Raw genomic sequence first — 45210 nt, forward strand, 5'->3', positions numbered from 1 at the left:
CGGTCCATGAAAGGCGGTATCATCATCGGTGCTGGTATTGCGGCCCTGATGGGTGAAATCGAAGCCGGCGGCCGGCTGGCAGAAACGCCGATCTCCCTGATTATCGGTGGCCTTGTCTGTCTATACCTGATGTTCTCTGTTTCCTTCAAAGGGTTTGTGGACAGCAACAGCATCGCCCGGAAAATTGCCAACTACGGCATGGTGCCGGGCATGGTCGTAGCCATTGTGGTGGGTTTCGCGACCGGCGAGTACGCCGTACCCAGTGTGGAATGGGGTATTACCAGGCCGGCGTTTGACGAACTGTGGAATTACCTGCCGTTCTCGGTTGGTTTCCCGGATGCCAATGTGTTCCTTTATGCCATCCCGACTGCAGTAATTGCCTACGTGATTGCCTTCGGCGATATCGTTGTGGGCCAGTCGCTGATGAGCCGCGTGGACCACTTGCGCAAAGACGAAGACATCGACAACAGCATTGACCGTGTACACCTGGTAACCGCTCTGCGTAACGGTGGACATGCCTTCTTTGCGCCCTATCCCGGCCTGGCGGGCCCGATCTGGACCGCAGTAACGGCTACCATGGCCGAGCGCTACAAGTATGGCCGCAATGCCATGGAGTCCATCTACAGTGGTGGTGGCACCTTCTGGATTACCGGTTTCATTGCCGTATTCATGCTGCCGCTGGTGAGCTTTTTCCAGCCGGTTTTGCCGATTGCGCTGTCGCTTACCCTGCTTCTGACCGGCTATATCTGCCTGATGGTCGGGCTTGAGCAACTGGAGAATAATACCGAGCGTGGCATTGCCGGCACCATGGGTGTGGTACTGGCGGTCTACGGTGCGGGCTGGGGCCTGGCCACCGGTGCGGTACTGTATTTCCTGATTGAACGCACCAAACTGATCGGATTTACCGCCGACCCGGAAGCTCCGGGAGTGAAGGCGGCGAAAGAGCACTGAACGAGGGCCTCGGCAATCGCCGGAGGCCATCAACCCCTGTGTGTCCTTGGAGGTATCGGCGTTGCCATACCTCCTTTTTTATGTCTTTTGACGAACTGTCATTTTGTGACAATCTGTCCGCTTTTTGCTGTTCCTGCCTTCCTTTGGAGTTGAATTCGGGTTTAAACTGAATTCCGCCCCATAATCACAATAAACCGGAGGCAGTCATGACCATCAGTTCCACCCCGGAAGGTGTTTCCGTTGCCCCACGGCACCTGCGCTTTGATCTTGCCGACGACCTCAAGACTCTCTGGCATAGTAATGATGCCTTTCGCACGGCCTTCTTCAACGCACTTTCCCTTCAGTTTCCGGACGGGGAGCAGCAGTTCATCAATGCAGTCCGCCTTTATCGTGATCAGGTGGATGACCCCAAGCTGAAAGAGGAAATTCGCGGGTTTATCGGCCAGGAAGCACTGCACAGCCGTGAGCACAAGCATTACAACCAGGCTCTGAAGGCGCGGGGCTATGATATCGATGCCATCGACGAGCGTTTCCGCAAGCACATGGAGTGGGTGGGCAACCTGCCGCCAAGTCGCCAACTGGCCGGAACCTGCGGTGCCGAGCACTACACCGCGGTGCTGGCGAATGCCATTCTCAAGGATCCCCAATGGATGGAGGGCGCCACCCCCGGTATGGCCAGGTTGTGGCGCTGGCACGCCATAGAAGAAACCGAGCACAAATCCGTGGCTTTCGATGTCTATCGCCAATGCGTGGGTAATGAGCGGTTGCGGCGGATGGTGTTCCTGTTCGTAACCTGGAATTTCTTCAAATACACCTTTCTCAACACCTGCAGCCTGCTGAAAACCGATGGCAAGCTATGGAGCCCGGGCACCTGGATCGGTGGTCTGAACTTTCTCTGGGGGAAGCCGGGTATTCTGCGCAAGTGCCTGCCGGACTTTCTGGCCTATTTCCGTGAGGGCTTTCACCCCTGGCAACAGGATAATCGTGATCTGATCGATAAAAACCTCAACGAACTTGAGCTGGAGCAAACTGCCGGCTAGCAGGGTGCTGAAATTGCCATGGCTTTGTGCAAGACTGAGCGCTGCCACGAAAAATGACAATAAAGGGAAGTATCCGGCAGGACCAACTTCCCGCAGCTGGAGGCTCCCATGCGCGTCGGTCTTATAGTGGATTCAGCCTGCGATCTGCCTTATGAGTTCAGTCGCAAGCACGACCTGTTTGTCCTACCCGTCACTGCTGTAATCGACGGCCAGACCTACATTGATGGGCATGATCCGGTGCGAACCCAGGAGTTCTACCAGAGTGGCTTGCTCCAGAAAGGCCACCATGCCGAGACGCAGGCCTTCTCCGCCGAGCAGACTCATGATCTGTTCATGGAGAAAATCGTTACCCAGTTTGATGTCGCGATTTGTGAAACCGTTACCCGCTCCCGCAGCCTGATCTTCCAGAATGCCACCGAAGCCATGAACAGCGTAATGTCGCATTATCAGGAAGCGCGCAAGGCTGCCGGGCGGGACGGCAAATTTTCCATGCGTGTTATCGACAGCAAGCAGATTTTCGCCGGTCAGGGACTGTTGGCGGCCCACACCCTCAGGCTGACTGAGCAGAAACTGTCGAAAAACGCCCTCCGTAACGAAGTGGAAATGTTCACCGACAAGATCTACACCTGTGTTATTCCGCGGGATCTGCATTACATACGGGAGCGTGCCCGCAAGCGGGGAGACAAGAGTGTGTCGGCGCTGGTGGCGTTTCTGGGCAAGGCGCTGAACATTACGCCGGTGATTTTCGGGCTGGGTGCCGAGGGCCAGCCTGCGGCCAAAACCCGCAGTTTCGACATTGCAGTGGAAAAAGTCATGAACTACGCAGTGGGCCGGGTCGAGGCAGGGCTTCTGACCCCCTATGTCAGTCTCTCCTGTGGGCTGACCTGGACCGAGATCGAGGACCTCCCCGGCCTGAATCGCCTACGGGATGCCTGTGAGAAAAACGGTATCGAGCTGTTGTTGTCCCAGATGGGGATAACCAGCAGTATCTACGTCGGCCCCGGCAGCCTGTGTCTTGCGTTGGCGGCTGAGCCTCATGAATTCAATGATTTTCAGTAGTACTCGTCTTATGAACCCTGGGGGCAGCCCTGCCATTTCCAGATAGTACCGGACCCTGATTATGACCAAAGGCAAAACGGACCTCGCCAATGCTCTTCTCGAACAGCATGTGAAACACGAACTCGCGTCCCTGAAAGGCACTAAACTGCGGCGATTTCTGGCAACCGAGGTGGATGAACTGTTTGATTACGCCGGTAGCATTGCACTGAATCGTCTGATCTCACCAGAGCAGGTGATGGGGGTGATCCAGCGCATTGTGATCGACATGGAGCTGGACGCCGGGATACCGGAAATGGCAGGAGAGATGGCGACGGAAGTACTGAATGCCCCGGTCCAGCGAACCTCGCGGCTAAAGGACATCATTACCAGGGAGCAGGCCACCGGTTTTCTTGAGCAAGCGCTGGAACTCCGGAAGCAGCGGGAGCGGGTGATCAGTGGGATTATGGCGCATCCGGTCTACCAGGAGCTGGCTTCGAATCTGGTGTACCAGGGCGTGATGAATTACCTCTACGAGGATAATCTGGTCACCAAGAGTGTTCCCGGCGTCGGCTCGATGATGAAATTTGGCAAGCGTATGGCCAACAAAGCGATGCCCGGGCTGGATGAATCCTTCGAACGGGGTTTCAAGACCTGGCTGTCGGACAGTCTGCCGGGGCTGATTGCTCGCAGTGAACAGTTCCTTCACAGGGCCCTGACGGATGACGAACTGCGCGATAGTGTGATGGCTGCCTGGGTTGCCGTGGAGGACCGCACGATTGAAGAGCTCCACGAGGGCCTGGGCGACGAGCAACTGCAGGGGTTCGTGGTGCTGGGGTACGAGTTCTGGCTGCAGTTCCGCAAGACCGCGTATTTTGAGGGTTGTGCCAGGGCGGTGGTGGAGCACCTGTTCGCCATGTACGGTGACAGGCCGGTGATTGAGCTGCTTGGCGAGGTTGGCGTCGACCGTAATCTGGTAATGGCAGAAGTGGATGCCCTGGCAGTCCCGGTGATAGACGTATTGCGGGAGGAGGGGTATCTTGAGGCCCTGATCCGCCGTCGTCTTGAACCATTTTACAGGTCTGCGGCGGCAAAAGAGCTTTTGCAGCAGTCGAACTGAATACGCCTGCTGTCGCCGGGGATGTTTGGACGTGTGGATACCAACCGATCTGTTCTGGGCCTATCTGGTGGCCATTTCACTGCTGACGGTAACACCGGGAGTGGATACGTTGCTGGTAATGCGTAATGCCGGTCGGGGTGGATTGCAGAGCGGCCTGCGGGATGGTTGCGTAACCAGCATTGGCATCTGTTGCGGGCTGTTTATTCATGCCACCCTGTCAGCCCTGGGTATTTCAGTATTGCTGGTCGAGACCGCCTGGGCATTTACGGTGCTCAAATGGGCGGGTGCCTGTTATCTGATCTGGCTCGGGCTGAGCTCATTACGCCAGGCGATTAAGTGCGCGCCAGATAGGGGGGCAGAGCCTCATCCCGCTGATTTCGTGGCGCCCCTTGTGAAGCCGGTTTCAGCCAGGGTGGCTTTTCGTGAGGGCCTGTTGTCCAACGTGCTGAACCCCAAGACTGCACTGTTCTATATGGCGTTATTGCCACAGTTTATCGATCCCACCGGGAATGCCTTCCAGCAGTCACTGTTCCTTGCAGCGGTTCACTTTGTACTGGCAATGGGGTGGCAATGCGGATTGGCGGTGCTGGTGGTCAAATCACGCCGGCTTGGGGTGAGTCAGGGCGTCAAGCGCACGCTGAACGCCCTGACCGGCGGTTTCTTTATTGCCATGGGGGCAAAACTGGCTACGCAGTGAGTGCAGCCGTTACTTCTCGAGGTACTGCAATTTGTCTGGCTTGCCGTCCCATTCTTCGGCGTCCGGCAGCGGGTCCTTCTTTTCGGTGATATTCGGCCACTTACCTGCCAGATCAGCGTTTAGTTCAACAAACTGGACCTGGTCCGCGGGCAGCTCGTCTTCCGAGAAGATGGCCTCTGCTGGGCACTCCGGCTCACACAGGGCGCAGTCGATGCACTCGTCCGGATCGATTACCAGAAAATTCGGGCCTTCGTAGAAGCAGTCAACCGGGCATACTTCCACGCAATCCGTGTATTTGCACTTGATGCAGTTATCGGTAACGACAAACGTCATAGTCAGTTTCCTGGTCCAGTAGTCAATCTCATCGGAGTAATAATAATTGCGCGATATTGTATTGAGCGGCCTGCCTGGTCGCAAGCGCCGAGGCGCTATATCGTTATTACATGGGTCAATTCTGACGCATTTTCCGCTTACTTTCCCAGTAGTTCCTTGAGTTCGTACAGTCGGTTCAGCGCATCCCGGGGTGTCAGCCCATCAATGTCCAGTTCCGCCAGGGTTTCTTCCACCCTGCTGGGTTCAAGGTTGGCAAACATATCTCCCTGCATCGCCGGTTCGCTGACCCGGACCGGGCGGTTCGGTTTGTCTGGCTCGGCCGGGGCAGTTGCGGCTTTGCCGGGCGCCGGGTTGGCCGGCGCGGCGCTGCCCTCAAGATGGGACAGTTGTTCCCGTGCGTTGCGGATAACATCCTGGGGAACGCCTGCCAGTTTGGCCACCTGTAGTCCGTAACTCTGGCTGGCCGGGCCGTCGTGGACATTGTGCAGGAAGACGATGGTGTCGTCGTGTTCCGTGGCCGTCAGGTGAACGTTAACGGCGTGCTCGAGATCATCGGCCAGTTGCGTGAGTTCGAAATAGTGGGTGGCAAACAGGGTATAGCAGCGAATCTGCTTGGCCAGATGATCTGCTGTGGCCCAGGCCAGGGACAGGCCGTCAAAGGTACTGGTACCGCGCCCAACCTCGTCCATCAGTACCAGGCTGTGTTCGGTGGCGTTATGGAGGATATTGGCGGTTTCTGTCATCTCCACCATAAAGGTTGAGCGCCCGCCGGCTATGTCGTCGGATGAACCCATGCGGGTGAAAATGCGGTCCACCGGTCCGATAACCACACGGTTGGCGGGCACAAAACTGCCGGTATAGGCCAGCAGGGCAATCAGAGCCGCCTGGCGCATGTAGGTGGACTTACCGCCCATGTTGGGGCCGGTGATCACCAGCATGCGGCGCTGCTGGTCCATCAGCAGGTCGTTGGGCACGTATGGGTCGCTCAGGAGCTGCTCCACCACCGGATGGCGGCCTTCCTCGATGTCGAAACCGGGTGTGTCGCTGAATTCCGGGGCATTGAAGCGCAGGCTGGTGGCCCGCTCGGCGAAGTTGCTGAGCACATCCAGTTCCGCCAGGGCCTGGGCGGCGTCCTGCAGTGGTGCCAGTTGGGCAGCAACGGTTTCCAGTACTTCATCGTAAAGTGCTTTTTCCCGTGCCAGTGAGCGGCTCTTGGCACTGAGGGCCTTGTCCTCAAACTCTTTCAGTTCCGGGGTGATAAACCGTTCTGCGTTCTTCAGGGTCTGGCGGCGGATGTAATCCACCGGCGCCTGGCCGGACTGGGCGCGGGTGATTTCAATGTAATAGCCGTGCACCCGATTGTAGCCCACCTTGAGGGTGCTGATGCCGGTACGTTCCCTTTCCCGGGTTTCCACATCCAGCAGAAACTGGCCAGCGTTCTCGCTGATATTGCGTAGCTCGTCCAGCTCGTCATCAAATCCTTCCCGGATAACGCCACCGTCGCGAATCACCACCGGCGGGTTGTCGATGATAGCCCGCTCCAGCATGTCCGCCAGTTCCGGGTATTCGCTGATGTTGGTGGCCAGCCTGACGATGTGGTGGGAGTTCACCGGCTTCAGGGCCTGCTGCAGATCCGGCAGGGACTGAAAAGCATCCCTTAATCGCGACAGATCCCGGGGACGGGCAGAACGTAACGCTACCCGCGCCAGAACCCGCTCGATATCGCCAATGCTTTTAAGCAGGTCATGGACCGGCTCGTAGTGAAATCCGTCCAGCAGCGCGGAAACGGCTTGCTGGCGCTGTTCAACCACCGTTACATCACGTAGTGGCCGGTTCAGCCAGCGCCGGAGCTGGCGGCCACCCATGGCGGTGGCGGTGCGGTCCATCACCCAGGCCAGGGTGTGCTGGGTGCCGCCCATCAGGTTGGTGTCGATTTCCAGGTTGCGGCGGCTAGTGGCATCCAGGATGACCGCCTCTTCACGGCGCTCGCGGCTGAGCTTACGAATGTGGGGCAGTGCGGTGCGCTGGGTTTCCCTGGCGTACTGGAGCAGGCAACCGGCTGCACAGATCGCCAGCGTGAGGTCGTCACAGCCAAATCCGGTCAGGTCTCGTACCTGTAGCTGCTGGGTAAGCACGCGGCGGGCAGTGTCGGCTTCAAACAGCCAGGGGCCCTGGCGGCGGATGCCAGTATAGCCTTCCAGTACGTCCTGGTAGGGGAAGTCCTCGCTGACGAGAATTTCCGCTGGCCGTAGCCGCTGGAGCTCTCCCTGGAGGCTTTCCAGGTCATTCAGTTCGGAGACGGTGAATCGCCCGCTGGAAATGTCCAGCGAGGCAAATCCGAACTGTTCCCTGCGACTGTATATAGCTACCAGAAGGTTATCGCGGCGGTCTTCCAGGAAGGCGTCGTCGCTGAGGGTGCCCGGTGTCACGATGCGCACGACCTGGCGGTCGACCGGACCCTTGCTGGTGGCCGGATCGCCAATCTGTTCACAGATGGCGATGGATTGACCAGCCCGGACCAGACGTGCAATGTAACCCTCAGCGGAATGGTAAGGAATGCCCGCCATGGGAATCGGGCTGCCGCCCGACTGGCCGCGGGCAGTCAGGGTGATGTCCATCAGCTCCGCGGCCTTGCGGGCGTCGTCGTAGAACAGCTCGTAGAAGTCCCCCATGCGGTAGAACACCAGTTCGTTGGGATGTTCGCCCTTGATTTTGAGGTATTGCCTCATCATCGGCGTGTGCTGGGACAGATCGGTCTGGGCTGCTGACATGAACGGTTCCGGATCCATTGGCTTTATTCGAAGGCAGGGATTGTAAGAAAATAACCGCCATGATGAAACGAAGGAGATCATTATGCCACTGACTGATGAGGCATTGGCGGAAGCCGGTGACCACCTGGCCGAATTGCTGGAGCGGCAACAGCGTACCATTGCCACCGCTGAAAGCTGCACCGGCGGCTGGGTCGCCAAGGTACTCACCGACCGCGCTGGCTCCTCGGCCTACGTTGTGGCAGGGCTTGTCACCTACAGCAATAACGCGAAAAGGGAGTTGCTGGGTGTCACTGAGCCGTCTCTAAATGAACATGGTGCCGTCAGCGAACCGGTGGTTCGGGAAATGGTCGCAGGTGCTCTGGCAGCTACGGGAGCGGGCGTTGCGGTTGCCATCAGCGGCGTAGCCGGCCCCGGCGGCGGCAGTGAAGATAAACCGGTGGGTACTGTGTGGTTTGCCTGGGGCAGCTCACCGGCGGATACCGTTGCCGTGGTTGAAACTTTTCCCGGAGACCGTGATCAGGTGCGTCGCCAGGCGGTTCTGTATGCTTTACAGGGGGTTAGGGGGTTTCTGGAAAACTCCTGAATCGGAGGGGTTGGTCTTGCTCCCGTGTTATGTTTTAATACTGTTCAAATATACAGGGATCCGCGTTTTCCGGGTCCCGATGTTCATGATTTCGGCCGTCGGGCTCCCGTCCCGATAACGGCATTGGCGACAGAGGGTTTGCAACGATGGAAGACAACCGCAACAAAGCACTGAGTGCTGCACTCAGCCAGATTGAACGCCAGTTCGGCAAGGGTGCCGTGATGAAAATGGGCGATCAGCCACGGGAAGCCATTCCCGCGGTGTCCACCGGTTCCCTTGGCCTGGACGTAGCGCTGGGTATTGGCGGCCTGCCATACGGTCGGATCTGTGAAATCTACGGTCCGGAAAGCTCTGGTAAAACCACGCTCACCCTCCAGGTGATCGCCGAAGCCCAGAAAGACGGCAAGACCTGCGCCTTTATCGATGCCGAGCATGCCCTTGATCCCATCTATGCCGAGAAGCTGGGCGTGAATGTGGACGACCTGCTGGTATCCCAGCCGGATACCGGTGAGCAGGCGCTGGAAATCGCTGACATGCTGGTGCGCTCGAATGCGGTAGACGTCATCATTGTTGACTCGGTGGCAGCCCTGACCCCGAAAGCCGAAATCGAAGGCGAGATGGGCGACAGCCATGTTGGTCTGCAGGCTCGCCTGATGTCCCAGGCCCTGCGTAAACTGACCGGTAACATCAAGCACGCCAACTGCCTGCTTATCTTCATCAACCAGATCCGCATGAAGATTGGTGTTATGTTCGGCAGCCCAGAAACCACCACCGGCGGTAATGCTCTGAAATTCTACTCTTCCGTTCGTCTGGATATCCGTCGCATCGGCTCGGTGAAAGATGGCGACGAAGTGGTCGGTAACGAAACTCGGGTAAAAGTGGTCAAGAACAAGGTCGCCCCTCCGTTCAGGCAGGCCGAATTCCAGATCATGTACGGCAAGGGCATCTACCACATGGCAGAAGTGCTCGACATGGGCGTTAAAGAAGGTTTTGTTGATAAAGCCGGCGCCTGGTACGCCTATAAGGGCGACAAGATTGGCCAGGGCAAGGCCAACGCTTGCAAGTTCCTGGAAGAGAACCTGGACATCGCCAAAGAAATTGAAGCCGCTGTGCGCGACAAGCTGATGCCCAAGCCGGTGAAAAAAGAGGCGGCCGAAGAGACAACAGCAGATGCCAATGGTGAACTTCTTTAAGCACTGTTAAGAATTCCCGCACTGTCTGGGGAGGTGGTATGGATGCGAAGAAAAGACTACTGGTCGTTGCTCACGCTCCCTCCCCGAATACGCTCAAACTGCGGGAAGCGGTAGAGCAGGGCGCAAAACACCCGGATATCGAGAACGTCGAGGTGACAGTCCTGCCGCCACTGGAAGCCGGGCCGGACAACGTTCTGGCCTGTGATGCCGTCATCCTCGGCACTACTGAAAACCTTGGTTATATGAGCGGCGCTCTCAAGGACTTCTTTGATCGCACCTACTACCCCTGCCTGGAGCAGACCCAGGGCCTTCCTTTTACCTTCTACATCCGCGCCGGGCTTGACGGCACCGGTACCCATCGTGCCATTGATTCCATCACCACGGGCCTGCGCTGGCGCCTGGTGCAGGAGCCCCTGCTCTGCCACGGTGAGTATCGGGATGAATTCGAAGATCAGTGTCGGGAGCTGGGGCTTTACATGGCGGCCAGCCTGGACGCGGGCCTGTTCTAGGTCAGGTTCTGGTCACCGAATGCTGCCCATTCGGCACTGATGTTCTATGCCCGCGTGCTGACCAGCCTGCCCCTGCGGTCTTCCGTGGGTGCGGCTTCTCCGGTCCTCGGATTGAGCAGGCGGGGGCTTCGCCGGGAGCGCTTCTTGCGGCGGTCCGGCCCTTCAAAAGCTACCTGCGTGCGACGTCTGTCCGGTTGTACCCTGCGATCGCCCTGCTGTTCCTCCGGTGGCGGAGTTGCCGGTTGTAGTTGCGGTGGGGGCACTGGTTTGCGTTTGCGCAGTGACTCCAGCACCGTTAGCGGTTGTGATTGATTTCGATAGATATCCATCCTGTTGGGTATCCTGCTGTGCTTGTACCTGGTGAATAATCATGCCCGATTGTTCAATTTATCGACAAGTTTGGCTAAATCTTTAGCCTTGGCGCGACAGGGAGAGCCCCAGATTCTACAATGACCGGCCAACACCAAATGCTTTCATACCGTTACAGGACCGAACCTTGAAGTCACTGTCCCTGAACCAGCTCTACAAAGCCTGTGTTTTAAAAGATTTACCGTTCAAAACCACCCGACAACTTGAACCCCTGGCGGAAATTGTTGGCCAGAACCGGGCGCAAGCGGCGGTACGCTTTGCCCTGGCCATGCCCCATGGTGGCTATAACGTCTACGCGGTCGGTCGCAACGGGCTGGGTAAGCGCACCATGATGCTGCGTTACCTGGAACATCATGTGGATACTGATAATCAGAGCCACGACTGGTGCTACGTGGCCAACTTCGAGGAGCCGCGTGTTCCCCGGATGCTGAGGCTGCCGGCTGGCAAAGGCACTGAGCTGAAACAGGACATGGAAAAGCTGATGGGACGTCTGATGAAGATGATTCCCCAGACTTTCGACAGTGACAGCTTTCTTGAGCGTGCCGAGCAGCTGAAGAATGAGTACGCCAAAAAGCAGGAAGACGAGCTGGAAAAGGTGGCCGCCCAGGCAAAGCGTAAAAAGGTCAGCCTGAACATCACCACCCCCGGTGGCTATCGTCTGGTGGCCATGAACGGAGACGAAGCCCACACCGCCGAATCCTTCCAGGCCCTGACCGAAGAGCAGCGGGAGAAGTTTGAGAGCGATATCAACAAACTTGAGAAGAAGCTGAGGCACGCGTTACGGAAACTGGCGGACTGGGAGCAGGAATACGCAGAGAGCCAACAGGCGCTCAACGAGGAAACGCTGGAAGGTATCTCAGGCCACCAGATCGACGAGCTGGTGGAAAAGTACCGGGACCAGCCGGATGTGGTGGCGTACTTCGAGGCTGTCCGCAAGGATCTCTCGGAAAGCCTGGAAATCTTCCTGGAAGACAATGAAGAGCAGGCGGCGATCGCCTACGCGTCTCTGGACAAGAAGATGCCCCGGCGGTATCTGGTGAATGTACTGGTTCATCAGAAAACAGACGAAGTGCCGGTGGTAGTGGAAGACAATCCCACTTATCACAACCTGTTTGGATACGTGGAGAGCGTGACCTTCAAGGGCACCGTGTTTACCGATTTCTCACTTATCCGCCCTGGCAGCCTTCATCGCGCCAATGGCGGCTATCTGTTGATGGATGCCATCAAGGTTTTGGAGCAACCGTTCGTCTGGGATGGCATCAAGCGGGCGCTGCGGTCCAAATCCATCCAGATCAACTCCCTGGAAAGGGAGCTGACCCTGTCCGGCACTATTTCACTGGAGCCGGAGGAAATTCCGCTGGATGTGAAAATCGTGCTGTTTGGCGACCGGGAAACCTGGATGTTGCTGCAGGAATACGATCCCGAGTTCGCAGAACTGTTCCGGGTGACGGCGGATTTCGAGAACGAAATGATGCGCACAGACGAGAGCCAGCTGCTCTACGCCAAGTTTATCGCCAGCCTGGTGGACGAAAAGAAACTTCTTCACTGCAACAATAAGGCAGTGGCCCGCATCATTGAACACAGCGCGCGCATGGCCGAGCACCAGGATCGGCTGTCATTGCATGCGGCAGACATTGCCAACCTGTTGCGCGAGTCCGACTACTGGGCCCGGCAGGCAGGGGCCCGACTGATCCAGAATTCTCACGTGGATCAGGCACTGGAAAGTGCCCGTTATCGAAGTAGCCGTATCCGCGATCAGTTCTATGACTCGATACGTGACGGTTCAACACTGGTATCGACCACCGGCACCTGTGTCGGGCAGGTGAACGCGCTTTCGGTGCTGTCGACGGGGGGCTTCGAATTCGGCCTGTCCAACCGGATTACCGCCACCTGCTATTATGGTGATGGCGGTGTGATGGATATCGAGCGTGATGTGAAACTCGGGGGCAATATCCACTCCAAGGGCGTTATGATTCTCAGCTCCTGGCTTTCTGCCCATTTTGCCGTCACTGACCCGATGCACCTGTCGGCGAGTCTGACGTTTGAACAGAACTATGGTGAAGTAGATGGTGACAGCGCTTCGCTGGCGGAAATGTGTGCGCTGGTTTCGGCGTTGTCCGGCTTGCCGGTGCGTCAGGACCTGGCGATTACCGGCTCGGTGAACCAGTTTGGCGAAGTCCAGCCGATTGGTGGCGTCAATGAGAAGGTCGAGGGTTTCTACAGTACCTGTAAACTGACCGGAGGGCTGACTGGAACCCAGGGTGTGATCGTACCTGGAACCAATGTGCAGAACCTTATGCTCGACCAGGACGTTGTCCAGGCCGTGCGTGACGGTAAGTTTGCCGTGCACTCGGTGACCCGTGCAGAAGAAGCCATCACCCTTTTGCTGGGCAAGCCGGCAGGTAAAGCAGACAATAAAGGCAGGTATCCCAAACAGAGTGTTTTTGGCATGATTCAGCAACGTCTGGAAAAAATGCGCGAGCACGAACGTCAGGAACATGCACGGGACGACCACAAAGATCCGTCGATTCACTGAGAGCGCTCGGTGGTAATTGAAAGGAGAGGCAAAGCACATGACTAATACCCAGCAAACGGTGTACGTAGTTGAGGATGATGAGGCGGTTCGTGATTCCCTGGAGCTGCTGCTGAAATCCGATGGCAAGCCGGTCAGTACTTATGACAATGCCAACGCGTTTCTGAAGGACTATTCCGAAAAGATGGCTGGCTGCATTGTGCTGGATATCCGTATGCCGGGTATGGATGGTATGGAGCTTCAGAAAAAGCTGAACGAAAAGCACTCCATTCTTCCGATCATCTTTGTGACGGGGCATGGTGATGTGCCCATGGCGGTCGATGCCATGAAAGAAGGCGCAGTGGATTTCATTCAGAAGCCCTACCGGGAAGAAGCCTTGCTGCAGAAAATCGAAGCGGCGCTGGAACAGGACAGGGAACAACGTAAAACCCTCGGTGAAAAACAGGAAATCCTGCGCAGGGTGAAGAGCCTGACCCCCCGCGAGCACGAGATCATGGACCGGATGATTGCCGGGCAGGCCAACAAGGTTATTGCCATCGAGCTTGAAATCAGCCAGCGAACCGTGGAAATCCATCGTTCACGGGTCATGCACAAGATGGGAACCCACTCACTGGCACACCTTGTCCGTATGGTTCTGTCCGTAAAGGACCTTATCGACGAGCGCTGATAAGGCCGGCATTATGCATTTACTATCGTAACCGGCCGTATTTATATGACAGATGCTGTCCTGGAGACAACAGACGTAACGGTTTTGCTTGTGGACGACAACCCGCAGAACCTGAAAGTTCTCTATGAAACCCTGAAAGACAAGGGCTATCGTCTGTTAATCGCCAACGATGGTGAAAAGGCCCTGGACCTCGCGCATCGTCATCAGCCTGAAGTGATTCTGCTCGACATCATGATGCCGGAAATGGATGGCTATCAGGTGTGTGAACGTCTGAAATCAGATTCCGTCACCTCAGACAGCGCCGTGGTGTTCCTGTCTGCCCTGGACGATCTCCAGGCCAAGGTTCGTGGTTTCTCTCTTGGTGGTGCAGACTATATTTCCAAGCCCTTCCAGGCCCAGGAAGTGATTGCCAGGGTAAAAACCCACGCCCGGGTCATCCGGCTGGAGCGAGAACTTCAGGCCCGGAATCGTCAGCTCGTAAACGACCAGGCCCGCATACTGAATTCCATTAGCGAAGGCATTTACGGCCTGGACGCTACCGGAATCATCGTGTTCGCCAATCCCGCGGCTGCCCTGATCATGCGTAGCTCCGCCGAGGACCTGATCGGCCAGAACTTCTTTGATCTCCATTTCCGCACCGCCGGCCAGGGATGCGAGTCGCTTCCTGTTTATGCCACCTGCAGCCAGGGCGTCGCGGAAAACCAGCGTGATATTGAAATGCTGCGGGCGGATGGCACTGCTTTCCCTGTGGAATACCGTTCCACGCCGAAGCTTGACGGGGATGAACTGCACGGTGCGGTGGTGGTTTTTCGCGATATCACCGCCGATCTTGCAAGTGAGAAGGCGCTGGAGGATGCCCGGAACGTGGTCCAGGAGCAGCGCGAGCAGATCGCTCATTTCTCACGCCTCACCACCATGGGGGAGATGGCCGCCGGAGTTGCTCATGAGGTAAATCAGCCGCTGACCGCCATTACCAACTATGCCCGGGTTGCCAAGCGCGTACTGGCAAAGGAAGAGCCTGATCACCAGCTGCTGGAAGAAACTCTGGAAAAGATTGAAGCCCAGTCACACCGTGCCAGCGAAGTGATTCGGCGGATTCGTCGGTTCATGAAAAAGCCAGCGGCGGGAAAGGATGTGCTGTCTATTTCCGCGCTGCTTGAAGACACCCGCCAGTTCGCAGAAGTGGATATCCGCAACAACGAAGGAGGCGTGGAAATCTCTGTGGCCGATGACGTGCCCGAGGTGCTGGCGGATCCGATACAGGTCCAGCAGGTGGCATTGAACCTGATCCGTAACGCCCTGGAATCAACCCGCAGTGCCGACTCTTCAGCGCCGGTGGAAGTCACTGTGACCATGTCCGGTAGCCGCTGCGTGAGAGTTTCCGTGACCGATCACGGCATTGGCCTGCCGGATGATGCCGAAGAAAAACTGTTCCTGCCGTTCTACACCACCAAGGAAGAGGGCATGGGGATAGGTCTGCCTACCTGCCGTTCCCTGATCCAGGCCCAGGGGGGCGATATCGGATTTGAGCGCCCGGATCATGGGGGTGCCTGCTTCTATTTCACCCTGCCGGTGGCCGGCTCTGACGGCGCCTCCTGCGCACCCGATGCCAGCTCTCCCCGGTCGGCAGAATAAACCCTCAACTGCCCCAGTGAACCTCACCGCTCAGGTGAGGGGCGGCGCCTGAGGCATTCAGCAGCTGATAATCCCAACCCGACTCCCCTGTCTGCCAGTTAAGCTGTGCCGTTCCCGGAAGGAGCAGCGGCTTTTTGAACTGGCAGGACACCGAAACCGCCTCCTGTCGCCAGCCGCTCTGCTGTTCCAGCAGCGCCAGCACGCGGGCCTTGCTCCACATGCCATGGGCGATGGCCCTGGGGAATCCGAATGCCTTGGCGGTCAATGCGTGCAGATGTATCGGATTTCTGTCTCCGGAAACCCCGGCGTACTGGCGGCCGATGGACTCCGGCACGCTGATGTCAACTGTCTCCGGGTAGTGGGGAAGTTCTGGTGGCTTACCGCCGGATTTCTGTTTGTTTTTATCCGGCTGCCGGAACAGGTTGGTGCTGTTTTCCTCCCATACCAGGCGGCCACCGGCCCAGGCTTCGGTGACCAGGTCAAACTCCAGCCCCCTGGAGGTGCTGTTCTGGCCTTCCAGGCGCACAACAATATCCAGGGGTTCCCCAGCACCGATCGGACGATGCTGGGTGATCTCGTTCCGCAGATGCACCAGGCCCAGCAGTGGCAGCGGGAAAGCTTTCTCCGTGAGCAGCTTCAGATGCAGCGGAAATGCCAGAATATGGGGCCAGGTGATGGGCACGGTGGTTTGCGTACCGAATCCGCAGATTTTCTGGTAGCGCTTCAGATTGTCGTTGGCGGTACTGACGCCAATGAGCCTGGCAGATAGCTCGGGAATATGGATGTCACCGCCGGATGACTTGTCTTTCGGCAGCAATGCCTTGCTGTAAAGTGACCATAAGCCCGGCGGTTGATTACGATAGATTGCAGTATCTGTCATATTTTTAACTCTCCTGGTACACCTGAGCGTCTCTGGGCTGATGTGCTCCAATGTTAGACCTGAGTCTGGCAAACCCGGCCAGTATGGGCATTGACCTGGCTCGCCGGCAAGTGTGTCCATGGTTGACGCCATGTGAGGGCATGCTTTCAACCTGACTTTTTTCATGAAAAACGTTGACATGCGGGGCGGCCTCTTTATAATGCGCCCTCGTTGTCACCGAGCAATCACACCCTTGATTGCGCCCGAGGTGGCGGCTCACGCGGAGCGGTAGTTCAGCTGGTTAGAATACCGGCCTGTCACGCCGGGGGTCGCGGGTTCGAGTCCCGTCCGCTCCGCCATTTTCCTTCCCCGTATTGCATAATCCTGTTGTCATCTCTCGTTCATCCCATGGTCACAATTGCATGTCATCGTTTTCCTGTTTGATGCACAGGAGATGAATGATGTCTGATTACGAAGAAGAGCTGATGGATTGTCAGTATGAGGATTATGACGACGACGATGTTCCGGACGACGCCACTGAACTGTAAGCCCTTATTTGCAGTCTAGCGGAGTCCTTTCTCTGCCCGCTCAGCCAGGTACTGTTTTCTGTATTCTCCCGGACTGTCTGCAAACCAGCGTCGCCATGCCTTGTGAAATGCCGCCGGATTGGCAAACCCCAGTAGCCAGGCTATTTCCGATAGCGAAGCCCGTGTTTCCCTGATGTATTCCACGGCCAGGTCTTTACGGGTCTCATCCAGTAACTCCCGGAAACCGGTTTTTTCCTCTGCCAACTGCCTCTGCAGCGTCCAGGGTGCCATGCCCAGCCTTTCTGCAATGGCGGCCAGCGTCGGGGTGTCGCCTTCAAGCAGGGAGGGAAGTAGGTCTTTTACCCGGTCTCCGGTACCCCAGCCGGCGCGGATACGCGTAAGCTCCTTCTGACAGTCCCCGGACAACCTTTCGAACATCGCCGGCTGCGCCTGCAGCGAGGCTGCTTCCGCCACGCCCGGTGCCAGCCGCAGGCTGTTGCCCTCGGCGCCAAACCTGACAGGGCAGGTAAACCACCTTTCGAACACCTCCTCCAGGCCCTGGGACGGGTACTCAATGGTCACCCGGTCGACCACTCTGTCGCAGCCGGTAATCGCCCTCAGAAATTGTGTCCAGGCTGCCAGCACGGAATCCACCACGAAGAAGTTGAAAGCATTATAGGGTTTGATGGAGTAGAAATGAGCCTCCCGGCCACCCTTCGTGGTCCATGGCACGCCGCGACTGTTACGGCTGGTGAGCAGTGCGTAGTGAATCAGGGTGCTTACGGCTTCACCTGCCGTCGGTGCAGACTGGGCAGCGAACCCGGCTATTCCTGCATCCACTGGCCGTGAGAGCTGACCCATGGTGAGGCCCAGTGCCGGGTTTCCGGTGAGCGCAATGGCGGCCTGACCCATGCGCATGAACCGCGGGATGCTGATGCGGCCCTCAGGTGTTCCCAGTGCCCGTTCATCCAGCCCGAAGCGCCCCAGCAGTTCACGAGGATCAGCGCCTTCAGCCCGGATGGCTCGCGCCATGACCGCAACGTATAACACGCTGATATCGCCGAGAGGATTCTTGTGTATGGTGTTGAGGCGCATGGGCATCGGTATTGTCTTACAAGTTGTATAAGGATATCAGATTGTGCTCCAGGGATATTGTCTGCATCAAGCCCCGGGGCTACTTTAGAGTCCGTGGTTCGGCACCGCCGGCGAAATAAGAGGAGAGAGACCATGACTGCATCAACACCGGGCGTTACGCGCTACCCCAATCTGCTGGAACCGTTGGATCTCGGGTTCACCCGTCTTCGCAATCGTACCCTGATGGGCTCCATGCACACCGGCCTGGAAGAAGCGAAGAATGGCTTCGAGCGGCTGGCAGCGTTTTACGCGGAGCGCGCCCTTGGTGGTGCCGGCCTGATCGTGACCGGTGGCATTTCGCCGAATGTCGAGGGTGCCGTGTTCCAGCATGCCGCCAAGATGAGCACGCAGGAAGAAGCCGACAGGCACAGGGTGATTACCCGGGCCGTGCACGAGGCCGATGGCAAGATCTGCATGCAGATTCTCCATGCCGGCCGCTACGCCTATCATCCAGAACTGGTGGCGCCCTCTGCCGTCCAGGCGCCGATCAACCCGCTGAAACCGAAGGCACTGGATGAAGCCGGTATCGAAAAACAGATCGACGATTATGTGACCTGTGCCGGCCTGGCGCAGGAAGCCGGCTACGACGGCGTGGAGATCATGGGGTCGGAAGGTTATTTCATTAACCAGTTTATCGTGGCTCATACCAACCACCGTACCGATCAGTGGGGTGGCAGTTATGAAAACCGCATTCGTCTGCCCATAGAGATTGTTCGCCGCGTACGCGAGCGGGTGGGCAGTGATTTCATTCTGATTTACCGGCTTTCAATGCTGGACCTGATTGAAGATGGCAGCACCTGGGAAGAAGTGGTGCAACTGGCGAAGGAGATTGAGAAGGCAGGCGCGACAATCATCAACACCGGTATTGGCTGGCATGAGGCCCGGGTACCAACAATCGCCACCTCGGTTCCCCGGGGTGCTTTCACCAAGGTCACCGCGCGGCTTAAGGACGAAGTCAGTATTCCCCTGGTGACCACCAACCGCATCAACATGCCGGATGTTGCCGAAAAGATCCTCGCGGAGGGCGATGCTGACATGGTTTCCATGGCCCGGCCGTTCCTGGCCGATTCGGATCTTGTACGCAAAGCCGCAGAAGACCGTGCTGATGAAATCAATACCTGCATCGGCTGTAACCAGGCCTGCCTGGATCACACTTTCAGCGGCAAGCTGACGTCATGCCTGGTGAACCCTCGCGCGTGTCACGAAACCGAGCTTGCCTATGTCAAAACCGCCGAGCCTAAAGCCATCGCGGTAGTGGGTGCCGGCCCCGCAGGCCTGGCGTTTGCTTCGGTAGCGGCAGAACGCGGCCACAGGGTCACGCTGTTCGATGCCGGTAGCGAAGTCGGTGGCCAGTTTAACGTGGCCAAGCTGATCCCCGGCAAGGAGGAGTTCTACGAAACCCTGCGCTATTTCCGGGTGATGCTGGACAAGCATGGCGTGGATGTTCGCCTTAACACCCGGGTGAATGTGGACGACCTGAAAGCCGGTGGTTTTGATCATGTGGTGCTGGCTTCTGGAGTCAGCCCACGTACCCCGGACATTGAGGGCGTGGATAATCCCAAAGTGATCGGCTACCTCGATGCTCTGCTGGGGCGAAAGCCCGTTGGTCAAAAGGTGGCGGTGATCGGTGCCGGCGGTATCGGCTTCGATGTCTCGGAGTTTATCGTCCACAAGGGCACGTCTGCGGCTCTCGATCCGGATCACTTCATGCGTGAATGGGGCGTTGATCTCAGTGTTGAGCACCGGGGCGGCATCCAGGGCATGGAGCCAGAGATGCCGGAACCGGCTCGTGAGGTCTACCTGCTGCAGCGCAAGACTTCGAAGGTGGGCAAGAACCTGGGCAAGACCACGGGCTGGATTCATCGTACGTCTCTCAAACACCGTCAGGTTCAGATGGTGCCGGGCGTCAGTTACCGCAGGATCGATGATGAAGGACTGCACATCACCGTGACCCCGAAAGGCGCGGAGCAGGGTGAAGACCGGGTGTTGCCAGTGGATACCATTGTCATCTGTGCCGGCCAGGAGCCATTACGCGAACTGCAGGATGGTCTGGAGGCGGCCGGCCTGCCGGTTCATCTGATCGGTGGTGCCGATGTGGCGGCGGAACTGGATGCCAAACGCGCAATTGACCAGGGTAGCCGACTGGCGGCGGAGCTCTGAATGTGAGAATGCGGTGTCAGTCCTCATGATCACAAAACGTTGCAGTTTTCCTCTGTCCAGCGGGCAATGACCCGCTAGACTATTATCCGGAAGTCTGTCAGTTTGAAACCGGCTCCGTGCAGGCCGTACGGGGCCGGTTTCTGGTATCTGGCAGTAAAACGGAACGCCCTTGCGCTGTTTTGCGTGTTGCTGTTGGGTTTTCGGAGAGTGGGGAGTCTGCAATGGGGTCTGCCGACCAGGCAAATGATGGTTATTCGGCGGTGTTTTTCATGGATGGCAGCAATGTGTCACGGCAGATGCGTGCTTCTGAGTTCGGTGCTTTCCTGGATGGCTATGTCGGGTTGTCGGACCTGGCAGACACTGACGTAAAGGCCGTTTATGTGCTTCTGGGTGCGGACCTTCTGGTACGCTCGCTGGTGTTCTTCCGCATCTATTTTGACGAAGAAGGCCGGGCAGACAGCCACTGGAATCTGCCGGTAGAGAAACTGGCAAAAAAGGGCGCGAAGGGTCCCGACATGGGGGCCGGCCCGATCCGCCTGGTATGCCGCAGCCAGTGCCCGAAGTCCGCGAATTCCGAAGAGCTATGGGACCCGGATATGACTCCGGGTAGCAACCATTTCCAGGCGATCCGTCGGGCTGTGGAAGCCAACAGCCTGAAACTCCGAAAAAAGGAACCTGTGACGGAAGAAAATATTCCGGTTCTTGGTGATGAATCCCGTTCACCCGAGGATCTTGAGTCTTCCGCCGACCGTGTGCGTCTGGCGCGGGTGATCCGTGAGCAGCGGCTTCGTATCAAAACCCTGCAAAGTGTCCACCGTGACGCCCTGTCTGATATTCAGCGGGAGAATCGTCATGAAATGCAGGCTTTGCGTAACGAAATTGCCGAACTTCAGCAGAAGTTTGAACGTCAGAAGCTGAGTAACGAGCAGCTGAAAAAACGCCTTGCGGAGCGCAATGAGCAATACCTTGCGATGCAGGAGCAGATTGCCGGCGGTGATGCCCGCAAGGAGCGGGAGGACGCAACGGCCGATGCAGAGGTTGTGCTGCTGAGGGAACAGCTGGAACGCCGGCAGCGGGAGCTGGAGCTCCGGGACGAGAAAATCGTGGCGCTTGATCAGGAAAATTACGATCTTCGTCATCAGGCGCCGGTGGAAAATTCAGTCATGGACCACCTCCAGCACCATTCGGTTTTCCTGGTGGCCTATCATGCCGGGGTTGGCCACATCACACTGCCATACGATGATATCGAAACCTATTTCAGCAATCCGGTTGCCTATGCCGCCGAGCGCTGTGGCCTGAACGAGCCGGCCTACAGGGAGTGGCTGGAGCATTACGAAAAACCTGTCTGTCACCACAAGGATGCGGACGAAACCGTCTGTGACGAACCGGTCATGCGGGTCAGCCAGCCTGCCGAGTTCCGGGCAGGTATTGATGATCGCTGCGAAAAGCACCAGCCGCAGAGCCATAATTGACGCTGCGCTCCCCTCACTGAACGGGATCTTTTTTCAGAATCTGCCCGTATTTCGTTACTATGGTCTCCCAGACATTTCCGGGAGACCAGCCAGACCGATCCCGGCCCATACAGATATCCACAGGAAGCTACATGGATCAATTCAGAAACATTGGCGTGATTGGCCGCATGGGCAGTGTCAAAGTGGTCGAGTCGCTACGTCAGCTCAAGCAGTACCTGGTGAATAACCACTATCACGTGATCATTGAAGAAGACACCGCCAGCATGTTGCCGGGCCACGGCTTGCAGGTAGCGAGCAAAAAGCTTCTTGGGGAAATCTGTGATCTGGTGATCGTGGTGGGCGGCGACGGGAGTCTGCTTGGTGCCGCCAGAGAGCTGGCGAAGTCCAAGATTCCACTGCTGGGCGTAAACCGCGGCCGCCTGGGCTTTCTCACCGATATCTCTCCCTCCGACCTGGAAGAGCGGCTTGGCAAGGTTCTGCAGGGCGAATACATCGAAGAGACCCGGTTTCTCCTCGACGGGCATGTAGAGCGCAACGGCCAGCCCCTGGGATTCGGAACCGCCCTGAATGACGTGGTGCTGCATCCCGGCAAATCCACCCGGATGATTGGTTTCGACCTGTATATTGACGGACATTTCGTATATAGCCAGAGATCAGATGGGCTTATCGTATCGACTCCCACTGGCTCGACCGCGTATTCGCTGTCAGCGGGCGGGCCGATCATGCATCCCAAGCTGGATGCCGTTGTGCTTGTGCCCATGTTCCCGCACACCCTGAGCAGCCGGCCCATCGTGGTAGACGGCAAGAGCGAGATAAAACTGGTGATTGGTGAGACCAACGAAACCTATCCACAGATCAGTTTCGACGGGCAGATGAACATTGCCTGCGCCCCCGGCGATATTATTCGTATCACCAAGAAGCCCTTCAAGATCCGTCTTATTCACCCAGCGGATCACAATTTCTACGCCACATGCCGGGATAAGCTGGGCTGGGCCAGTGAGATTTCAGCGAGTTAAAAACATGGTAGGACAGGTAAGATCCGCGAGCCGCGGCTACGATATTATTGGCGATATTCACGGATGCGCGCATACCCTGGAGCGTCTGCTGAAGCAGATGGGTTACCGTAAGACAAACGGGGTGTACCAGCATCCACGGCGTCAGGCCATATTCATTGGCGATATTATTGACCGTGGGCCACGTATCCGGGAGTCCCTGCATCTGGTGCGGGACATGGTTGAGCATGGCTCTGCCCGCATTGTCATGGGGAACCACGAGTACAACGCCCTCGGTTACTGCACCCGCGCCCGGCCAGGTAGCGGCAGGAAATTTCTGCGTGAGCACAATGCCCGTCACGACCGACTGATCCGCGAAACCCTGGAGCAGTTCGAGCATTATCCCCATGAATGGAACGAGTTTCTGGAGTGGTTCTACACCATCCCGCTGTTCATTGACGAGCCGGACTTCCGTGCCGTGCATGCCTGCTGGGATAGCGACCTGATCAACAAATTCAAGGAAAGCCAGGGTGGGGCGTGCATCGACGATGATTTCCTCCACGCCTCTGCGGCCATAGAGTCGTTCGCCGGCCAGGTAATGGATACACTCCTGCGTGGCACCGATCTGAGGCTGCCGCCGGGCGTTAAAATTACTGGCAGGGACGGTTACGTCAGAGAATTTTTCCGCACCAAGTTCTGGGCCGACAATCCCAGGACCTATGCCGATGTGGTTTTCCAGCCAGATCCGCTGCCCGAGGAAGTTGCCTGCCGTGAGCTGACGGACGCAGAGCGCAGCCAGCTGATCAGCTATCCGGCCTCGGCACCGCCGGTATTTGTGGGCCATTACTGGATGGAAGGTGAGCCTGCGCCACTGAAACATAACGTGGCCTGTATCGACTTCAGTGCCGTCAAATACGGCAAACTGGTGGCCTACAGGCTGGATGGCGAGCGTACCCTGTCCCGTGACAAATTTGTGTGGGTGGATGTGGAGCGTCCCGAGCAGCCGGAGTATCCCACCAGTGAAGACAGCGTGGCGAGGTAGCCTGTGTATCGCATCAAGCAGATCGAGACCACGGTCAATCTGGAGGGCTTCAGTCGCTGGCTCAAAGAGCAGGGCGTTGGCCATCGCATTACCGAAGAGGGCGGGTACCAGGTGCTCTGGCTGGAAAACCCGGAGCATACGGAGCCGGTACTGCAGGCCCTTGAGCGTTTTCTCAGTGAGCCCGAAATCCAGCAGGCCGTGAATACCACCGCGCGCTCGCCGGTATTTGTGGGAGGGCGCTGGCAGCCATCCCCCCGTCATGCGCCGATTGTGCTGGGGATGATATTGCTGGCGTTACTCATGGCCTGGGTGACCGCCATGGGGCAGAACCAGCTATCCACTCTGCTGATGTTTGTGGATCCCCGGCAATATGACTGGGGCACCATGGCAGAACGCATTCAGGCACTGTCCTCGACGCTGGCAAGTGGCCAGGTGTGGCGTCTCATTACCCCGGACTTTCTGCACTTCAGCTGGACACACATCATTTTCAACTCCGTCATGCTGTGGTTTCTGGGCAGCCAGATCGAGTGGTTTGATGGCCGCGCCCGGTTGCTGGTGCTGTTTGTTTTTACCAGCCTGTTGTCCAACGGTCTGCAGTACATCGTGTCCGGACCGCTGTTTGGAGGGCTCTCCGGCGTTGTTTACGGGATCCTTGGTTACTGCTGGCTGAGCCAGCGAAGGGTTCCCAGGTTCCAGTTTCCGCCAGCGTTGATCACGTTTGCCGTAGGGTGGATGGTGATCGGCTTTACGCCTTTACCGGAAGTGCTGGGGCTGGGGAGAATGGCAAATGAAGCCCATCTGGGGGGATTTGTAGCGGGCCTGGCACTGGCGGCAATTTTGCCGGTACCAAAAAAAGCCCCGCGAAATCGCGGGGCATGAAAAGAGCATTCAGCTCTGATGAGAGAGACCAAATGAACGCGACCTCGGTCATTTGGCGAGCTAATGATAATCATTATCGTTTATTGTTGTCAACGGGTTTGCTCACTTTTTTGCTGTAAAGTGGCCCGATCGTGACTGGAGAGTGAAATGACTTACGAAGAGCTGATCAAGCGGCTGGATCCTGCGGTCTATCAGAGCCTCAAGCGTGCCCTGGAGCTTGGTAAATGGCCAGACGGCCGCAAGCTGAGCGACGAGCAGCGCTCGATCTGCATGGAAGCGGTCATTTATTACGAGGATCACCATCAGGTCCCTGCCGAAGAGCGGGTCGGGTACCTCGACCGCGGCAAAAAAGCAGGCACTGCCTGTGATCCCAGCGTTGCGCGCACGGCCGGAAACGGGGGAAACGGGGCGGCAGACCCTGACCAGTTCTTCGAGGTGAAGTCTTGACGGCACTGGTTGATGTGACCGGCCGCCTGCGCAAGATGCCCGCAGAGCCCGGCAATCCTGTGAGCTATACCATCCGGGTGGGGGATACCCTGGTGCCGCTGAACGAGATGGTAGGTTATCCGTTAAAACTGGATTTTGACGGCGTCATACGTTGTATCCACTGCGACCGTAAAACCAGCAAGAGTTTCAGTCAGGGCTACTGTTATCCCTGTTTCCGCAAACTGGCCGCCTGCGACAGCTGCATCATGAGCCCGGAAAAATGTCACTATCACCAGGGCACCTGCCGTGAGCCGGAATGGGGCGAAACCCACTGCATGGTTGAACATGTGGTTTACCTGGCCAACTCGTCCGGCCTGAAAGTCGGTATTACCCGCGGTTCGCAAGTGCCCACGCGCTGGATTGATCAGGGAGCAGTCGATGCCATTCCCATGGTGAGGGTCGCCACCCGTCAGCTGGCCGGATTCGTTGAGGTTGCCTGCAAGAATCACGTGGCTGATCGCACGAACTGGCAGGCGATGCTGAAGGGCCAGGTGCCAGAGCTGGATCTGGGGGAAGAGCGCCGCCGCATACTGGAGCTGATCGCCGATGATCTGGCCGAACTGCGGGCCGGCCATGGCGAAAGCGCCATCCGGGCCGTCGAGGAACACAGCCTTGCGTTGAGTTATCCGGTCCAGGTCTGGCCCCAAAAGGTGAAAGCCCATAATCTGGACAAATCACCGACCGCGGAAGGTGTGTTACAGGGGATCAAGGGCCAGTATCTCATCCTCGACACGGGCGTGATCAACATCCGTAAGTACACCGGTTACGAAGTCCGCTTCCGGGTCTATCCGAACCACTGAAACAGACCCAACATATTCTGGAGATAGCGAATGCGTACCAGTCAGCCACAGACCATTTATCTGAAGGATTACCGCGTCCCCGTCTTTCTGGTGGACCACGTGGACCTTCGTTTCGAACTGTTCGAGGACGGGGCACGGATACACAGTGTCCTCACCATGCGCCGCAATCCCGATAGCGAGAGTGCGGACAGAGGTCTGGAATTGAACGGCGATACCCTGACCACCCTGGAATCGCTCAGCCTGGATGGCCGCGAGTTGGCAAAAGATGCCTATGAGGATCGTGTCGACAAACTGGTGATCCATGAAGTGCCGGACAGCTTTGACCTCGGCGTGGTGACCTGGCTCGAGCCCCAGAACAACACTCGCCTGGAAGGCCTGTACCAGTCCTCCGGCATGTTCTGTACCCAGTGCGAGGCCGAAGGCTTCCGCTGCATTACCTATTTCCCGGATCGCCCGGATGTAATGGCGCGTTTCCGCACCCGAATCGAGGCAGACAGGTCCAGCTATCCGATCCTTCTGTCCAACGGCAATGATGTGGAAAAGGGCGACCTTGAGGATGGCAGGCACTTCGTGACCTGGGAGGATCCGTTCCCCAAGCCCTCCTATCTGTTTGCCCTGGTCGCCGGTGATCTGGTGGAAAAACGGGACAGCTTCCGCACCCTGTCCGGTCGGGACATCGACCTGCGCATGTACGTGGAGCCGCGCAACTCAGACAAGTGCGATCACGCCATGGACTCCCTGAAGCGCTCCATGCGCTGGGACGAAGAAGTGTATGGCCGCGAATACGATCTCGATATCTTCATGATCGTGGCGGTGGATGATTTCAATATGGGCGCCATGGAGAACAAGGGGCTGAATATTTTCAACTCCTCCTGTGTGCTGGCAAGCCAGGAAACCGCAACGGATATGGCCTTCCAGCGTATCGAGTCCATCGTTGCCCATGAGTATTTCCACAACTGGTCCGGTAACCGGGTTACCTGCCGCGACTGGTTCCAGCTGAGCCTGAAAGAGGGCTTCACCGTTTTCCGCGATTCCCAGTTTTCTGCCGATATGGGCTCGCCCACGGTCAAGCGCATCGAAGACGCGACCATGCTGCGCACGGCCCAGTTTGCCGAGGATTCCGGCCCAATGGCCCATCCGGTGCGCCCTGAGTCCTACATGGAAATTACCAACTTCTACACCCTGACGATCTACGAGAAGGGTTGCGAAGTGGTTGGCATGATCCATACGCTGCTCGGCCCGGACATGTTCCGCAAGGGCAGTGACCTCTACTTTGAGCGCCATGACGGCCAGGCGGTGACCACGGACGATTTCGTTCGGGCCATGGAAGACGCCAGTGGCCGGGACCTGTCCCAGTTCCGTCTCTGGTATGAACAGGCTGGAACGCCCGAGCTGACCGTGCGGGACGAATATGACCAGGCCGCCGGTATCTACCGCCTGACGATCGATCAGGCCATTCCCGACACTCCGGGCCAGAGCAACAAGAAGCCCCAGCACATCCCGTTCGCCGTCGGGCTGCTGGGCGCCGATGGAGCGTCCCTGCCGCTGAAATTGAGCGCGGGTGATACAGACGCACCCACAGACCGGGTTCTTGAGTTGACAGAAGCCAGCCACACCTTTGAATTTCATGATGTATCCGAGCGCCCGGTTCCGTCATTGCTGAGAAATTTTTCGGCGCCGGTCAGGGTTTTCTATCCCTGGACCCGTGACCAGCTGACATTCCTGATGAGCAATGACCCGGACGGCTTCAATCGCTGGGACGCGGGCCAGAGACTGGCAATCGATGTCATTAACGGTCTGGTGGGTGACACCGGCAGCGAAGCGGTTGATTCCGGATTCACGGAAGCTTACCGGGGGCTGCTGACAGATGCTTCCCTGGATCAGGCGCTGGTTGCGAAAATGCTCCAGTTGCCTTCCGAAGCCTATCTGATTGAACTGGCAGACAAGCCCAACGTGCCTGACATTCACCGGGCCCGTGAGAAAGTGCTCGGGCACCTTGCTACCGCACTGCGGGACGACCTGCTTGCCTGCTACCATCGCAACACCGTTGAGGGCAGCTATGAAGTGACACCGGAATCTGTTGCCCGCCGGAGCCTGAGAAACACGGCGCTTGCCTGGCTGCTCCACACAGACGATGAGGAAGGCAGAACACTGGCTGTAGCCCAGTTCAGCGAGGCAGATAACATGACTGATCGCATGGGTGCACTGCGGGCACTGGTTAACTCCGGTTACAAGGAGGAGCGCGAGGAGGCCCTGAGTACCTTTTACGGGAACTGGAAAAACGACCCGCAGGTGGTGGAGCAGTGGTTTGCCGTTCAGGCTGGAAGCAGCCGTACCGGCGGGTTGCCCAAGATTCACGAGCTCATGGCTCACCCGGCCTTCGACTGGAAAAATCCCAACAAGATCCGCTCGGTGATTGGCGTGTTTGCGGGCCAGAATCTGCCGGCGTTCCACGCCGAAGACGGTTCCGGCTACCAGTTCCTGACGGAACAGGTGAAGCGGCTAGACGACAGCAATCCGCAAATTGCTGCGAGACTGGTGTCTCCGCTGACGCGCTGGCGCAAATTTGCACCGGTGCACGGTGATCAGATGAAGGCAGCGCTTGAGGCTGTCAGAGACAAATCCGGCCTGTCCCGGGATGTCTACGAAGTGGTCCACAAAAGCCTCGCAGGCCAGTAAGGGGAGGGCTAGTGACGTATCCGCCTGTGTTTTACTGAACCTGTCACAGGCGGATACAAAATCGCACTTTCGGTCGATAGACAATAGTGGGCAATCGGCTAATCTGTCAGGGGCCGATATTCCATGACAACACAATAAGAAAAGCCTCATACAGGGCTTTCAGACAGGTTTAAGGTTAAATAATGAAATATAAAAAAAACGTGATTCTGGGCAGTCTGTTTGCGTTTTCTGTTTTTGCCATACCGGTCAGCGCCGGAGTTTCCTCCAGTGAAGCCGCGCGTCTCGGCCAGGACCTGACACCTTTCGGTTCCGTAAAGGCTGGCAATGATGCCGGCACTATTCCCGCCTGGACAGGCGGGTTGACTGAAGCACCTGCTGGCTACGAGGGCAGTGGCCAGCATCACATCGATCCGTTCCCGGATGACGAAGTGCTGTTTACCATCAGCTCGTCAAACATGGATCAGTACGATGAGTATCTGACCGATGGCCTTCGCGCCATGCTGGATACCTACCCAAACACCTTCCGCATTCCTGTCTACAAGAGCCGGCGTACCCATGCCGTGCCGGACCGGGTTGCCGAAAATACCAAAGAGAATGCTGTTGACGCGGAGATAGTAGGAGAGGGTGCGGGCATAGACGGCGCCTTTGCGGGTTACCCCTTCCCGATTCTCCATGGTAACGACGAGGAGAAAGCGTGGCAGGTCATCTGGAACCATCTGACCCGCTGGCGCGGTATCAGCATTACCCGTCGTTCCAGTGAAGTTGCCGTACAGACCGATGGCGACTATTCACTGGTGACCTCCCAGCAGGAAGCCTTCTTCAATTATTACAATCCCGAGGGAAGTGAAGAGGAGCTGGATAATGTCATTTTCTATTATCTGTCCTTCACCCAGTCGCCTCCACGCCTTGCCGGCGGTGCCATCCTGGTTCACGAAACCCTGAACCAGATTATCAATCCGCGTAATGGATGGGGTTACAACGCCGGTCAGCGTCGCGTTCGTCGTGCCCCCAACCTGGGCTATGATTCCCCGATTGCAGCTGCGGATAACCTCAGAACCGCTGATGATACCGATATCTTCAACGGCGCCCTGGATCGCTATGACTGGGAATACGAGGGAATGCGCGAAATCTACATTCCCTACAATAATTACAGGCTTGGCGAGGAAGACACACCCTATTCCGAGATACTGGGCATTTCTCACCTTAATCCGGACCTGACCCGCTGGGAACTTCACCGGGTGCATGTGGTCGAGGCTACCCTGAAAGACGGCGAGCGACACATTTATGGCAAGCGTCGCTTCTACGTGGATGCTGACAGCTGGAACACGGTGTTGCTGGACCAGTACGACGGCCGCGGGGAACTCTGGCGAGTGACCATGGGTATGCTCAAGAACTATTATGAACTTCCGGGCGTCTGGACGGTTCTGGACGTGTATCATGACCTGCAGGCACGCCGTTATCACGTGCTGGGCCTGGACACAGAAGAGTCATCAACCCGTGAGTTTACCGATGACGTGCCCAACAGGCGTTACTTCTCGCCGTCATCACTTCGCCGCAGGAGTGTGCGTTAACGCCTACGGTTGCTGGCAGGGAAAAAGCTTTCGCCAGAGACGGATGGCGACGAATATACCGGTGGCCGTGAGGTCACCGGTATATTCATAGTATCGGCCGGTATTACCGGTGTAATCACAGAGACACAGTTCAACACAACAAATAGGCAATCTGAATGGCTACAAGGTTGATGTGCAAGACTCTGGGAGTGGCCTGTCTTGGAGTGTCCATGGCAATGTCCGCCCCCTCGGTGTTTGCGCTTGCAGATATCATCGAAACCCCTTCCCGGCCCACACTGCTGGCGGCAGAGCACTTGCTCAACGACGCTGATCGCGCGGGCGAGCGTATCGTGGCTGCTGGTGAGCGTGGTCATATCATTTTCTCTGAGGACGGGGGCGAAACCTGGGTGCAGGGCCAGGTTCCGGTTTCCGTGACCCTCACCGGTGTCGACTTTGGCACTGACACGCACGGATGGGCCGTGGGCCACAGTGGCGTCATTCTTCATTCAAGTGATGCCGGTGTGAGCTGGGAGTTGCAGTTGACCGGTATTGAAGCTGCAGAACTGACAATCGAAAGCCGCCAGGAGCAGATTGAAGAAATGGAGCAGGAAATCGAGGAAGCTCCGGAAGAAGAAAAAGCCGACCTGGAGTGGGCGCTGGATGATCTCTTCTTCTCTATCGAAAACCTGGAATCCGATCTCGAGATCGGTCCGGTAAACCCACTACTCGATGTCTGGTTTGAAAATGCAAATCACGGTTTCGTGGTGGGCGCCTACGGCATGATTCTGCGCACCACAGACGGTGGCGAAACCTGGCAGGACTGGTCGCCGAACATCGACAACCCTACCGGGTTCCATCTTAACGGTATCACCCAGATTACCGGGGGTGCCCTTGTCATAGTGGGTGAGGCCGGCCAGATCTTTGTCTCCGTTGATGACGGCGACAGCTGGGAAAAACGTGAAAGCCCCTATGAGGGTTCACTGTTTGGTGCCATTGGTACGGGCCAGGTGAATGAGGTTCTGGCCTTTGGCCTGCGTGGCAACATGTTTCTATCCACTGACCTGGGCAAGAACTGGAAAGTGGTTCCGAACGAAGCCGGTGCAACACTCAACAATGGCGTGGTTGCAGACGACGGCAGGATTACCCTCGTTGGTAACGGCGGCACAGTCCTGATGAGTACCAATGGTGGCGAGTCCTTCCGGCCCTATTCAAGGGATGACCGGGAAGGCGTCATGGACGTTGTCCCGCTTTCCGGAACCAATCTTTTGATCGTGGGCGAGGGTGGCGTGAAGTTTACCGATGCCCGCGGCAAGAGCCTTCAATAACGCCCTGATGCGGCACCAACAGATAGAAAACGAGAGGGGCTTTTGAATGTCGAACCCGAAGCATGACAAGGGCGAGCATTACCTGACTACACCGAAGGCAGAACCGTTTCTGGAGCGGCTGATCTTCAACAATCGGGCGATTATCCTGATTGCATTTTTCTTCCTGACCCTGTTTCTGGGCTATAACGCCGTCAAGATCCAGCCGGATGCCAGTTTCGAGCGGATGATTCCGCTGGAGCATCCCTACATCGTCAATATGCTGGAACACAGGAACGACCTGGAAAACCTGGGTAACTTTGTGCGTATCGCCGTGGAAGTGGAAGAAGGCGATATTTTCACAGAAGAGTACATGGAAACCCTGAAGCAGATCACCGATGAGGTGTTTTACCTCAACGGGGTGGATCGTTCCGGACTGAAGTCTCTATGGACCTCCAACGTTCGCTGGGTGGAAGTCACCGAGCAGGGGTTCCAGGGTGGCACCGTTATTCCGGATAACTACGATGGTTCTTCCCGGGACAGTCTGGAGCAACTTCGCCAGAACGTGCTCCGGTCGAACGAAGTCGGGCGTCTGATTTCAGATAACTTCCGTTCCACCATCGTTTATGCCCCGCTTTACGAAAATAACCCGGAAACCGGCGAGCCGCTGGACTATGGTGAGTTTTCACGTCAGTTGGAAGAGAAGATACGGGACAAGTACGAAGCCCAGAACCCGAAAATTGATATACACATTGTCGGTTTCGCCAAAAAGGTGGGTGACCTGATCGAGGGTATCGGCTCCATTGCCTGGTTCGCCGGTATTACCATCATCCTGACCACTCTGCTGCTGTTTGGTTATTCCCGTTGCATCAAGGGCACGCTGGTGCCGGTGTTTACCTCAATCATCGCCGTGTTCCTGCAACTGGGCACCCTGCGGCTGCTGGGCTACGGCCTGGATCCGTACTCCGTTCTGGTTCCGTTCCTGGTGTTTGCTATCGGCATCAGTCACGGCGTGCAGATCGTGAACGCCATGGCCGTGGAAGCAGCGAAAGGGTTTGACTCTGTCACTGCCGCCAGGCTGGCGTTCCGGGCGCTGTATATTCCTGGCATGCTGGCACTGATCTCCGACGCCTTCGGCTTCCTGACTCTTATATTCATTGAAATCGATGTTATCCGGGATCTTGCCGTTGCCGCAGGTATCGGCGTGGCCTTCGTTATCCTGACCAACCTTGTTCTTCACGTACTGATCATGTCTTACCTTGGAATTTCCAAGGGTGGTGTTCGCCACGTGCAGAATCACGGCGAGAAGCAGGATCGAAAGTGGCGCATCATGTCTTACTTTGCGCACCCTGGCGTGGCTCCGATTTCGCTTCTGATCGCGGTCATCGGGCTCGGGCTTGGCCTTTACTTCAAGCAGGACCTGAAGGTTGGTGACCTTGATCAGGGGGCGCCTGAGTTAAGAGCGGACTCGCGATACAACAAGGACAATGCCTTCATCATCAACAATTACTCTACCAGTGCAGATGTTCTGGTGGTGATGGTGAAAACCGAGGACGAGCAGTGTACCCAGTACAACACGCTCCGTGCTATGGATACTCTGCAGTGGGAGCTGCAGAATACGCCGGGCGTACAGTCCTCTGCCTCGCTGGCGAACGTGTCGAAGCTGGTAACCAAGGCACTGAATGAGGGTAACTGGAAGTGGTATGAGATTTCCCGCAACCAGACCATCATCAACGCGTCCATTCGCGAAGCGCCCGCGGGGCTGATCAACACCAACTGTGACCTGACACCAGTGCTTGTATTCCTCGAGGATCACAAGGCGGAAACACTGAAGACGGTTACCGAGCGTGTTGAGGAGTTTGCCAGCAACAACAATAACGACGAGCACACCTTCATGCTCGGCGCCGGTAACGCGGGCGTGGAAGCCGCTACCAACGACGTTATTTCCAGCGCCAAGAACATGATGCTGATCTTCGTCTATGGTGTTGTCGCGTCGCTGTGTTTGCTGACGTTCCGGTCTGTACGGGCGGTATTGTGTATCCTGATTCCGCTGGGGCTGACCTCCATACTCGCTGAAGCGATCATGGCGGTATCCGGCATCGGCATCAAGGTAGCCACATTGCCGGTTATCGCTCTGGGTGTCGGTATCGGTGTCGATTATGGCATCTACATCTACAGCAAGCTTGAGAAGTTCCTGCTTGAGGGCAAGACGCTCCAGGAAGCGTATTTCGAGACCCTCAGGTCTACTGGTAAAGCGGTTATATTCACCGGTATTACACTGGGTATTGGTGTGGTGACCTGGATCTTCTCGCCCATCAAGTTCCAGGCGGATATGGGCCTTCTGTTGTTCTTCATGTTCATCTGGAACATGGTCGGTTCCATCTGGCTGCTGCCGGCTCTGGCGCGCTTCCTGCTGCGTCCGGACCGCATGCTTGCCAAGGCCCGCGCGAGCAAATAGGATTCGCAAACGCCTGACCAGAAAAGCCCGCTCTGCGGGCTTTTTTGTTTCCTTCTCAGGTGGTTAGCGAGCTAATCCTGGCTTTATTTATGACCAAAAGTGGTCTATGTTTTAAGGCGAAGGTGGAGAGTGTCTGGGCATAAGCGCAGGCCAAAAAAAAGCAATAATGAACACAAAAGGGAAAAGTCATGGCACTGATACAGAAATTTTCCGCACTCGCGGTTGCTGCCGCAGTCAGCTTCGGAGCTACCTCTACAGCAGTTAACGCGCAGGAACAGCAGTTTGTCACCATCGGCACAGGTGGTGTAACCGGGGTTTACTACCCGGCGGGCGGCGCGATTTGCCGGCTGGTCAATATGGACCGTAAAGAGCACGGCATCCGCTGCTCGGTTGAAAGTACCGGTGGCTCAATCTACAACCTTAACTCAATACGTGACGGTGAACTCGACCTGGCAGTTGCCCAGTCGGATTGGCAGTACCACGCTTACAACGGCAGCAGCGACTTCGAAGATAAGGGCAAGGATGAAAAGCTGCGTGCCGTGTTCTCGCTGCACCCGGAGCCGTTCACCGTTGTTGCCAGCAAAGGTTCTGGCATCGAAACCTTCGAAGACCTTGAAGGCAAACGTGTGTCTATCGGTAATCCCGGTTCAGGCCAGCGTGCCACTGCTGAAGTTTTGATGGAGGAAATGGGCTGGACCCAGGACAAGTTCTCCCTGGCGGCTGAAATCAAGGCGGCTGAGCAGTCCCAAGCGCTGTGTGATGGCAACATCGACGCGTTCTTCTATACCGTCGGCCATCCTTCCGGGGCTATCAAGGAAGCCACCACCTCCTGCGACAGCGTAATCGTTGAAGTGAAAAACGATGCAACCAAAAAGCTGATCGAGGAAAATCCATACTACCGTGAGGCCGTTATTCCCGGTGGTATGTATCGCGGCAGTGATGAAGACGTGACAACCTTTGGCGTGGCCGCAACCTTCGTGTCGTCCTCTGATGTGTCAGAAGATGTTGTTTATGAGGTGGTCAAGGCCGTGTTCGAGAACTTTGACAGCTTCAAGCGTCTGCATCCTGCATTCGAAGTTCTCGACAAGAAAGAAATGGTCACCGACGCCAACAGTGCTCCCCTGCACAAGGGCGCTGAGAAGTACTATAAAGAAGCTGATCTGATGGACTGATTAACAGTCGGTGTGAAGACACAGCGGGTTCGGCAAGAATCCGCTGTGTTGCCTCTTTTCGGCCCTCCCCTCAGAGATTCACAGGAATGAGTTATGGCAACGAGTGACCCTTCCAGGGATGCCGATGTAGACGTCGATAAGGTGGAAGAGATTCTGCAGACAGAAATCGGCGGAAGGGCAGCCACCGGCAATGCCGCAAAAATTCTTTTTATTGTCCCGTTGGTGTGGTCGCTGTTTCAGTTATGGATAGCGTCACCGCTGCCGTATATCGTGGACTTTGGTATTTTCAATTCCACGGAAGCCCGCTCAATACATCTGGCTTTCGCGGTGTTTCTCGCTTTTTCCGCCTACCCGATGATCAAGGGCAGGCATGTCAATGCAGTGCCTTTCTACGACTGGATTCTTGCTCTAGTCGCAGCGTTCTGCGCTTCCTACCTGTACGTCTTTTATCGGGAGCTGTCTGGTCGACCGGGTTCTCCAACCACTACCGATCTGGTGGTGGCACTGACTGGCCTGGTGCTTTTACTGGAAGCCACCCGCCGCGCATTGGGGCTTCCGCTGACCATCGTGGCCGGTGTGTTTATCTGTTACTCCCTGTTTGGTCCTTACATGCCGGATGTGATTGCCCACAAAGGGGTAAGCCTCAACAAGCTGGCGTCTCATCAATGGCTTGGCACCGAAGGGGTGTTCGGGGTCGCGCTGGGTGTTTCCACCAGCTTCGTATTTCTGTTTGTACTGTTCGGCGCTCTGCTTGAGCGGGCCGGAGCCGGTAATTATTTTATCAAGGTAGCCTATGCCATGCTCGGGCATATGCGTGGTGGCCCCGCCAAGGCTGCTGTGGTTTCCAGTGGCCTCAGTGGCGTTATCTCGGGCTCATCCATTGCCAACGTGGTCACCACGGGCACCTTCACCATTCCGCTGATGAAGCGGGTTGGCTTTCCGGCCACCAAGGCCGGCGCGGTGGAAGTAGCCGCCTCAACCAATGGACAGTTGACCCCGCCAGTCATGGGTGCGGCGGCGTTTCTCATGGTCGAGTACGTGGGCATCTCTTATCTGGAGGTTATCAAGCACGCCATTCTTCCTGCGATGATTTCCTACATCGCTCTGATTTACATGGTTCATCTGGAAGCCTGCAAGCTCAATATGAAAGGCATTGAGCGGCCCAACCGGCCCTCTCTGGCTCAGCGAATGCTCAACTGGGTGGTGCTGTTGATTGGGCTGTGTGTGCTCACCCTGGTGGTCTACTACGGTATCGGCTGGTTGAAGACGTGGTTGGGAGAGGCTGCCGCCTGGGTGCTCGGGCCCCTCCTGCTGGCCACCTACATTGGCCTGGTGGGTTACGCAACGCGGTATCCGGAACTCGAGGTGGATGACCCATCTAAGGATATGGGAGATTTACCGGAAGTCGGTCCGACGGTAAAAACCGGCCTCTACTACCTGTTGCCCGTGGTGGTGCTGATCTGGTGTTTGACGGTAGAACGGTTCTCGCCACAGTTGTCCGCTTTCTGGGCAACCATGTTCATGGTGTTTATTGTTGTTACCCAGCGCCCGTTGAAAGCGTTTTTTCACAAACATAGTGAAGTCCTTGGCGCCTTTAGGGAAGGGGGGCATGACCTGCTGCATGCCCTGGCTACTGGCGGCCGTAATATGGTGGGCATTGGTGTTGCCACCGCCACGGCGGGTATCGTGGTTGGCACGGTTACCCTGACCGGTATCGGCCTGGTAATGACCGAATTCGTCGAACTCCTGTCTGGCGGTAACCTGCTGCTGATGCTTATTTTCACTGCCATCATCAGTCTTATCCTGGGTATGGGGCTGCCGACGACCGCCAACTACATCGTGGTGTCCACGCTGATGGCGCCGGTTATTGTTACGCTCGGTGCCCAGAACGGTCTGCTGGTGCCGCTGATTGCCGTCCATCTGTTTGTGTTCTATTTCGGGATACTGGCGGATGATACGCCGCCTGTCGGTCTGGCAGCGTATGCCGCTGCGGCCATTTCCGGGGCAGATCCGATACGAACGGGTGTACAGGGCTTTGCCTATGACATTCGCACGGCAATTTTGCCATTCATGTTTATATTCAACACCCAGCTGCTGCTGATCGGCCTGAGCGGCTGGTTCGACTTGTTGGTGACGATCTTCAGTGCGGTTACGGCCATGCTGGTTTTCGCCGCTGCAACACAGGGATACTGGTTGACCAGAACCCGCTGGTGGGAAACCCTTGCGCTGCTGTTGATCACCTTCACCATGTTCCGCCCAGGGTTCTGGTGGGATCGTATCTATCCGCCATTTGAGGAGCGCCCGGGCTCCGAGATCATGGAGTACGTAGAAGAAGTACCTGCTGACAAGGCCGTTGTCCTCGTGGTTTCCGGTGTTTCCATGGAGGGAAACGAAGTGTCGACCTATCTGCAGCTGGAAATCCCGGAGGGAGACAGCCCGGAGGAGCGGCTGCGGGAAGCTGGCCTTACTCTGCGCAGTGATGGTGATGTCATGGCTGTTGAAGCGGTTGAGTTTGACAGCCAGGCAGAAGATGTCGGTATCGAGTTTGGCTCGACCATTGACATGGTTCAGGTGGAGCTGGAGCGACCTCCCAAAGAGCTGATGCTCATACCGGCACTGATACTCCTCGGGCTCGTGGCTTTCGGGCAGCTGAGGCGACGGACACCCGAGGAGGCCAGCGCCTACCATTGAACAACGCAGACAGAGCCCGGCATTAACCTGCCGGGCTTTTTTCTGTTAAACTCCTGCCCGCAACGGTCCGCGGTTTGTATCGCGGCCAACCGTCAACATGTGGTCTTTGGTACGGATCACCTCTGGGACTCAAGGAGCTCATTATGCCAGTTGTAACCCTGCCAGACGGCAGTCACCGCAGTTTTGCCGAAGCTGTCACCGTTCACGATGTCGCTGCAGATATCGGGGCCGGTCTCGCCAAGGCCGCTATAGCCGGCCGTGTTAATGGCAAGCTGGTTGATACCAGTTTCCCCATCGATGAAGACGCCGACCTCGCCATTGTTACCGAGCGTGATGAAGAAGGCGTTGATATTATCCGCCACTCCACAGCGCACCTGCTGGCCATGGCCGTGAAGGAACTGTTTCCCTCTGCCCAGGTCACCATCGGCCCGGTGGTGGATAACGGGTTCTATTACGATTTCAAATTCGACCGGCCCTTTACCAACGAAGATCTGAGCCGGATCGAAAAGCGCATGGAAGAACTGGCGAAACAGGATATTCCGGTATCCCGTTCAGTCATGTCCCGTGACGAAGCAGTGCGCCTGTTCGACGAAATGGGCGAGGAATACAAGGTCCGCATCATTGAGGATATTCCTGGTGATGAAGATCTGTCGTTTTACCGCCAGGGCGATTTTATCGACCTTTGCCGCGGCCCCCATGTGCCCAGCACCGGCAAGCTCAAGGCCTTCAAACTGACCAAGGTAGCAGGTGCCTACTGGCGCGGTGACACCAGCAACGAGCAGTTGCAGCGTGTATACGGCACTGCCTGGGGCAACAAGAAAGACCTCAAAGCCTATCTGCACCGCCTTGAAGAAGCGGAGAAGCGCGATCACCGCAAGATTGGCAAGAAGCTGAGCCTGTTTCACATGCAGGAAGAAGCGCCGGGCATGGTGTTCTGGCACCCGGATGGCTGGTCCCTGTACCAGGAGATCGAGCAGTACATGCGCCGCAAGCAGCATGAACACGGTTACCAGGAAATCAAGACGCCGCAGGTAGTCTCCAGGTCACTGTGGGAAAAATCCGGGCACTGGGACAAGTTCAAGGACGACATGTTCACCACGGAGTCCGAGAAGCACGATTACGCCATCAAGCCCATGAACTGCCCCTGTCATGTGCAGGTGTTCAACCAGGGGCTGAAGAGCTATAAGGATCTGCCCCTGCGCCTGGCCGAGTTCGGTTCCTGTCATCGCAACGAAGCATCCGGTGCGTTGCACGGCCTGATGCGGGTGCGTGGGTTTACCCAGGATGACGCCCACATTTTCTGCGAAGAAGATGCGATCCAGCAGGAGGTCTCTGATTTTATCCAGATGCTCCACGAGATTTACAAGGATTTCGGGTTTACCGAAATCCTCTATAAGCTTTCAACCCGGCCGGAAAAGCGTGTCGGCTCGGACGAGGTCTGGGACAAGGCGGAAGCAGCCCTGGAAGAAGCTCTGAATCGGGAGGGCGTGGATTGGGAGCTGTTGCCCGGTGAAGGGGCGTTTTACGGCCCGAAAATCGAGTTTTCCCTCAAAGACTGCATCGGCCGGGTCTGGCAGTGTGGTACCATTCAGGTCGATTTTTCCATGCCGGGGCGCCTCGGAGCGCAATACGTCGCAGACAGTTCCGAGCGCAAGACGCCGGTTATGTTGCACAGGGCGGTTTTGGGATCTTTCGAGCGCTTTATCGGTATTCTGATTGAAGAATACGAAGGCGCTTTCCCCACCTGGCTGGCCCCGACGCAGATCGCGATACTGAATATTACCGACAATCAGCGTGATTACTGCCAGAATCTTGCAAAAAAATGGGATTCTCTTGGCTATAGGGTTAATGCTGACTTGAGAAACGAGAAGATCGGCTTTAAAATCCGCGAGCATACTATTAACAAAGTCCCTTTCCTTGTTGTTGTCGGCGACAAAGAAGTCGAGAATAACGCCGTTGCGGTGAGAACCCGCAAAGGCGAAGATTTGGGGACTTTATCGCTGGAAGCGTTCGAGCAGCTGATGGCTGATGAAATCGAGCGCAAAGGCAGAACCAAAACGGAGATCTGATTATTAAACAGCGAGCGAATCGGGGGCGTACACCAAAGGCGCCGATCAATGAGAATATTGACGCAACTGAAGTCCGTCTTATTGACGCAGAGGGCAACCAAGTCGGCGTAGTGTCGATCGAAGATGCAATCAAGCAGGCAGAAGAAGCGTCTCTTGACCTGGTTCAGGTAACGGATTCCGATCCGATCGTCTGTAAGATAATGGACTACGGCAAGAAAATCTTCGATGAGAAGAAGGCCAAGGCTGCTGCCAAGAAAAAGCAGAAGCAGACTCAGGTCAAAGAGCTTAAGTTCCGTCCAGGAACTGAAGAAGGGGATTATCAGGTCAAACTACGCAACCTGGTACGTTTCCTTGAAAACGGGGACCGCGGCAAATTGACGATTCGCTTCCGTGGACGTGAGATGGCACACCAGGAAATCGGTATGAAGCTCATGAACAGGATCGAAGAGGATATTGAAGATATCGCCCAGGTAGAACAGCGGCCGAAGATGGAAGGCCGCCAGATGACCATGGTTGTGGCGCCCCGCAAAAAGAAGTGACCCTGATCAGGTAATGATCCCCCGCGGTTGCGGGGGTTTTGTCGTTCAGGGGCACATTTATGTCAGTTAAAAACAGAATGCGGAGTTTTAAAAAATGTCCAAGATGAAAACCAAAAGCGGAGCTACCAAGCGGTTCAAGAAAACCGCCACCGGCTTCAAGCACAAGCAGTCCTTCACCAGTCATATCTTGACCAAGAAGAGCCCCAAGCGTAAGCGTCAGCTCCGTGGTACCAAGCTGATTGCAAAAGCCGACGTGGCTTCCATCAAGCGTATGACAGCGTGCTGATTCAGCCGCAAATCATTCCTGTAAAGGTTTAAAGGTAGAAGGATTAAAGTATGGCTCGTGTAAAGCGTGGCGTGGTAGCACGTCGTCGTCACAAGAAAATCATGAATCAGGCCAAGGGTTACTACGGAGCGCGTAGCCGCGTCTATCGTGTAGCCAAGCAGGCGGTTATCAAAGCTGGTCAGTATGCTTACCGTGACCGTCGCAACCGCAAGCGTTCATTCCGTGCACTGTGGATCGCCCGTATCAATGCCGGCGCCCGTGCCAACGGTTTGTCCTACAGCCGTCTGATTGCCGGTCTGAAGAAGGCCAATGTTGAGATCGACCGTAAAGTTCTGGCTGATCTGGCCATGAACGAGCAGCAAGCGTTTACGGCTGTTGTTGAGAAGGCAAAAGCGTCTCTGTGATTGCTTAGCTCTTTCATCGGTTACCGATCGAATCAGGCGTCCCCATGGTTTCATGGGGACGCCTTCTGATAGGGGAAGGGCGCGCTCTTCCCCTATTTTTGTTTAGAGTGATTCCATTTCTGGATTGGAGCAGGGTCAATGGAAAACCTGGATCAACTCGTTCAGGACGGACTGGCGGCGGTCGACAGTGCCGATAGCCTGCAGGCACTGGACCAGATTCGTGTTGAATACCTTGGCAAGAAGGGTGTAATCACCCAACAGGCAAAGACACTGGGCAAGCTGTCTGCGGAAGAGCGTCCGGCTGCCGGCCAAAAGATCAACGAAGCCAAGGGGCAGGTGGAGCAGGCAATCAATGCCCGTCGCACGAACCTGGAGCAGGCGGCGATTGAGCAGAAGCTGGCCAGTGAATCCATTGACGTGACCTTGCCGGGCCGCGGCCAGGATCTGGGTGGCCTTCACCCGGTGACCCGCACCCTGCAGCGCATCGAGCAGTTCTTCTCCCGCGCCGGTTATACCGTGGAACAGGGCCCGGAAATCGAAGACGATTATCATAACTTCGAAGCCCTGAATATTCCCGGGCATCATCCGGCGCGCGCGATGCACGATACCTTTTATTTCAATCCGGGCACCCTGCTGCGTACCCATACTTCCCCGGTGCAGATCCGCACCATGGAAGATGGCAAACCGCCGTTCCGCATGATCTGCCCTGGGCGCGTTTACCGCTGTGACTCTGACATGACCCACACCCCGATGTTCCATCAGGTGGAAGGGCTGCTGGTCGAGAAAGACGTCAGCTTTGCCGATCTGAAGAGCACCGTTGAGGAATTTTTAAGGGTTTTCTTCGAGCGGGATCTGGAGGTGCGTTTCCGTCCTTCCTATTTCCCGTTCACCGAGCCGTCCGCGGAAGTGGATATCGAGTGGGGGCGCGAGGAAGACGGCAGCATCAAATGGCTGGAAGTCATGGGCTGCGGAATGGTCCACCCGAAAGTATTCGAGCATTGCGGTATCGACGCGGAGGAGTACCGGGGTTTTGCGTTTGGCCTTGGCGTCGAGCGTCTGGCCATGCTCCGCTACGGCGTGAACGACCTGCGCATGTTCTTCGAGAACGACCTCCGCTTTTTGCGGCAGTTCCGCTAAGCACGTCACCAGGGTAACCGAATTAACAGGCAAAACCGCACCAGGACAAGGCAGATACCATGAAATTCAGTGAGCAGTGGCTACGGGAATGGGTCAATCCGGCGAACGACACCCAGGCATTGATGGACCAGATCACCATGGCGGGTCTGGAAGTTGACGGATTCGAGCCGGTAGCTGGCAAGTTCAGTGGCATTGTGGTGGGTGAGGTGACTTCCGTGTCGCCCCATCCGGACGCAGACAAGCTGCGGGTCTGCCAGGTCAGTGATGGAAGTCAGACCGTACAGGTGGTGTGTGGTGCCCCCAATGTTCGCGATGGCCTCAAGGTGCCCTTTGCCGTCGTGGGCGCGGTGTTGCCCGGTGACTTCAAGATCAAGAAAGCAAAACTCCGTGGCCAGTCATCCGAAGGAATGCTGTGTTCGGAAGCCGAACTGGGGCTTTCGGAGAGTCACGACGGATTGATGGAGCTGCCGGAAGAGGCGCCAGTAGGTCAGAATCTGGATGAATTCCTCAACCTGAACGATGTCACCATTGATGTGGACCTGACCCCGAATCGCAGTGACTGCCTCTCGATCAAGGGCATCGCCCGTGAAGTGGGTGTATTGAACAGCCTGGTGGTAGAAGGCCCGCAAATCGGCTCTGTGGAAGTGGTGCATTCGGAAGTGCCGGAGATCACTGTCAAGGCGCCCGAGGGTTGCCCCCGATACCTGGGGCGGATTCTGCGCAACGTGGACCTGACCGCTGAATCACCATTATGGATGCAGGAAAAACTGCGTCGCTCCGGTATTCGCTCTATCGACGCGGCCGTGGATGTTACCAACTACGTCATGCTGGAGCTGGGACAGCCCCTTCACGCCTTTGATCGTGATGAAATCGAAGGTGGCATCGTGGTTCGCATGGCCAGGCAAGGCGAAAAACTGGTTTTGCTTGATGGCCAGGAGGTGGAGCTGACAGGCGAAACCCTGATCATTGCCGACCATGCCAAACCCATCGCCATCGCGGGTGTAATGGGCGGAGAGCACTCCGGTGTCAGTGAAAAGACCCGGGACCTGATCCTGGAAGCAGCGTATTTTGATCCCATTACCCTGGCCGGCAAGGCCCGCCACTACGGCCTGCACACCGATGCCTCTCATCGCTTTGAGCGGGGCGTGGACTATGAGCTTGCCCGCGACGCCATGGAGCGGGCTACAGCGCTGCTGATGTCCATTGTTGGTGGCGAGCCCGGCGCTATCGTTGAGGTGGTCAGCAGCGAGGATCTTCCGGAAGATCGCATCGTAGACCTCCGCGAGCAGCGAGTTGCCGATGTGCTGGGGCTGCAGATCGACCGCACCAAGGTTGAAGAAATCCTGACACGCCTCGGGCTGCGTATCGACAAGCTGTTGAAGAACGGCTGGCGCGTACAGGTGCCCAGTTTCCGCCCGGATATCAGTATCGAAGAAGACCTGATTGAAGAAATCGGCCGGATCTACGGGTACAACAATCTGCCCGTAACCGAGCCAACCGGGTCCCTTGGCCTTCGCGCCCAGGAAGAGGCAGTCCGCCCGGTTTCTGCTATCCAGGATTACTTTGTCTCCTGTGGCTATCAGGAAGCAATCACCTACAGCTTTGTGGACCCAAAAGTCCAGAATCTGGTTGATCCCGAGCGGGAAGGCATCGCTCTGGCAAACCCGATTTCGTCGGATCTGTCGGTCATGCGTACCTCCCTCTGGAGCGGATTGCTGAAAACGGTTGCCTACAACCAGAATCGCCAGCAGCCGCGTATCCGGCTGTTCGAGACGGGTCTGCGATTTGTTAGAGAAGGCGACCGGATTGATCAGCAGCCCATGCTCGCCGGCGTTGTCGTTGGAAATCAGTTGCCCGAAAACTGGGCAAACGGTCGCAGAAATGCCGATTTCTTTGATGTAAAAGGGGAATTGCAGGGTCTGTTCCAGCGTCTGGGTATCCAGGTGGAGTTTCGTCCCGGTCAGCGCCCGGCCCTGCATCCGGGCCAGACAGCCGAATTGCTTCGCGACGGTGTACATGTAGGGTGGCTGGGCACGTTGCACCCACAAGTTCAGAAAAAACTGGAACTTAATGGCACGATTCTGATGTTTGAGCTATTCTTGAAGTCGATCGTTTCGGGATATGTGCCTAATTTCAAAGATATTTCAAAATTCCCTGAAGTTCGGCGGGATTTGGCTATCATTATCGGAAGCGACGTGGGGTTCGCAGACGTCGAACGTGTGGCAGAAAATCACGCCGGCGAGCACCTCACGGCTTTGCGTGCGTTTGATGTTTATGAAGGTGAAAGCCTGGGTGAAGGTAATCGCAGCCTTGCCCTCAGCCTGTTCTGGCAGCATCCCGAGCGCACATTAAATGAAGAAGAGGTGCATTCACTCTTCAACGGTGTCATAGAGGCATTGCAGGAAGAGTTGGGGGCAACACTGAGGAGTTAACTGATGGCGGCTTTGACGAAAGCGGAAATGGCGGAGCGCTTGTACGAAGAACTGGGGCTCAATAAACGCGAAGCCAAGGAGATGGTGGAAGCTTTTTTCGACGAAATCAGGGGCGCTCTCAGCCATAATGAACAGGTCAAGTTGTCGGGGTTCGGTAACTTTGACCTGCGCGACAAAAAACAGCGGCCGGGACGGAACCCGAAGACCGGTGAGGAAATCCCAATTAGTGCACGGCGTGTTGTTACGTTTCGCCCGGGACAAAAACTAAAACAGAAAGTAGAAGCGTATGCTGGAACCCAGTCATAACAACGAATTACCCACAATACCGGGTAAACGTTACTTCACCATTGGTGAGGTTGCCGAACTCTGTGCGGTGAAAGCGCACGTCCTCAGGTATTGGGAACAGGAGTTTCCGCAGCTGTCACCCGTCAAGCGCCGTGGCAATCGTCGTTATTACCAGCGTGCGGACGTTATCACCATTCGCCAGATCCGGAGCCTGCTTTACGACCAGGGCTATACGATCGGTGGGGCGAAACAGAAGCTCAGCAGTCATGAGGTGAAAGACGATACGTCCCAGTACAAGCAGCTGATCCGTCAGATGATCACCGAGCTTGAGGAAGTCCTGGATGTACTTAATACGCCGGTGAAATGAACTCCCCCGTCTGAATCAGACACCAAAACCGAGGGTTCGCCTTCGGTTTTTTT

Annotated in this window: 37 protein-coding genes and 1 tRNA gene; 33 read left to right on the plus strand and 5 right to left on the minus strand. The window is 56.6% G+C overall.

The annotated features are described in order from the left end of the window. The 5 genes from ACESMB_RS04890 to ACESMB_RS04910 all read left to right on the plus strand — a co-directional run. Positions 1 to 951: xanthine/uracil/vitamin C permease (locus ACESMB_RS04890; protein ID WP_372971033.1), on the plus strand; the 951-nt coding region annotated here is incomplete at its 5' end. Between the two features lie 206 nt (positions 952 to 1157). Further along, positions 1158 to 1991 carry a metal-dependent hydrolase gene (locus tag ACESMB_RS04895; protein ID WP_372971034.1) on the plus strand — a complete coding sequence of 278 codons (834 nt, stop codon included), beginning with the start codon at positions 1158 to 1160 and terminating at the stop codon, positions 1989 to 1991. A 108-nt stretch (positions 1992 to 2099) separates the two neighbouring features. After that, positions 2100 to 3050, plus strand: a complete 951-nt coding sequence (locus ACESMB_RS04900) for a DegV family protein (protein WP_372926975.1) — start codon at positions 2100 to 2102, stop codon at positions 3048 to 3050. A 61-nt stretch (positions 3051 to 3111) separates the two neighbouring features. Then, on the plus strand, positions 3112 to 4146 hold the full coding sequence (locus tag ACESMB_RS04905; protein ID WP_372926974.1) for a hypothetical protein: 1035 nt from the start codon (positions 3112 to 3114) through the stop codon (positions 4144 to 4146). Positions 4147 to 4177: 31 nt separating this feature from the next. Beyond that, positions 4178 to 4843, plus strand: coding sequence for a LysE family translocator (locus tag ACESMB_RS04910; protein ID WP_372971035.1), 666 nt, complete (start codon positions 4178 to 4180; stop codon positions 4841 to 4843). A 9-nt stretch (positions 4844 to 4852) separates the two neighbouring features. Here ACESMB_RS04910 and fdxA read toward each other — a convergent pair whose 3' ends face one another. Next, positions 4853 to 5176 carry a ferredoxin FdxA gene (gene fdxA, locus ACESMB_RS04915; RefSeq protein ID WP_114613659.1) on the minus strand — a complete coding sequence of 108 codons (324 nt, stop codon included), beginning with the start codon at positions 5174 to 5176 and terminating at the stop codon, positions 4853 to 4855. Between the two features lie 137 nt (positions 5177 to 5313). Next, positions 5314 to 7947, minus strand: a complete 2634-nt coding sequence (mutS, locus tag ACESMB_RS04920; protein ID WP_372926972.1) for a DNA mismatch repair protein MutS — start codon at positions 7945 to 7947, stop codon at positions 5314 to 5316. Between the two features lie 82 nt (positions 7948 to 8029). On the opposite strand from mutS, the gene ACESMB_RS04925 reads away from it, so the two are divergent. The 3 genes from ACESMB_RS04925 to ACESMB_RS04935 all read left to right on the plus strand — a co-directional run bounded on the left by ACESMB_RS04925 (position 8030) and on the right by ACESMB_RS04935 (position 10232). Continuing rightward, positions 8030 to 8530, plus strand: coding sequence for a nicotinamide-nucleotide amidohydrolase family protein (locus ACESMB_RS04925; RefSeq protein ID WP_372926971.1), 501 nt, complete (start codon positions 8030 to 8032; stop codon positions 8528 to 8530). Positions 8531 to 8676: 146 nt separating this feature from the next. Further along, positions 8677 to 9723, plus strand: a complete 1047-nt coding sequence (gene recA / locus ACESMB_RS04930; RefSeq protein ID WP_372971036.1) for a recombinase RecA — start codon at positions 8677 to 8679, stop codon at positions 9721 to 9723. A 38-nt stretch (positions 9724 to 9761) separates the two neighbouring features. Next, entirely contained in the window at positions 9762 to 10232 is a 471-nt protein-coding gene (locus ACESMB_RS04935; protein ID WP_372971037.1) for a flavodoxin family protein, read from the plus strand. Positions 10233 to 10276: 44 nt separating this feature from the next. On the opposite strand, the gene ACESMB_RS04940 is transcribed toward ACESMB_RS04935, so the two are convergent. Next, positions 10277 to 10561, minus strand: coding sequence for a hypothetical protein (locus ACESMB_RS04940; protein ID WP_372971038.1), 285 nt, complete (start codon positions 10559 to 10561; stop codon positions 10277 to 10279). Between the two features lie 167 nt (positions 10562 to 10728). Here ACESMB_RS04940 and ACESMB_RS04945 point away from each other — a divergent pair, with 167 nt between their 5' ends. Genes ACESMB_RS04945 through ACESMB_RS04955 form a run of 3 tightly spaced genes read left to right on the plus strand, consistent with a single transcriptional unit; the run spans position 10729 to position 15436 of the window. Beyond that, complete coding sequence (locus ACESMB_RS04945) at positions 10729 to 13137, plus strand: Lon protease family protein (protein ID WP_372971039.1); 2409 nt, start codon at positions 10729 to 10731, stop codon at positions 13135 to 13137. 37 nt (positions 13138 to 13174) lie between these two features. Then, positions 13175 to 13801, plus strand: coding sequence for a response regulator FixJ (gene fixJ / locus ACESMB_RS04950; RefSeq protein ID WP_372971040.1), 627 nt, complete (start codon positions 13175 to 13177; stop codon positions 13799 to 13801). Positions 13802 to 13846: 45 nt separating this feature from the next. Then, positions 13847 to 15436 (plus strand): response regulator, encoded by a 1590-nt coding sequence (locus ACESMB_RS04955; protein ID WP_372971041.1) that lies wholly within the window; start codon positions 13847 to 13849, stop codon positions 15434 to 15436. A 4-nt stretch (positions 15437 to 15440) separates the two neighbouring features. Here the strand turns inward: ACESMB_RS04955 and ACESMB_RS04960 are convergent, their stop codons facing one another. After that, entirely contained in the window at positions 15441 to 16316 is an 876-nt protein-coding gene (locus ACESMB_RS04960) for a MaoC family dehydratase (protein WP_372971042.1), read from the minus strand. A 261-nt stretch (positions 16317 to 16577) separates the two neighbouring features. Here ACESMB_RS04960 and ACESMB_RS04965 point away from each other — a divergent pair. Then, positions 16578 to 16654: transfer RNA gene (locus ACESMB_RS04965), tRNA-Asp, on the plus strand. A gap of 204 nt (positions 16655 to 16858) precedes the next feature. Here ACESMB_RS04965 and ACESMB_RS04970 read toward each other — a convergent pair. Continuing rightward, complete coding sequence (locus tag ACESMB_RS04970; RefSeq protein ID WP_372926533.1) at positions 16859 to 17917, minus strand: AraC family transcriptional regulator; 1059 nt, start codon at positions 17915 to 17917, stop codon at positions 16859 to 16861. Between the two features lie 132 nt (positions 17918 to 18049). Between ACESMB_RS04970 and ACESMB_RS04975 the strand changes: the two genes are divergently transcribed. The 21 genes from ACESMB_RS04975 to ACESMB_RS05075 all read left to right on the plus strand — a co-directional run bounded on the left by ACESMB_RS04975 (position 18050) and on the right by ACESMB_RS05075 (position 45157). Then, positions 18050 to 20116, plus strand: coding sequence for an FAD-dependent oxidoreductase (locus tag ACESMB_RS04975; RefSeq protein ID WP_372926516.1), 2067 nt, complete (start codon positions 18050 to 18052; stop codon positions 20114 to 20116). Positions 20117 to 20337: 221 nt separating this feature from the next. Beyond that, positions 20338 to 21588, plus strand: a complete 1251-nt coding sequence (locus ACESMB_RS04980) for a DNA repair protein (protein WP_372971043.1) — start codon at positions 20338 to 20340, stop codon at positions 21586 to 21588. A 131-nt stretch (positions 21589 to 21719) separates the two neighbouring features. Continuing rightward, the gene (locus tag ACESMB_RS04985; RefSeq protein WP_027831404.1) at positions 21720 to 22604 is read left to right on the plus strand and encodes an NAD(+) kinase; all 885 of its coding nucleotides are present in this window, start codon (positions 21720 to 21722) and stop codon (positions 22602 to 22604) included. Positions 22605 to 22608: 4 nt separating this feature from the next. Continuing rightward, positions 22609 to 23622, plus strand: a complete 1014-nt coding sequence (locus ACESMB_RS04990; RefSeq protein WP_372926518.1) for a metallophosphoesterase — start codon at positions 22609 to 22611, stop codon at positions 23620 to 23622. Between the two features lie 3 nt (positions 23623 to 23625). After that, the gene (locus tag ACESMB_RS04995; RefSeq protein ID WP_372926519.1) at positions 23626 to 24501 is read left to right on the plus strand and encodes a rhomboid family intramembrane serine protease; all 876 of its coding nucleotides are present in this window, start codon (positions 23626 to 23628) and stop codon (positions 24499 to 24501) included. 147 nt (positions 24502 to 24648) lie between these two features. Beyond that, positions 24649 to 24948 carry a YeaC family protein gene (locus ACESMB_RS05000; RefSeq protein ID WP_372926520.1) on the plus strand — a complete coding sequence of 100 codons (300 nt, stop codon included), beginning with the start codon at positions 24649 to 24651 and terminating at the stop codon, positions 24946 to 24948. A 35-nt stretch (positions 24949 to 24983) separates the two neighbouring features. Continuing rightward, on the plus strand, positions 24984 to 25787 hold the full coding sequence (locus ACESMB_RS05005; RefSeq protein ID WP_372926534.1) for a DUF2797 domain-containing protein: 804 nt from the start codon (positions 24984 to 24986) through the stop codon (positions 25785 to 25787). A gap of 30 nt (positions 25788 to 25817) precedes the next feature. Continuing rightward, a complete protein-coding gene (gene pepN, locus ACESMB_RS05010; RefSeq protein ID WP_372971044.1) occupies positions 25818 to 28466 on the plus strand; it encodes an aminopeptidase N in 2649 nt (882 codons plus the stop codon). A 182-nt stretch (positions 28467 to 28648) separates the two neighbouring features. Continuing rightward, positions 28649 to 30037 carry a DUF1329 domain-containing protein gene (locus ACESMB_RS05015; RefSeq protein WP_372926522.1) on the plus strand — a complete coding sequence of 463 codons (1389 nt, stop codon included), beginning with the start codon at positions 28649 to 28651 and terminating at the stop codon, positions 30035 to 30037. A gap of 209 nt (positions 30038 to 30246) precedes the next feature. Then, positions 30247 to 31341 (plus strand): WD40/YVTN/BNR-like repeat-containing protein, encoded by a 1095-nt coding sequence (locus ACESMB_RS05020; RefSeq protein ID WP_372926523.1) that lies wholly within the window; start codon positions 30247 to 30249, stop codon positions 31339 to 31341. Between the two features lie 46 nt (positions 31342 to 31387). Further along, the gene (locus tag ACESMB_RS05025; protein WP_372926524.1) at positions 31388 to 33775 is read left to right on the plus strand and encodes an efflux RND transporter permease subunit; all 2388 of its coding nucleotides are present in this window, start codon (positions 31388 to 31390) and stop codon (positions 33773 to 33775) included. Positions 33776 to 33963: 188 nt separating this feature from the next. Beyond that, positions 33964 to 34947 carry a TAXI family TRAP transporter solute-binding subunit gene (locus ACESMB_RS05030; protein ID WP_372926525.1) on the plus strand — a complete coding sequence of 328 codons (984 nt, stop codon included), beginning with the start codon at positions 33964 to 33966 and terminating at the stop codon, positions 34945 to 34947. A gap of 93 nt (positions 34948 to 35040) precedes the next feature. After that, complete coding sequence (locus tag ACESMB_RS05035) at positions 35041 to 37638, plus strand: TRAP transporter permease (protein ID WP_372926526.1); 2598 nt, start codon at positions 35041 to 35043, stop codon at positions 37636 to 37638. 143 nt (positions 37639 to 37781) lie between these two features. After that, positions 37782 to 39707, plus strand: a complete 1926-nt coding sequence (thrS, locus tag ACESMB_RS05040) for a threonine--tRNA ligase (RefSeq protein WP_372926527.1) — start codon at positions 37782 to 37784, stop codon at positions 39705 to 39707. Next, on the plus strand, positions 39704 to 40246 hold the full coding sequence (gene infC, locus ACESMB_RS05045) for a translation initiation factor IF-3 (protein ID WP_114613683.1): 543 nt from the start codon (positions 39704 to 39706) through the stop codon (positions 40244 to 40246). Before thrS ends, infC begins: the two co-directional genes overlap by 4 nt. A gap of 94 nt (positions 40247 to 40340) precedes the next feature. Continuing rightward, on the plus strand, positions 40341 to 40532 hold the full coding sequence (gene rpmI, locus ACESMB_RS05050) for a 50S ribosomal protein L35 (protein ID WP_114613684.1): 192 nt from the start codon (positions 40341 to 40343) through the stop codon (positions 40530 to 40532). Positions 40533 to 40582: 50 nt separating this feature from the next. Next, a complete protein-coding gene (gene rplT, locus ACESMB_RS05055) occupies positions 40583 to 40936 on the plus strand; it encodes a 50S ribosomal protein L20 (RefSeq protein WP_027831417.1) in 354 nt (117 codons plus the stop codon). 138 nt (positions 40937 to 41074) lie between these two features. Next, positions 41075 to 42073, plus strand: coding sequence for a phenylalanine--tRNA ligase subunit alpha (pheS, locus tag ACESMB_RS05060; protein WP_372926529.1), 999 nt, complete (start codon positions 41075 to 41077; stop codon positions 42071 to 42073). Between the two features lie 59 nt (positions 42074 to 42132). Further along, positions 42133 to 44505 carry a phenylalanine--tRNA ligase subunit beta gene (gene pheT / locus ACESMB_RS05065; protein ID WP_372971045.1) on the plus strand — a complete coding sequence of 791 codons (2373 nt, stop codon included), beginning with the start codon at positions 42133 to 42135 and terminating at the stop codon, positions 44503 to 44505. Between the two features lie 3 nt (positions 44506 to 44508). Next, the gene (gene ihfA, locus ACESMB_RS05070; RefSeq protein ID WP_007151838.1) at positions 44509 to 44811 is read left to right on the plus strand and encodes an integration host factor subunit alpha; all 303 of its coding nucleotides are present in this window, start codon (positions 44509 to 44511) and stop codon (positions 44809 to 44811) included. Further along, the gene (locus tag ACESMB_RS05075) at positions 44792 to 45157 is read left to right on the plus strand and encodes a MerR family transcriptional regulator (RefSeq protein WP_027831420.1); all 366 of its coding nucleotides are present in this window, start codon (positions 44792 to 44794) and stop codon (positions 45155 to 45157) included. The genes ihfA and ACESMB_RS05075 overlap by 20 nt, the downstream gene beginning before the upstream one ends. Positions 45158 to 45210: the final 53 nt, after the last annotated feature.

Origin of the sequence: Marinobacter sp. (assembly GCF_041686475.1) — a bacterium.
GTDB lineage: Bacteria > Pseudomonadota > Gammaproteobacteria > Pseudomonadales > Oleiphilaceae > Marinobacter.

Bases quoted from the DNA above. Each gene is read 5' to 3' on its own strand.
- ACESMB_RS04895 (WP_372971034.1), top strand. From the start codon at position 1,158: ATGACCATCAGTTCCACCCCGGAAGGTGTTTCCGTTGCCCCACGGCAC.
- rpmI (WP_114613684.1), top strand. From the start codon at position 40,341: ATGTCCAAGATGAAAACCAAAAGCGGAGCTACCAAGCGGTTCAAGAAA.
- ACESMB_RS04925 (WP_372926971.1), top strand. From the start codon at position 8,030: ATGCCACTGACTGATGAGGCATTGGCGGAAGCCGGTGACCACCTGGCC.
- ACESMB_RS05075 (WP_027831420.1), top strand. From the start codon at position 44,792: ATGCTGGAACCCAGTCATAACAACGAATTACCCACAATACCGGGTAAA.
- ACESMB_RS05030 (WP_372926525.1), top strand. From the start codon at position 33,964: ATGGCACTGATACAGAAATTTTCCGCACTCGCGGTTGCTGCCGCAGTC.
- ACESMB_RS05020 (WP_372926523.1), top strand. From the start codon at position 30,247: ATGGCAATGTCCGCCCCCTCGGTGTTTGCGCTTGCAGATATCATCGAA.
- pheS (WP_372926529.1), top strand. From the start codon at position 41,075: ATGGAAAACCTGGATCAACTCGTTCAGGACGGACTGGCGGCGGTCGAC.
- ACESMB_RS05005 (WP_372926534.1), top strand. From the start codon at position 24,984: ATGCCCGCAGAGCCCGGCAATCCTGTGAGCTATACCATCCGGGTGGGG.
- ACESMB_RS04970 (WP_372926533.1), bottom strand. From the start codon at position 17,917: ATGCGCCTCAACACCATACACAAGAATCCTCTCGGCGATATCAGCGTG.
- ACESMB_RS04980 (WP_372971043.1), top strand. From the start codon at position 20,338: ATGGGGTCTGCCGACCAGGCAAATGATGGTTATTCGGCGGTGTTTTTC.
- mutS (WP_372926972.1), bottom strand. From the start codon at position 7,947: ATGTCAGCAGCCCAGACCGATCTGTCCCAGCACACGCCGATGATGAGG.
- ACESMB_RS04905 (WP_372926974.1), top strand. From the start codon at position 3,112: ATGACCAAAGGCAAAACGGACCTCGCCAATGCTCTTCTCGAACAGCAT.
- ACESMB_RS05025 (WP_372926524.1), top strand. From the start codon at position 31,388: ATGTCGAACCCGAAGCATGACAAGGGCGAGCATTACCTGACTACACCG.
- ACESMB_RS04990 (WP_372926518.1), top strand. From the start codon at position 22,609: ATGGTAGGACAGGTAAGATCCGCGAGCCGCGGCTACGATATTATTGGC.
- thrS (WP_372926527.1), top strand. From the start codon at position 37,782: ATGCCAGTTGTAACCCTGCCAGACGGCAGTCACCGCAGTTTTGCCGAA.
- recA (WP_372971036.1), top strand. From the start codon at position 8,677: ATGGAAGACAACCGCAACAAAGCACTGAGTGCTGCACTCAGCCAGATT.
- ACESMB_RS05000 (WP_372926520.1), top strand. From the start codon at position 24,649: ATGACTTACGAAGAGCTGATCAAGCGGCTGGATCCTGCGGTCTATCAG.
- ACESMB_RS05015 (WP_372926522.1), top strand. From the start codon at position 28,649: ATGAAATATAAAAAAAACGTGATTCTGGGCAGTCTGTTTGCGTTTTCT.
- pepN (WP_372971044.1), top strand. From the start codon at position 25,818: ATGCGTACCAGTCAGCCACAGACCATTTATCTGAAGGATTACCGCGTC.
- fdxA (WP_114613659.1), bottom strand. From the start codon at position 5,176: ATGACGTTTGTCGTTACCGATAACTGCATCAAGTGCAAATACACGGAT.
- ihfA (WP_007151838.1), top strand. From the start codon at position 44,509: ATGGCGGCTTTGACGAAAGCGGAAATGGCGGAGCGCTTGTACGAAGAA.
- fixJ (WP_372971040.1), top strand. From the start codon at position 13,175: ATGACTAATACCCAGCAAACGGTGTACGTAGTTGAGGATGATGAGGCG.
- ACESMB_RS05035 (WP_372926526.1), top strand. From the start codon at position 35,041: ATGGCAACGAGTGACCCTTCCAGGGATGCCGATGTAGACGTCGATAAG.
- ACESMB_RS04935 (WP_372971037.1), top strand. From the start codon at position 9,762: ATGGATGCGAAGAAAAGACTACTGGTCGTTGCTCACGCTCCCTCCCCG.
- pheT (WP_372971045.1), top strand. From the start codon at position 42,133: ATGAAATTCAGTGAGCAGTGGCTACGGGAATGGGTCAATCCGGCGAAC.
- rplT (WP_027831417.1), top strand. From the start codon at position 40,583: ATGGCTCGTGTAAAGCGTGGCGTGGTAGCACGTCGTCGTCACAAGAAA.
- ACESMB_RS04975 (WP_372926516.1), top strand. From the start codon at position 18,050: ATGACTGCATCAACACCGGGCGTTACGCGCTACCCCAATCTGCTGGAA.
- ACESMB_RS04900 (WP_372926975.1), top strand. From the start codon at position 2,100: ATGCGCGTCGGTCTTATAGTGGATTCAGCCTGCGATCTGCCTTATGAG.
- ACESMB_RS04960 (WP_372971042.1), bottom strand. From the start codon at position 16,316: ATGACAGATACTGCAATCTATCGTAATCAACCGCCGGGCTTATGGTCA.
- ACESMB_RS04955 (WP_372971041.1), top strand. From the start codon at position 13,847: ATGACAGATGCTGTCCTGGAGACAACAGACGTAACGGTTTTGCTTGTG.
- ACESMB_RS04940 (WP_372971038.1), bottom strand. From the start codon at position 10,561: ATGGATATCTATCGAAATCAATCACAACCGCTAACGGTGCTGGAGTCA.
- ACESMB_RS04985 (WP_027831404.1), top strand. From the start codon at position 21,720: ATGGATCAATTCAGAAACATTGGCGTGATTGGCCGCATGGGCAGTGTC.